This is a genomic window from Streptomyces sp. NPDC047971 (assembly GCF_040653355.1).
Lineage (GTDB): Bacteria > Actinomycetota > Actinomycetes > Streptomycetales > Streptomycetaceae > Streptomyces.
On sequence record NZ_JBEZNW010000039.1, the window covers coordinates 1 to 54,988 of the forward strand.

General features: G+C 71.0%; 57 protein-coding genes, 2 tRNA genes, 2 pseudogenes and 1 riboswitch (1 of these 62 cut by a window edge). Of the genes and pseudogenes, 28 read left to right on the top strand and 33 right to left on the bottom strand.

The window, feature by feature from the left end:
- Positions 1-234 (top strand): annotated as a pseudogene (locus AB0D99_RS28575) (ectoine/hydroxyectoine ABC transporter ATP-binding protein EhuA); the annotation flags it as partial.
- 57 nt (positions 235-291) lie between these two features.
- Here AB0D99_RS28575 and AB0D99_RS28580 read toward each other — a convergent pair.
- Positions 292-1,056 (bottom strand): class I SAM-dependent methyltransferase, encoded by a 765-nt coding sequence (locus AB0D99_RS28580; RefSeq protein WP_362368383.1) that lies wholly within the window; start codon positions 1,054-1,056, stop codon positions 292-294.
- Between the two features lie 93 nt (positions 1,057-1,149).
- Between AB0D99_RS28580 and AB0D99_RS28585 the strand changes: the two genes are divergently transcribed.
- On the top strand, positions 1,150-1,779 hold the full coding sequence (locus tag AB0D99_RS28585; RefSeq protein ID WP_362368386.1) for a CGNR zinc finger domain-containing protein: 630 nt from the start codon (positions 1,150-1,152) through the stop codon (positions 1,777-1,779).
- On the opposite strand, the gene sodX is transcribed toward AB0D99_RS28585, so the two are convergent.
- Positions 1,683-2,117, bottom strand: a complete 435-nt coding sequence (gene sodX / locus AB0D99_RS28590; RefSeq protein ID WP_362368389.1) for a nickel-type superoxide dismutase maturation protease — start codon at positions 2,115-2,117, stop codon at positions 1,683-1,685. The two genes, AB0D99_RS28585 and sodX, sit on opposite strands and share 97 nt — an antisense overlap.
- Before the next feature lie 150 nt (positions 2,118-2,267).
- Here sodX and sodN point away from each other — a divergent pair, with 150 nt between their 5' ends.
- Positions 2,268-2,663 (top strand): superoxide dismutase, Ni, encoded by a 396-nt coding sequence (gene sodN / locus AB0D99_RS28595; protein WP_137993403.1) that lies wholly within the window; start codon positions 2,268-2,270, stop codon positions 2,661-2,663.
- Between the two features lie 175 nt (positions 2,664-2,838).
- On the opposite strand, the pseudogene AB0D99_RS28600 reads toward sodN, so the two are convergent.
- Together AB0D99_RS28600 and AB0D99_RS28605 are read right to left on the bottom strand one after the other, a co-directional pair.
- Positions 2,839-3,033, bottom strand: a pseudogene (locus AB0D99_RS28600) (tyrosine-type recombinase/integrase); the annotation flags it as partial.
- 24 nt (positions 3,034-3,057) lie between these two features.
- Positions 3,058-3,867: a leucine-rich repeat domain-containing protein gene (locus AB0D99_RS28605; protein WP_362368393.1), complete on the bottom strand. Its 810-nt coding sequence runs from the start codon at positions 3,865-3,867 to the stop codon at positions 3,058-3,060.
- A 112-nt stretch (positions 3,868-3,979) separates the two neighbouring features.
- On the opposite strand from AB0D99_RS28605, the gene AB0D99_RS28610 reads away from it, so the two are divergent.
- Positions 3,980-5,113, top strand: coding sequence for a hypothetical protein (locus AB0D99_RS28610; protein WP_362368396.1), 1,134 nt, complete (start codon positions 3,980-3,982; stop codon positions 5,111-5,113).
- Positions 5,114-5,239: 126 nt separating this feature from the next.
- Here the strand turns inward: AB0D99_RS28610 and AB0D99_RS28615 are convergent, their stop codons facing one another.
- The 3 genes from AB0D99_RS28615 to AB0D99_RS28625 are packed head-to-tail and all read right to left on the bottom strand — an operon-like array spanning position 5,240 to position 7,054.
- Entirely contained in the window at positions 5,240-5,572 is a 333-nt protein-coding gene (locus AB0D99_RS28615; protein ID WP_362368399.1) for a hypothetical protein, read from the bottom strand.
- Positions 5,569-6,039: a GNAT family N-acetyltransferase gene (locus tag AB0D99_RS28620; RefSeq protein ID WP_362368402.1), complete on the bottom strand. Its 471-nt coding sequence runs from the start codon at positions 6,037-6,039 to the stop codon at positions 5,569-5,571. The genes AB0D99_RS28615 and AB0D99_RS28620 overlap by 4 nt, the downstream gene beginning before the upstream one ends.
- A gap of 58 nt (positions 6,040-6,097) precedes the next feature.
- Positions 6,098-7,054 carry a LysR family transcriptional regulator gene (locus AB0D99_RS28625; protein ID WP_362368405.1) on the bottom strand — a complete coding sequence of 319 codons (957 nt, stop codon included), beginning with the start codon at positions 7,052-7,054 and terminating at the stop codon, positions 6,098-6,100.
- A gap of 190 nt (positions 7,055-7,244) precedes the next feature.
- Here AB0D99_RS28625 and snpA point away from each other — a divergent pair, with 190 nt between their 5' ends.
- Positions 7,245-7,898: a snapalysin gene (gene snpA / locus AB0D99_RS28630; RefSeq protein ID WP_362368407.1), complete on the top strand. Its 654-nt coding sequence runs from the start codon at positions 7,245-7,247 to the stop codon at positions 7,896-7,898.
- 131 nt (positions 7,899-8,029) lie between these two features.
- The gene (locus AB0D99_RS28635) at positions 8,030-8,488 is read left to right on the top strand and encodes a group II truncated hemoglobin (RefSeq protein ID WP_362368410.1); all 459 of its coding nucleotides are present in this window, start codon (positions 8,030-8,032) and stop codon (positions 8,486-8,488) included.
- A 64-nt stretch (positions 8,489-8,552) separates the two neighbouring features.
- Here the strand turns inward: AB0D99_RS28635 and AB0D99_RS28640 are convergent, their stop codons facing one another.
- The 3 genes from AB0D99_RS28640 to AB0D99_RS28650 are packed head-to-tail and all read right to left on the bottom strand — an operon-like array spanning position 8,553 to position 9,929.
- Positions 8,553-8,972, bottom strand: coding sequence for a DUF6304 family protein (locus AB0D99_RS28640; protein ID WP_362368413.1), 420 nt, complete (start codon positions 8,970-8,972; stop codon positions 8,553-8,555).
- 42 nt (positions 8,973-9,014) lie between these two features.
- Positions 9,015-9,320: a hypothetical protein gene (locus AB0D99_RS28645; RefSeq protein WP_362368416.1), complete on the bottom strand. Its 306-nt coding sequence runs from the start codon at positions 9,318-9,320 to the stop codon at positions 9,015-9,017.
- A gap of 27 nt (positions 9,321-9,347) precedes the next feature.
- On the bottom strand, positions 9,348-9,929 hold the full coding sequence (locus AB0D99_RS28650) for a dihydrofolate reductase (protein WP_362368419.1): 582 nt from the start codon (positions 9,927-9,929) through the stop codon (positions 9,348-9,350).
- 119 nt (positions 9,930-10,048) lie between these two features.
- Between AB0D99_RS28650 and AB0D99_RS28655 the strand changes: the two genes are divergently transcribed.
- Entirely contained in the window at positions 10,049-10,648 is a 600-nt protein-coding gene (locus AB0D99_RS28655; protein WP_362368422.1) for a TetR family transcriptional regulator, read from the top strand.
- On the opposite strand, the gene AB0D99_RS28660 is transcribed toward AB0D99_RS28655, so the two are convergent.
- Both AB0D99_RS28660 and AB0D99_RS28665 read right to left on the bottom strand, forming a co-directional pair.
- Positions 10,629-11,678: a family 2 encapsulin nanocompartment cargo protein polyprenyl transferase gene (locus AB0D99_RS28660; RefSeq protein WP_362368425.1), complete on the bottom strand. Its 1,050-nt coding sequence runs from the start codon at positions 11,676-11,678 to the stop codon at positions 10,629-10,631. The two genes, AB0D99_RS28655 and AB0D99_RS28660, sit on opposite strands and share 20 nt — an antisense overlap.
- Positions 11,679-11,779: 101 nt before the next feature.
- Entirely contained in the window at positions 11,780-13,195 is a 1,416-nt protein-coding gene (locus tag AB0D99_RS28665; RefSeq protein ID WP_362368428.1) for a family 2B encapsulin nanocompartment shell protein, read from the bottom strand.
- A gap of 264 nt (positions 13,196-13,459) precedes the next feature.
- Here AB0D99_RS28665 and AB0D99_RS28670 point away from each other — a divergent pair, with 264 nt between their 5' ends.
- Together AB0D99_RS28670 and AB0D99_RS28675 are read left to right on the top strand one after the other, a co-directional pair.
- Positions 13,460-14,050 carry an N-acetylmuramoyl-L-alanine amidase gene (locus AB0D99_RS28670; RefSeq protein WP_362368431.1) on the top strand — a complete coding sequence of 197 codons (591 nt, stop codon included), beginning with the start codon at positions 13,460-13,462 and terminating at the stop codon, positions 14,048-14,050.
- Positions 14,051-14,061: 11 nt separating this feature from the next.
- Positions 14,062-14,988: a pyridoxal-phosphate dependent enzyme gene (locus tag AB0D99_RS28675; RefSeq protein WP_362368434.1), complete on the top strand. Its 927-nt coding sequence runs from the start codon at positions 14,062-14,064 to the stop codon at positions 14,986-14,988.
- Between the two features lie 2 nt (positions 14,989-14,990).
- Here the strand turns inward: AB0D99_RS28675 and AB0D99_RS28680 are convergent, their stop codons facing one another.
- A complete protein-coding gene (locus AB0D99_RS28680) occupies positions 14,991-16,586 on the bottom strand; it encodes a Na+/H+ antiporter (RefSeq protein WP_362368437.1) in 1,596 nt (531 codons plus the stop codon).
- A gap of 46 nt (positions 16,587-16,632) precedes the next feature.
- Here AB0D99_RS28680 and AB0D99_RS28685 point away from each other — a divergent pair, with 46 nt between their 5' ends.
- The 3 genes from AB0D99_RS28685 (at position 16,633) to AB0D99_RS28695 (ending at position 18,541) form a co-directional block, all read left to right on the top strand.
- Positions 16,633-16,893, top strand: a complete 261-nt coding sequence (locus AB0D99_RS28685) for a UBP-type zinc finger domain-containing protein (RefSeq protein ID WP_362368440.1) — start codon at positions 16,633-16,635, stop codon at positions 16,891-16,893.
- Positions 16,894-17,150: 257 nt separating this feature from the next.
- On the top strand, positions 17,151-17,564 hold the full coding sequence (locus AB0D99_RS28690) for an anti-sigma regulatory factor (protein WP_015036094.1): 414 nt from the start codon (positions 17,151-17,153) through the stop codon (positions 17,562-17,564).
- Positions 17,561-18,541 carry an RNA polymerase sigma factor SigF gene (locus tag AB0D99_RS28695; protein WP_362368443.1) on the top strand — a complete coding sequence of 327 codons (981 nt, stop codon included), beginning with the start codon at positions 17,561-17,563 and terminating at the stop codon, positions 18,539-18,541. Before AB0D99_RS28690 ends, AB0D99_RS28695 begins: the two co-directional genes overlap by 4 nt.
- Positions 18,542-18,589: 48 nt before the next feature.
- Here AB0D99_RS28695 and AB0D99_RS28700 read toward each other — a convergent pair whose 3' ends face one another.
- Positions 18,590-19,003, bottom strand: coding sequence for a hypothetical protein (locus AB0D99_RS28700; RefSeq protein WP_362368446.1), 414 nt, complete (start codon positions 19,001-19,003; stop codon positions 18,590-18,592).
- Between the two features lie 90 nt (positions 19,004-19,093).
- Between AB0D99_RS28700 and AB0D99_RS28705 the strand changes: the two genes are divergently transcribed.
- Positions 19,094-20,062, top strand: coding sequence for a diacylglycerol kinase family protein (locus AB0D99_RS28705; RefSeq protein WP_362368449.1), 969 nt, complete (start codon positions 19,094-19,096; stop codon positions 20,060-20,062).
- A gap of 317 nt (positions 20,063-20,379) precedes the next feature.
- A complete protein-coding gene (locus AB0D99_RS28710) occupies positions 20,380-20,637 on the top strand; it encodes a WhiB family transcriptional regulator (RefSeq protein WP_003953983.1) in 258 nt (85 codons plus the stop codon).
- A gap of 171 nt (positions 20,638-20,808) precedes the next feature.
- Here the strand turns inward: AB0D99_RS28710 and AB0D99_RS28715 are convergent, their stop codons facing one another.
- A complete protein-coding gene (locus AB0D99_RS28715) occupies positions 20,809-22,275 on the bottom strand; it encodes a PAS domain-containing sensor histidine kinase (protein ID WP_362368573.1) in 1,467 nt (488 codons plus the stop codon).
- Positions 22,276-22,628: 353 nt separating this feature from the next.
- Positions 22,629-23,231, bottom strand: coding sequence for a TetR/AcrR family transcriptional regulator (locus tag AB0D99_RS28720; RefSeq protein ID WP_362368452.1), 603 nt, complete (start codon positions 23,229-23,231; stop codon positions 22,629-22,631).
- 218 nt (positions 23,232-23,449) lie between these two features.
- Here AB0D99_RS28720 and nagB point away from each other — a divergent pair, with 218 nt between their 5' ends.
- Entirely contained in the window at positions 23,450-24,235 is a 786-nt protein-coding gene (nagB, locus tag AB0D99_RS28725) for a glucosamine-6-phosphate deaminase (RefSeq protein ID WP_362368455.1), read from the top strand.
- 65 nt (positions 24,236-24,300) lie between these two features.
- On the opposite strand, the gene AB0D99_RS28730 is transcribed toward nagB, so the two are convergent.
- From AB0D99_RS28730 to AB0D99_RS28745, 4 genes are all read right to left on the bottom strand, one after another.
- Positions 24,301-25,818 (bottom strand): glycoside hydrolase family 3 protein, encoded by a 1,518-nt coding sequence (locus AB0D99_RS28730; RefSeq protein WP_362368458.1) that lies wholly within the window; start codon positions 25,816-25,818, stop codon positions 24,301-24,303.
- An 8-nt stretch (positions 25,819-25,826) separates the two neighbouring features.
- On the bottom strand, positions 25,827-26,681 hold the full coding sequence (locus tag AB0D99_RS28735; RefSeq protein WP_362368461.1) for a carbohydrate ABC transporter permease: 855 nt from the start codon (positions 26,679-26,681) through the stop codon (positions 25,827-25,829).
- Positions 26,678-27,670: a sugar ABC transporter permease gene (locus AB0D99_RS28740; RefSeq protein ID WP_362368464.1), complete on the bottom strand. Its 993-nt coding sequence runs from the start codon at positions 27,668-27,670 to the stop codon at positions 26,678-26,680. The genes AB0D99_RS28735 and AB0D99_RS28740 overlap by 4 nt, the downstream gene beginning before the upstream one ends.
- 79 nt (positions 27,671-27,749) lie before the next feature.
- Positions 27,750-29,030 (bottom strand): extracellular solute-binding protein, encoded by a 1,281-nt coding sequence (locus AB0D99_RS28745; RefSeq protein ID WP_362368467.1) that lies wholly within the window; start codon positions 29,028-29,030, stop codon positions 27,750-27,752.
- A gap of 283 nt (positions 29,031-29,313) precedes the next feature.
- Between AB0D99_RS28745 and AB0D99_RS28750 the strand changes: the two genes are divergently transcribed.
- From AB0D99_RS28750 to AB0D99_RS28775, 6 genes are all read left to right on the top strand, one after another.
- The gene (locus AB0D99_RS28750) at positions 29,314-30,078 is read left to right on the top strand and encodes a GntR family transcriptional regulator (protein WP_362368576.1); all 765 of its coding nucleotides are present in this window, start codon (positions 29,314-29,316) and stop codon (positions 30,076-30,078) included.
- Between the two features lie 210 nt (positions 30,079-30,288).
- Positions 30,289-30,543: a DUF3311 domain-containing protein gene (locus AB0D99_RS28755; RefSeq protein WP_362368470.1), complete on the top strand. Its 255-nt coding sequence runs from the start codon at positions 30,289-30,291 to the stop codon at positions 30,541-30,543.
- On the top strand, positions 30,540-32,159 hold the full coding sequence (gene mctP / locus AB0D99_RS28760) for a monocarboxylate uptake permease MctP (RefSeq protein ID WP_362368473.1): 1,620 nt from the start codon (positions 30,540-30,542) through the stop codon (positions 32,157-32,159). Before AB0D99_RS28755 ends, mctP begins: the two co-directional genes overlap by 4 nt.
- Before the next feature lie 82 nt (positions 32,160-32,241).
- A complete protein-coding gene (locus AB0D99_RS28765; protein ID WP_362368476.1) occupies positions 32,242-32,745 on the top strand; it encodes an N-acetyltransferase in 504 nt (167 codons plus the stop codon).
- 46 nt (positions 32,746-32,791) lie between these two features.
- A riboswitch (cobalamin riboswitch) is annotated at positions 32,792-32,924 on the top strand.
- 128 nt (positions 32,925-33,052) lie between these two features.
- A complete protein-coding gene (locus AB0D99_RS28770; RefSeq protein WP_362368479.1) occupies positions 33,053-35,416 on the top strand; it encodes a ribonucleoside-diphosphate reductase subunit alpha in 2,364 nt (787 codons plus the stop codon).
- Positions 35,416-36,426 carry a ribonucleotide-diphosphate reductase subunit beta gene (locus AB0D99_RS28775; RefSeq protein WP_362368482.1) on the top strand — a complete coding sequence of 337 codons (1,011 nt, stop codon included), beginning with the start codon at positions 35,416-35,418 and terminating at the stop codon, positions 36,424-36,426. The genes AB0D99_RS28770 and AB0D99_RS28775 overlap by 1 nt, the downstream gene beginning before the upstream one ends.
- A gap of 75 nt (positions 36,427-36,501) precedes the next feature.
- Here the strand turns inward: AB0D99_RS28775 and def are convergent, their stop codons facing one another.
- From def to AB0D99_RS28815, 8 genes are all read right to left on the bottom strand, one after another.
- The gene (gene def / locus AB0D99_RS28780; RefSeq protein ID WP_362368485.1) at positions 36,502-37,131 is read right to left on the bottom strand and encodes a peptide deformylase; all 630 of its coding nucleotides are present in this window, start codon (positions 37,129-37,131) and stop codon (positions 36,502-36,504) included.
- Positions 37,132-37,200: 69 nt separating this feature from the next.
- Complete coding sequence (locus tag AB0D99_RS28785; RefSeq protein ID WP_260228954.1) at positions 37,201-38,181, bottom strand: hypothetical protein; 981 nt, start codon at positions 38,179-38,181, stop codon at positions 37,201-37,203.
- Between the two features lie 79 nt (positions 38,182-38,260).
- Entirely contained in the window at positions 38,261-39,586 is a 1,326-nt protein-coding gene (locus AB0D99_RS28790; protein WP_362368489.1) for an HD domain-containing protein, read from the bottom strand.
- Entirely contained in the window at positions 39,583-41,193 is a 1,611-nt protein-coding gene (locus AB0D99_RS28795) for an HD domain-containing phosphohydrolase (RefSeq protein ID WP_362368579.1), read from the bottom strand. The genes AB0D99_RS28790 and AB0D99_RS28795 overlap by 4 nt, the downstream gene beginning before the upstream one ends.
- Positions 41,194-41,331: 138 nt before the next feature.
- Complete coding sequence (gene rsrA / locus AB0D99_RS28800) at positions 41,332-41,637, bottom strand: mycothiol system anti-sigma-R factor (protein WP_362368492.1); 306 nt, start codon at positions 41,635-41,637, stop codon at positions 41,332-41,334.
- On the bottom strand, positions 41,634-42,290 hold the full coding sequence (locus AB0D99_RS28805; protein ID WP_055641410.1) for a sigma-70 family RNA polymerase sigma factor: 657 nt from the start codon (positions 42,288-42,290) through the stop codon (positions 41,634-41,636). Before AB0D99_RS28805 ends, rsrA begins: the two co-directional genes overlap by 4 nt.
- A gap of 240 nt (positions 42,291-42,530) precedes the next feature.
- Entirely contained in the window at positions 42,531-43,166 is a 636-nt protein-coding gene (locus AB0D99_RS28810) for an alpha/beta family hydrolase (RefSeq protein ID WP_362368495.1), read from the bottom strand.
- Positions 43,167-43,204: 38 nt separating this feature from the next.
- The gene (locus AB0D99_RS28815) at positions 43,205-44,020 is read right to left on the bottom strand and encodes an SOS response-associated peptidase (RefSeq protein WP_362368498.1); all 816 of its coding nucleotides are present in this window, start codon (positions 44,018-44,020) and stop codon (positions 43,205-43,207) included.
- Positions 44,021-44,122: 102 nt separating this feature from the next.
- On the opposite strand from AB0D99_RS28815, the gene AB0D99_RS28820 reads away from it, so the two are divergent.
- The 4 genes from AB0D99_RS28820 to AB0D99_RS28835 all read left to right on the top strand — a co-directional run bounded on the left by AB0D99_RS28820 (position 44,123) and on the right by AB0D99_RS28835 (position 47,599).
- Positions 44,123-44,809 (top strand): M50 family metallopeptidase, encoded by a 687-nt coding sequence (locus tag AB0D99_RS28820; RefSeq protein ID WP_362368501.1) that lies wholly within the window; start codon positions 44,123-44,125, stop codon positions 44,807-44,809.
- A 28-nt stretch (positions 44,810-44,837) separates the two neighbouring features.
- Positions 44,838-46,166, top strand: coding sequence for a 3-phosphoshikimate 1-carboxyvinyltransferase (gene aroA / locus AB0D99_RS28825; protein WP_362368504.1), 1,329 nt, complete (start codon positions 44,838-44,840; stop codon positions 46,164-46,166).
- A gap of 3 nt (positions 46,167-46,169) precedes the next feature.
- On the top strand, positions 46,170-47,183 hold the full coding sequence (rsgA, locus tag AB0D99_RS28830; protein ID WP_362368507.1) for a ribosome small subunit-dependent GTPase A: 1,014 nt from the start codon (positions 46,170-46,172) through the stop codon (positions 47,181-47,183).
- Between the two features lie 92 nt (positions 47,184-47,275).
- Positions 47,276-47,599: a multidrug efflux SMR transporter gene (locus AB0D99_RS28835; RefSeq protein ID WP_362368510.1), complete on the top strand. Its 324-nt coding sequence runs from the start codon at positions 47,276-47,278 to the stop codon at positions 47,597-47,599.
- Here AB0D99_RS28835 and AB0D99_RS28840 read toward each other — a convergent pair.
- Complete coding sequence (locus AB0D99_RS28840; RefSeq protein ID WP_362368513.1) at positions 47,491-48,156, bottom strand: TetR/AcrR family transcriptional regulator; 666 nt, start codon at positions 48,154-48,156, stop codon at positions 47,491-47,493. The two genes, AB0D99_RS28835 and AB0D99_RS28840, sit on opposite strands and share 109 nt — an antisense overlap.
- Before the next feature lie 106 nt (positions 48,157-48,262).
- On the opposite strand from AB0D99_RS28840, the gene hisN reads away from it, so the two are divergent.
- The 3 genes from hisN to AB0D99_RS28855 all read left to right on the top strand — a co-directional run bounded on the left by hisN (position 48,263) and on the right by AB0D99_RS28855 (position 50,296).
- A complete protein-coding gene (hisN, locus tag AB0D99_RS28845; RefSeq protein ID WP_362368516.1) occupies positions 48,263-49,063 on the top strand; it encodes a histidinol-phosphatase in 801 nt (266 codons plus the stop codon).
- Between the two features lie 176 nt (positions 49,064-49,239).
- Complete coding sequence (locus AB0D99_RS28850; RefSeq protein ID WP_362368519.1) at positions 49,240-49,641, top strand: CBS domain-containing protein; 402 nt, start codon at positions 49,240-49,242, stop codon at positions 49,639-49,641.
- 235 nt (positions 49,642-49,876) lie between these two features.
- Positions 49,877-50,296, top strand: coding sequence for a Fur family transcriptional regulator (locus AB0D99_RS28855; RefSeq protein WP_362368523.1), 420 nt, complete (start codon positions 49,877-49,879; stop codon positions 50,294-50,296).
- A gap of 124 nt (positions 50,297-50,420) precedes the next feature.
- Here the strand turns inward: AB0D99_RS28855 and AB0D99_RS28860 are convergent.
- From AB0D99_RS28860 to AB0D99_RS28875, 4 genes are all read right to left on the bottom strand, one after another.
- Positions 50,421-50,494 (bottom strand) — tRNA-Met (locus tag AB0D99_RS28860).
- 47 nt (positions 50,495-50,541) lie between these two features.
- Positions 50,542-52,497 (bottom strand): tetratricopeptide repeat protein, encoded by a 1,956-nt coding sequence (locus AB0D99_RS28865; protein WP_362368526.1) that lies wholly within the window; start codon positions 52,495-52,497, stop codon positions 50,542-50,544.
- Positions 52,498-52,700: 203 nt separating this feature from the next.
- Positions 52,701-52,774 (bottom strand) — tRNA-Met (locus AB0D99_RS28870).
- 51 nt (positions 52,775-52,825) lie between these two features.
- Positions 52,826-54,988: the 3' portion of a UPF0182 family protein gene (locus AB0D99_RS28875; protein WP_362368528.1), read on the bottom strand. The gene runs 828 nt beyond the window's last position; the window shows 2,163 of its 2,991 coding nt (coding positions 829-2,991); its start codon lies beyond the right edge, outside the window; its stop codon occupies positions 52,826-52,828.

Sequence of the window (54,988 nt, forward strand, 5' to 3'; positions counted from 1 at the left end):
ACCTCCGCCCTCGACCCCGAACTCGTCGGAGACGTCCTCGACGTCATGCGCGACCTCGCCGAGTCCGGCATGACCATGATCGTCGTCACCCACGAAATGGGCTTCGCCCGCGAAGTCGGCGACAACCTCGTCTTCATGGACGGCGGCGTCGTCGTCGAATCCGGCCACCCCCGCGACGTCCTGGGCAACCCCCAGCACGACCGCACCAAGGCATTCCTCTCCAAGGTGCTGTAGCGGGACGAACGAGGAAGGGGCGGTACGGGATGTCCGTACCGCCCCTTCTCGTACGCGCTACCTCACGGCCAGCACGAGGGTGTCCGAGGGCGAGGCCCAGACCGGCCGGGCCTCGGCGAAGCCGGCGGCGCGGAGGATCTCGGCGTGGCGGCGCGAGGACGGCATGTCGCCGTCGGCGTGCTCGCCGTAGATCTCGAAGCGGCGGGCGGTCGGCTCGGCGAGGACCGGGTCCTTGGCGGCCACGGCCCACCACTCCGCCCAGTCCAGGGCGCCGGCCGCCTTGGCGCGGTCCATGACGGCATGGCGGTGGGCCCGCTCGGCGGCGTTGATCCGGGGGGTGGTCTCGTCGATCATGTGGTCGGCGTTCATGAAGACGCCGCCGTCGCGGACGAGACCCGCGAGCTGCCCGTACAGCGCGGTGAGCGGCTCGGTGTGGAGCCAGTGCAGCGCGGTCGCGGTGAGCACGGCGTCGTACGAGTCGTGCGGGAGCCCGGTGGCCCAGCGCGGGTCCTTGAGGTCGGCGGTCACGAAGGTGACGCGCTCGTCGCCGGCGAAGTACCCCTCGGCGATGGCGAGCAGGGCGGGGTCGAGGTCCACACCGACGCTGGTCGCCTTCGGGAACCGCTTGAGCAGCCGATCCGTAATACTCCCTGTACCGCACGCCAGGTCCAGGACGCGGGGCTCCGGCCCCACCACGGCCTCGACCATGTCCAGCATCACGCGGAACCGCTCCTCGCGGTCCGGCATGTACCACTCCTGCTGACGGTCCCAGCTCTGCTGCCAGGCCGCCCAGTCGGTTCCGGTCGTCGCCGCGTCCGTCATCGCGTCCTCCACCCTCTCCGTAATACCCTCGGATGGGTAACGTCCATTACCCCTCCCGCACCCGACACTAGACCTCCGCCGTAAGGACTACAAGTGGAACTGGCCTATTACTCGGATTACGCCGTGCGTCTGGTCAACACCGAGGAGCCGGCCCGCAACAAGGACTCCCTCACCTCGGTCGAGGCGGTCCGGGAGCTCTTCGGCGCGGCCTCGCAGATGGCCCGGCGGGCGACGGACAGCGACGTCACGCGCTTCCGCTCGGTCCGGGCCCGGCTGCGGGCGGTCTTCACCGCGGCGGACGAGGGGGACCACACCCAGGCGGTGGACCTGCTGAACTCCCTGCTTCTGGAGTTCCCGGTCAGCCCGCAGATCTCCGGGCACGACTACCTGGACGACGAGGGCCATCCGCGCTGGCACATGCACCTCGCCGACCACCCCTCGAACGCGACCTCGGGATACGCGGCGATCGCGGCGATGGGTCTCGCCTTCCACCTCACGGAGTTCGGCGCCGACCGGCTCGGTCTCTGCCAGGCGTCCCCCTGCCGCAACGCCTACCTCGACACCTCGACCAACCGCTCCCGCCGCTACTGCTCGGACCGCTGCGCGACCCGCGCCAACGTGGCCGCCTACCGGGCCCGCAAGCGCCTGGAGGCCGACCGGTCCGACCACACCGGCCTGAGCGCGGAGAACAGCCAGGAGAGCACCACGCCGACCGACCGCTGACGCCCGGGGGTGACGGGCCGGTACCTCGCCCGCACTCGTCCGAGCACCAGCTCGGGGGGTACCGCGCCGAAGACCCGACTGTCGCCCTCGGTGTCCGGATTGTCCCCGAGCACCCACCAGCCGGCGGGCTGTCGCTCGATCAGCCGCTTGACGATGAGCAGGTCCTGCTGGAGCGGGTGACGCAGGACCGCCACGCTCCCCGGGCGCAACCGTCCGCCGTAGTGCACGAGGAGCTGGTCGCCGTGGAGGAGCGTGGGCACCATGGACACCCCTGTCACCTCGGCGATCCCGAACATCGGCCCGGCCCCCCGTCCCGGCTCCCGCCCCGCCTCCGTCATCCGGCACCTCCCGATCCCGTCGTCCACTCGTACACGAGTCGCATACCGACCCTGGACTTTTGCCCTAAGCCCCAGGGGGCGCTCGCGAAAACAGCCTTCTCGGGGAGTAATCTCCCACCTGAGAAGACGATCACGAGGAAGGACAGCTCAATGCTCTCCCGCCTGTTTGCCCCCAAGGTGAAGGTCAGCGCCCACTGCGACCTCCCCTGCGGTGTCTACGACCCGGCCCAGGCCCGGATCGAGGCCGAGTCGGTCAAGGCCGTCCAGGAGAAGTACCAGGCCAACGAGGACGCGCACTTCCGCGCGCGTGCCACGGTCATCAAGGAGCAGCGCGCGGAGCTCGCCAAGCACCACATCTCGGTGCTGTGGAGCGACTACTTCAAGCCCCCGCACTTCGAGAAGTACCCGGAGCTGCACCAGCTCATCAACGACACCCTGAAGGCCCTCTCGGCCGCCAAGGCGTCGACGGACCCGAAGACGGGCGAGAAGGCGCTGGAGCTCATCGCCGAGGTCGACCGGATCTTCTGGGAGACGAAGAAGGCCTGACCTTCCGCGCTCGAAGCACCGCCCGAAGGGGCCCGCCCGGCGATCCCGGACGGGCCCCTTCGGCTTGCGCGGCGTGCGGCTCGGTGGCTGGGCCCGGCGTCCATGACGGCCCGGGCGCGGCCTCCTCCCCTCGCCCACAGGTGCGCGTGGATCCGCAGCGTCATGACGGCGGACGCGCGTCGGTGACGACCTCGCCGACTGGAACCGCACGCCGGGACTTGGCGGTCTTCGGCGGGCCGAGCTTCCGCAACTGGAGCCGCTGCGGCTCGACGCGGATGGCGCCGGCTTCGAAGTCGACGTCTGACACCTTCAGGCCGAGCGGCTCACCGATGCGCAGCCCTGATCCGGCGAGGACGACGAGGGCCAGTCGAGCTTCCGCTGGCCGTCCTACCGATCAGTCCCAGGAGGACGCCGGCTGGTCGACCGGACCACCCTTGTGAGCTGTGGGGATGTAGTTGTCAGCACCGCCTGGGAGGGAGGCGACGCACTCCGCCGAGCAGGCGTTGACCAGCAGCGGCAACACGTCTGTGGCCACGCGCAGGGAGATCCACACCTGCTGGAGTCCGCCGTGTGCGATCGGGTCGTCGCAGACGCTGCAGCCTTTGAGTGCTGTGAAACCCCAGCGCCCCGCATCCAGTCGTTCTGGCTCAAGACCTGTGAGCGAGTCCGGAGAAGACGTTAGCTTCGGGAAGGGCGGGCGGAGTTTGAAGTTGCCGAAGAGGGCTCGCGTGCTCACCGTACTGCGGGTCAATCGTCGGCAGCGGGTGATCTCGTAGGGGAACCAGTGCAGCCGGTAGGACGTGTACGGGGTGAATTCCTCCAGGCTGGTCATTGCCCCGATCTCGGGCGGTAGCCGGACCAGGTTGCTGCCGTAGAGCACGAGGTGCTTGACCGCCGTCAGCTTGGCGATGGTCGGCGGCAGGGTGACGACCTGGCGCCGCTCCGCCGGACTCAGCTCGATCAACGGCTTGAACTCCTCGCGCCCGTCGGCGGCGGCCTCCTCGACCAGCTCCAGCAGATGCCGCCAGCCTGGCGCGGTGGGGTCCTGCCTCTCGGCGTGGAACCCGACGCGGGCCCGTGGATGGGGTCTGGACCGGTCGAGGCAGGAGCAGAGGTCCCGGGAGATCCCACGCCCTCCCCGCGACGGGTCCGAAATCTCGGCCCCTCTGTTCGCAAGGACCTGCGGCTCTTCCCTGTCAGTCATAGCGCCACGTTACCGAGATCGTTGCAGGCCCTAGCAGCGAATTTTCGACGAGAAAGCGGACTGCCACAACCTTCGGCTATGTGCGGCCGTACCGCTCATTACGCTGGCAGGTGTGAACGCGTCGCCGACCCCACCACTGACCCTGGACGCCGCCCGTGCCCTTCAGGGCATGCTCCGAACCGAGATCGGACCGGGGCTCACCGAGCGGGAACTCGATGCGGTCGAGACACGGTTCGGATTCACCTTCTCGGCCGACCACCGGGTCTTCCTCTCCGCCGGGCTCCCGCACGGCTCGTCGCGGTGGCCCGACTGGCGCGACGGCGACCCTGGGGACCTGGCCGAGCGACTGGCCTGGCCGGTGGAGGGCGTGCTCTTCGACGTGGAGCACAACGTGTTCTGGCATCCCGCCTGGCCGTCGAGGCCGACGGAGACGTCCGAGGCACTGCGTGTCGCGAGGACCGAGCTGAAGAGCGTGCCGCAACTGGTTCCGGTCTACGGACACCGCTACCTGCCCGGCACGGCGGGCGAGTACGGGCACCCTGTCCTGTCCGTCTACCAGACCGACATCATCCTGTACGGGAACGACCTCACCGACTACATACAGCACGAATTCGTCGGCCGGGCGAGCGGCCTCCTCGCCCACGCGACCGTCGACTTCTGGTCGTACTTCGTCGAGGGCGGTCCGGGCATCGACGTCTCACTGCCCACACCGTTCTCGCCGTACGCCACGACCGCGCAGGAGGCCGTCGACTGCATCAGGATGCTGGCCCTGGAACGCCTGATCGGCCGACGACACCGCCCAGAGCAGCTCATCGAAGCCGGCCTCACGGCCCTGGTTCTCGACGTCGAGACGGAGTCCCTCCCCCTCCTCGCCGGCCTGTCACGCTCCGAGCACGAGCAGGCCGACGCCGTTTTCGACCAGGTCCTTGACGAACTGGGCCTGCTCCAGGACCTCCCGGCCGACACCACCGGCCTCCCTTGGGAGGTGGCTCGCTGGGAACTCGTCCGCTGGTGGCTCCGGCTGATCGTGAACGGCAGCCTGGCCCCCGGCGCCGGCGGTGACTTGATCACGTACGAAGGGTGGGGCGCTTTGGCCAAGCCGCAGACGCTCAGGCCGCTGGTCGACCAGACCGCGGCGTACAACGACTGGGCGGCGATCCGACTCGGCGACCGGGAACCCCTGGCGGACTCGATCGTCGAGGAGGCACGACGCCTGCTCGACGGACCCTGGCCGCCACAGCGCTGATGTCACCGGCGACAGACAAGGATGTCGCCGAGGCAGGTGATCTCGTACGCCTCCGGCCCCTTCGGCTTGCGCGGCGTGCGGCTCGGTGCCGTGGGCCCGTGGGGCGGCGAGGGGCCGGGCGGGCTGTCAGTCCTCGAACGGCTCCGGGGACCAGCGGAACCAGGCGTCGGGGCCCTCGATGTGCAGCAGGAACTCGGGGACCGGGCCGTCCGGGGACTCCAGGGACACCGCGGCCCGTACCGCGTCGTAGGCGGACTCCCAGGCGTCGACCGCCGCGGCCTCGTCGTCGGAGCCTTCGAGGAGCGGTTCGAGCAGCGTGAGTTCGCGTGCGAAGAGCTCCTTCACGGAGTCGTACGCCGGGCCGGGGGTGAAGCGGCCGCTGAGCCACGGGAAGTCTCCGCCGTCCACGGCGATCTCGCCGACGAGACCATCGGCGGAGCGGACGCGCCAGGCGGTCATCGGGGCGGCTCCGCCGGGAGGGAGTAGCGGAGCTTCGGCTTCGAGGTGGCGCCCAGGCGGTCGTAGAAGCGGATCGCGCCCTCGTTCCAGGCCGGGGTCTGCCACTGGATCTCCGTCAGGCCGAGGGCCCGGGCCTCCGCGCGCAGGGCCTCCATGAAGAGCGGTCCCAGCCCCAGGCCGCGTTCCGTCGCGGAGAGGTAGAGGCAGTCCATGTGGAGGTACTCGGCGCCGTCCCAGGTGGAGAGTTCGGGGGCGCACGTGGCGTAGCCGGCGAGGCGGCCGTCGGGGAGTTCGGCCACCAGGCAGCGCAGGCGGGACGGTTCGGGGCCGAAGAGGAGGCGGGCGAGACGGTCCGCGAGGCCCGGAGCCGGGGGCGTGGCCTTCTCGTACGCGGCGTGCTCGGCGGCCAGCTCGGCGACCCGGTCCAGATCCCCCGGAAGCGCATGCCGTACGCGTGCCGTGCTCAACGCGGACCTCCCTCGGCGGCGGTGCGGGCGCGGGGCCCCTCCGTCCGTGTTCTCGGCGTCATGCGGTCATCATGCCCGGCCCCACCGACATTCCGTTCCTGCGCAGCCACCGCCGGTACGGCGCCGCCCGCAGCGCCGCCTCGCGGTAGGCCGCCGCCAGGTCGTCGTAGAGCGGGTCGAGCAGCGCCGCCTCGCGGGCGTACAGCAGCAGTCGTACGGCCAGGGGGTCGTCGCGCAGCGGGCGGATCGCCAGGTCCTCCCGTGGCAACGATGTCGGCTGGCAGGGCGCCACGGCTTCGCCGAGCACGATGAGGGAGGCGGCCGTGTGGTAGTCGCAGTGCAGCAGCGGGGGGTCGATGCCGGCCTCGGCCAGGACGCGCCGCAGCCCGTCCCACTCGCCGTCCACCGTCGGGTCGACCATCCAGCGGTCCCCTGCCAGGTCGGTCAGGTCCACCACGGGCTGCGCGGCGGCCGGATGGTCCGGGGCCATGGAGACGAACTGCGGCTCCCGCTCGACCAGGACCCGCGCCCGCAGGCCGTCCGGCACCCGCAGCGGGCATCCCTCGACCTCGTGGACGAACGCCACGTCCAGCTGCCCCGCCGCGACCGACCGCAGCAGGGCGTTGGCGGAGACGTCCATGTGGAGCGCGATGTCCGTCCCGGGGCGTCCCGTGCGCAGGCGTCGCAGCCAGCCGGGCAGGGCCCTGCTGGCGGTCGAACCGACCCTCAGCCGCGGCCCGTCGGTGCCGGCCGCCGCGGACCTGGCCTCGGTGATCAGCGTGGCCATCTGCTCGACGAGCGGGCGTGCCCTGCTGAGCACCGAGCGGCCGAGTGGCGTCGGGCGGCAGCCGGTGCGGCCGCGCGTGAAGAGCTCCGCGCCGAGGGCGTTCTCGATCCGGCGCAGCTGGGTCGTCAACGAGGGCTGGCTCATGCCCAGTTGGCGTGCGGCCTTGTGCAGACTGCCCGTCTCCGCGATGGCGCAGAGTACGCGCAGATGTCTCACCTCCAGCTCCATGCCCCGAGGGTAGGGCGGCGGCAGGGGTCGCACCAGACACCCTCGTCACACCAATTCCCTTTATTTCGAGGGTAGTTCAGACTCGTCCCGGCACGTGATGATGCCTTCGCGCTATCCCCTGCTGCCATCATCCGCACCGCCCCCGGCTCCCCCGACACTCTCTCCAACCGACCAGGAGGAGCCACCCCCCATGAGACACCCCAAGGTCCTCACCACCTCGCTCGCCGCGACCCTCGGTCTCGGACTCGCCGCCGCGCTGGGCGCCCCCACCGCCTCCGCCGCGCCCGCCGACACCACCGTCGCCACCGCCGGCCACGCGGCGTACGCCGGGTCCGCCGAGGACGCCAGGGCGACGAAGGCGTTCCACGAAGCGGTGATGAAGTCCGTGGCGAAGAAGCGGGCCGCCAACCCCAGCGCGGCCGCCGTCACCGTCGTGTACAGCGCCGCCAACGCACCGAGCTTCCGCACCCAGATCGCCCGCAGCACCCAGATATGGAACAGCTCGGTCGTCAACGTACGGCTGGTGGAGGGCAGCAACCCCGACTTCCGCTACTACGAGGGCAATGACTCGCGCGGTTCGTACGCCAGCACCGACGGGCACGGCAACGGCTACATCTTCCTCGACTACCGGCAGAACCAGCAGTACAACTCCACCCGCGTCACCGCCCACGAGACCGGGCACGTCCTCGGTCTCCCCGACCACTACTCGGGTCCGTGCAGCGAGCTGATGTCCGGCGGCGGCCCGGGCACCTCCTGCCAGAACGCCCAGCCCAACGCCCAGGAGCGGGCGCGCGTCGACCAGCTGTGGCGCAACGGCCTCGCCTCGGCCGTGAAGAACTTCTGAGCCACCGGGGCAAGCGCCTCGGCGGGGCGGACGGCCTCCTGCCGTTCGCCCCGCCGAGAGCGAACATCCTTGGATCCGGGCCGAGTCGAGGGAAAGCTGGGGACCCACATCCCGGACATCGGAGGCGTTCCATGACCGCCGAGCACGCGAACACCCTGTACGAGGCCGTGGGCGGCTCCGACGCGCTGCGCCGGCTGTCCGGCACGTTCTACGAGGCGGTCCTGGCCGACCCGCTTCTCGCGCCCGTCTTCGCCGACTTCACCTCCGCCCATGTCGAGCACGTCGCCGTATGGCTGGCGGAGGTCTTCTCGGGACCCGCCGACTTCACGGCGGAACTGGGCGGTCACCAGGCCCTGCTCCGCGCCCACCTCGGGCTCGGCATCACGGAGGAGCAGCGGGCGCGCTGGATGGAGCTGATGACCGCGGCGGTGGAGAAGGAGCTGCCGGACGACGAGCTGCTGCGCCGCCGGGTGGTGGAGTACTTCGACTGGGGAACCAGGATCGCCAAGGACGTCTCGGCGTCGGAGCCGGGCACGGACCTCGGCGAACCCGGCCCCACCCCGCGCTGGGGCTGGAACGGCCTCGTGTGATCCGTGCGCCGCGGCCCGCGTCGGCGGCAGACGTCGGCGACGTGGCCGGCCCCTCGGCCCCGTGTCAGGCGGGCTGACGGACCTCGCGGCCGAACGCGGCCCCGTCCGGGAGCTGGCGCCTCACCCGCTCCAGGGCCTCGTCGAAGTCGCCCCCGGCGATGCCGGATTCGATGGCGGCGCCGCCGTAGTGCAGGGTCAGGCTCAGGTCCACGCGCTCACCGAGCGTCAGCAGACAGGCGAGGGTGGCCCGCTGGGTGGCGCCGTCGACGACGACGGGGAGCGGCAGGTCCCACTCCAGGACACAGCCGGTGAGGGCCGCGCCGCCCTCGCCCGTCGCGCGCAGGGCGGCGAAGGTCGCGCCCGTGTACTCGACTCCCCTGATGCGGGTGGACACCTGGCTCCCGCCCGCCGTGATCACGATCGCTTCCGCGCCGCTGCGGTCCCGGTACCAACCGGCCCAGATTTCTGACGACTCCGATGACATGCGCGGACTGTAGCGGTCTGACCGGCCCCTTCGCGCGTCCGGTCACCCCGTGGCCGGACTTCTCCCGGTCTCGACGTTCTTGCCGGTCACGTGCGTGGTAGCGGCTTCCGCACCACTCTTGGGGATCTCCGTTCCGGTCCCCTCGGGGCCGCCGTCGTCCCGGACGGCCCCCTCATGGTCGACGCACAGCTCGCACGCGTGGTTGCGGCACGGCTGCACTTCCCACTCCGGCACCCAGGCCCCCAGGACCTTGTGCCGCTTCGCGACGATGGCGAGGGACTGACCGCAGGCCGGGCACGTGGGCGTGGCCTGCGGGTCCCGTACGGTGTGCGGGGTTCGGCTGCCCATACCACCCAGGGTAGGGCGCTCCCCTCGTCACCGCTTCCTGGTGTACGTGCGGACGAGCACGCCGTTGTCGAAGGTGCGCACCTCGCCCAGTTCGAAGTCGCGGGGCTCGAAGCCGGCGCCGAACATCGGCATGCCGGAGCCGTAGACCTGCGGGTACGTCTTGATGATCAGCTCGTCGATCTCCTCGATGAGCTCTCCGGCGATCTGCGAGCCGCCGCAGAGCCAGATGTCGAGCGGGCTGTCCTCGGCCTTCAGCTCGCGGATCCGGCCGACGAGGTCGTCGGCGATCAGCTCGACGTTCGGGTCGGGCGACTCGGTGAGCGAGCGGGTCGCGACGAGCTCCCGCATGTGCCCGTACGGGCTGGTGACGCCGATGTCCAGGGCGAGCTGGTACGAGCCGAGGCCCTGGACGACGGTGTCGAACCGCTTGTTGGCCGCGTCGATCCCGAGCGCCTCACGCCCCTGTGCGGGGATGGTCTCCGGGTACGCGCCGTTCATGTACTCCAGGTACGGCGCGTCCACGAACTTGTACAGGGACGTGGCGTCCCCCTTGGGGTCGCCGATGAAGCCGTCGATGGTGCACGCGATGTAGTAGGTGAGCTTGCGCAAACCGGTCCTCTTCTTCTCTCGGATGTGACTGCGAGCCGCAACCACGACAGCTATAGTGCTTCACCTGTAGTGGTTGCGCAAGGGCTATCGTCCGAAGAGAAGTGGAATCAGGAGGTCCGGTGGCAAGGAATCCCGAGCGGCGCGCGACGTTGCTCGACGCGGCGATCGACGTACTCGCGGACGAGGGTGCCCGTGGGCTCACCTTCCGGGCGGTGGACGCCCGGGCGGGTGTGCCCACGGGCACCTCGTCCAACTACTTCACCGACAGGGACCAGCTGCTGTCCCAGGTCGGCGACCGGATCTTCGTACGGCTCACCCCCGAGCCGGGCACCGTCGACACGGCCCTGCGGCCGGAGCCCAGCCGGGAGCTGGTCGTCGAGCTGATGCGGTGGCTCGCCCAGCGGATGGCCGCAGAACGCTCCTGCTATCTGGGCCTGTTCGAACTCCGCCTGGAGGCCACCCGCCGCCCCGAACTGCGGGACCGGCTCACGGAGGTGCTGCGCGCCGACCTCTCCTCCAACATCCGCATGCACCTCGAAGCACGGATGCCGGGCGACGCGGACACGGTCCGGCTGCTCTACTTCGCCCTGAACGGCCTGCTCTTCGACCACTTCACCGTCCCGGACCTCCACGACGACCGCGACCTGGACGCCCTCATCGAGACCGTGGTCCACCGGATCGTCCCGGAGGACCGACCGGTCAGCGCGTCCGGCGCGTGACGAACTCCGCCAGGGCCAGCAGGTCCCCCGCCGCCGTCAGATCTGGCACCGCCAGGGAGAGCTGCTGGACCGCCCGGGCCATCCGGTCGGCCGCCTGGGCCTGCGCCCAGTCCCGGCCGCCCGCGCGCTCGACCGCGTCCGCCGCCGCCCGTACGGCCGGGGCGTCCCATTCCGCGCGGGTGTACAGCTCGGCCAGCCGCTCGCCCGCCTCGGTCCCCGAGGCGAGCGCGGCCACCACCGGCAGCGACTTCTTGTGCGCGACGAGATCGGCGCCGGCCGGCTTGCCCGTGCGCTCGGGGTCGCCCCAGATCCCGATCAGATCGTCGATGAGCTGGAACGCCAGCCCGGCCTCCCGGCCGAACGCGTCCATGGCCGCGACCTCCTCCTCACCCGCGCCCGCGTAGAGCGCGCCGAGGGCGCAGGAACACCCCAGCAGGGCCCCGGTCTTGGCCGTGGCCATCGCCATGCACTCGTCCAGCGAGACCTCGTGCGGCCCGCGCCGCTCGAAGGCGCAGTCCGCCTGCTGGCCGGCGCACAGCTCGATCACACAGGCGGCGAGCCGGGCCGAGGCGGCGGCCGAGGCCGGGTGCCCGTCCTCGGCGAGGAGGCGCAGGGCGAGCGCGAGCATGGCGTCCCCCGCCATCAGCGCGTCCGGGATGCCGAACACCGTCCAGGCCGTGGCCCGGTGCCTGCGGGTCGGGTCCTCGTCCACGATGTCGTCGTGGAGCAGGGTGAAGTTGTGGGCGAGCTCCACCGCGGCGGCCGCACCCACCGCGGACTCCGGATCGCCGCCGAGCGCCCGCGCGGCGGCGAGCACCAGGGCAGGCCGGATCGCCTTGCCCGTCTGCCCGACGTCCGGGGAGCCGTCCGCCCGCTCCCAGCCGAAGTGGTACATGGCCACCTTGCGTATGGACCCGGGCAACGACTCGATGGTCGAACGCAGTTGGGGATGGACGACGGTGCGCGTCCGGTCGAGGAGCGCCACGGCACGCCGGGTCTCGGCCCCGCCGTCCGCCCGAGCTGCGGTCACGTTGGTTCCCTCCGTCTTGGGTCCTTTCACGGCACGGGGCCGAGCCGGGCGGGGGCCCGTGCGGCCCCCGCCCCGGATCGGCGATGTTCCGGATCGGCGCGTCAGCGCCAGCGGCTGACCTCCACGTTCTCCAGGACTCCCAGGGCGTCGGGGACGAGGATCGCCGCCGAGTAGTAGGCCGTGACCAGGTAGGAGATGATCGCCTGCTCGTCGATGCCCATGAAGCGGACGGACAGGCTGGGCTCGATCTCGTCCGGGATGCCCGTCTGGTGGAGTCCGATCACGCCCTGGTCGGCCTCGCCCGTACGCATGCAGATGATCGAGGTGGTCCGGGCGTCCGAGACCGGGATCTTGTTGCACGGGTAGATCGGCACCCCGCGCCAGGTCGGGATCCGGTTGCCGTTGATCTCGATGGACTCGGGCACCAGTCCGCGCCGGTTGCACTCGCGCCCGAACGCGGCGATGGCGCGCGGGTGGGCGAGGAACATCTTCGACCCCCGGCGGCGGGAGAGGAGCTCGTCCATGTCGTCCGGGCTCGGCACGCCGTCGTGCGGCTGGAGCCGCTGGCCGTAGTCGCAGTTGGCGAGGAGACCGAACTCCCGGTTGTTGACGAGCTCGTGCTCCTGGCGCTCGCGCAGCGCCTCGACCGTGAGCCGCAACTGCTGCTCGGTCTGGTTCATCGGCTGGTTGTACAGGTCGGCGACGCGGCTGTGGACCTTCAGCACGGTCTGCGCGACGGACAGTTCGTACTCGCGCGGGGAGGCGTCATAGTCCACGTACGTGTGCGGGACGACGGCCTCGCCGACATGGCCCGCGGAGAGGTCGATCTCGGCCTCGCCGTACTTGTTGGTGCGCTGGTGGGGCAGTGCCGCGACACCCGCGAGGTGGGTGGCGAGCGACCCGGCCCGCTCGGCGAGGTTGCGCACGTCGTCGCGGGTGAGTTCGAGGACCGTGCAGGTGGTGGCCGCGCGGGCGGTCCACTCCCAGACGGCGTCCTCGTGGGTCAGCGAGCTGTCGCCGAAGTAGGCGCCGTCGGCGAGCACCCCGAGGATCGCCTCGTCGCCGTACGGCCCCTCGCCGATCTGCTCGACCTTGCCGTGCGCGAGGAGGTGGACGCGGTCGGTGGGCTCGCCGGCGGTGGCGATCACCTCTCCCGCCGCGTACTGCCGCTGGCGGCACCGCGAGGCGAGTTCGGTGAGCGCCTCCTCGTCCTCGTAGCCACGCAGCGCCGGGAGTTCGCCGAGCTCGGCGGGGATCACCGCGACACGCTCTCCGGTCTGCACGAAGGTGACGCGTCCGTCACCCACGGAGTAGCTGAGCCTCCGGTTCACCCGGTACGTACCGCCCTGGACCTGCACCCACGGCAGCGCCCGCAGCAGCCACCGGGAGGTGATCTCCTGCATCTGCGGGGCCGACTTGGTGGTGGTCGCCAGGTTCCGCGCGGCGGCGGTACCGAGACTCTGCTGCGGGCTTGCCTGTTCCGCGCGGACCTCGTCGCCAACCGAACCAACGGACATGGAACTCCCTCTCGATATGACTGAGCTGCAAAGGGAAGCCTTTCAGCACGGAGAGTGGGCGCGCCATTACACAAATGAGTGGGAGTGGATCACTCCCGGTTGGGCATGTCATCCGGTTTCCACTCGAACAGCACGCCTCCGCCCCTCACGCGGCGGAGTGTCCGGATCGGCTCGCACACGGCCCGAACGGGTGGACCGGAGCCTGCCGCTCCGGTACTCCGGTAATCGGTTCCGTCCCGTTCCGCTCTCCCGAAGGAGTCGGCCATGGCCCCACCCATGTCCGCCAGCAGGTTCCTCGACGCGCTGCGCGACGAGGGCCTGACGGTCGTCCAGGTCGGCGACTGGCGCACGCACAACCGCAACCACAAGGGTCCCTGGGGCCCCGTCCACGGCGTGATGATCCATCACACCGTGACCCGGGGCACCGCGAACACCGTCCGGCTCTGCCGGGACGGCCACAGCGCCCTGCCCGGACCGCTCTGCCACGGCGTGATCGCCAAGGACGGCAGGGTCCACCTGGTCGGCTACGGCCGCGCCAATCACGCCGGGGCCGGCGACGACGACGTCCTGCGCGCGGTCATCGCCGAGCAGCGCCTGCCACCGGACAACGAGGCCACGACCGACGGCAACCGCCACTTCTACGGCTTCGAGTGCGAGAACCTCGGGGACGGCAAGGACCCGTGGCCGAAGGTCCAGCTGGAGGCGATCGAGAAGGCCGCGGCGGCCGTGTGCCGGGTGCACGGCTGGACCCACCGCTCGGTGATCGGCCACCTGGAGTGGCAGCCCGGCAAGGTGGATCCGCGCGGCTTCACGATGGCCTCGATGCGGGAGCGCATCGCGGAGCGCCTCCGGTAGACAATGGCCGGGTGAACGCGTTCGACCCCTCCCGGCTGCGGCCCCGGCTCCCGTCCCCCCTGGAGCCGGTCGAGGACGAGCGCTTCGCCCGCCGTGGCCTGCGGCTGCTGCTCAAGCGCGACGACCTGATCCACCCGGACCTGCCGGGCAACAAGTGGCGCAAGCTGGTGCTCAATCTGCGCGCGGCCGACGGCCGCCCGGTGCTCACCTTCGGCGGCGCGTACTCCAACCATCTGCGTGCCACGGCAGCCGCCGGCCGGCTCCTCGGCTTCGGCACGATCGGGGTCGTCCGGGGGGACGAGCTCGCGGGCCGCCCGCTGAACCCCTCGCTGGCGCGGTGCGCCGCGGACGGGATGCGGCTGGTGTTCGTGGACCGGTCCACGTACCGGGCGAAGGCGGATCCGGCGGTGCTCGCGCGCGTCCTGGACCTTGCGGCGGAGGCGTGCGGCGCCGCGGGCGCGGCCCCCGCGGACGCCCCGTACGTCGTCCCCGAGGGCGGCAGCAACACCCTCGCCGTCGAGGGGTGCGTGGAGCTCGGACGCGAACTGCGCGGGGCGGCCGACGTGGTCGCCGTCGCCTGCGGCACGGGAGGCACGCTGGCGGGCCTGGCGGCCGGGCTGGGTCCCGGACAGCGGGCCCTCGGCGTCCCGGTCCTCAAGGGCGGCTTCCTGGGCGACGGGATACGCGCCCTCCAGCACGCCGCCTTCGGCGGTCCGCGCGGCGACTGGAGCCTGGACGAGCGCTTCCACGGCGGCGGCTACGCCCGCACGACCCCCGCCCTCGACGCGTTCGCGCAGGACTTCGAAGCGCGGCATGGACTCGCCATCGAGCGGCTGTATGTCGCCAAAATGCTCCACGGGCTCGTCGTCATGGCCGAGGAGGGCACGTTCGCCCCGGGAACGACCGTCGCCGCGGTGGTCACGGGTAGTCCTTCCTGACCTCAGTCGGTCCCCTCGCGATAGGCAGCCGCCTCCTCCAGGTCCAGGCGGCGCAGCAGGGTGCGCATCATCTCGTCGTCGATGCGGCGCTCGTCCCGCAGCCGCACGAAGACCTCGCGCTCGGCCTCGATCATCTCCCGCGCCAGCCGCCGGTAGGTGTCGTCGGCGGTCTCCCCCGTGACCTCGTTGACCGCGCCGAGGCGTTCCCAGACGGCGTTGCGGCGCCGCTCCAGGACCGTGCGGAGCCGTTCGGCCAGCGGTTGGGGCAGGGCGTTGCTCTCGTCGCCCAGCAGGGCGTCGAGACGCTCCTCCGCGGCGCGGGACGCCTCGCTCTGCGCCTGGGCCTCCGCCAGGGTCTCCTGGTACGCGTCCCGGCCGGGGAGCTTCAGGAACCTGATGAGCGGCGGCAGCGTGAGCCCCTGCACGACGAGCGTGCCGATCACGGTCGTGAAGGTGAGGAAGAGGACGAGGTTGCGGGCGGGGAACTCCACCCCGTCCGTCATCACCGGGATGGAGAAGGCGATGGCGAGGGAGACGACACCGCGCATGCCGGCCCAGCCGACGATCAACGGCGCCCTCCAGTCCACCCCCGGCTCCCTTTCCCTGATCCGCGCCGACAGCCGGCGCGGCAGGAAGGTGGCGGGGTACACCCAGACGAAGCGGACGACGACCACGGCCACGAAGACCCCGACCGCGTACCCGATCGCCTCGCCGACCCCGTACCGCCCGAGGCCCTGGACGACGTACGGCAGTTGCAGCCCGATCAGGGCGAAGACGGCGGACTCCAGGATGAAGGCGACCATCTTCCACACGGCCTCCTCCTGGAGCCGGGTCGCGAAGTCCACCTGCCAGTTGCGGTGTCCGAGGAAGAGGCCGACGACGACCACCGCGAGGACACCGGAGGCGCCGACCTCCTCCGCCGCCGCGTAGGCGACGAAGGGGATCAGCAGCGAGAGGGTGTTCTGCAGCAGCGCCTCGCCGAGCCGGCAGCGGAGCCAGTGGATGGGGACCATCAGGACCAGACCCACGCCGATGCCGCCGATCGCCGCGAGCGCGAACTCGCCGATGCCGCCCGCCCAGCTGATGCCCTCCCCGACGGCGGCGGCGAGCGCCACCTTGAAGGCGGTGATGGCGGTGGCGTCGTTCACCAGCGACTCGCCCTGGAGGATGGTGGTGATCCGGTTGGGCAGCCCCAGCTTGCGGGCGATCGCCGTCGCCGCGACCGCGTCCGGCGGCGCGACGACCGCGCCCAGCACGAGCGCGGCGGTCAGCGGCAGGTCGGGGACGAGGACGTAGGCGAGCCAGCCGACGGCCACGGTGGCGAAGAGGACGTACCCGACGGAGAGCAGGGCGACGGGCCGGATGTTGGCCCGCAGGTCCAGGTACGAGGAGTCCACCGCCGCCGTGTAGAGGAGCGGGGGCAGGATGAGCGGAAGGACGATGTGCGGGTCGAGGGCGTAGTCCGGAACGCCCGGGACGTACGAGGCCGCGAGGCCGGCGGCCACCAGGAGCAGCGGTGCCGGTACGGGTGTCCGGCGGGCCAGCCCCGCCACCACGGCGCTGGCCGCAACGAGTCCCACCAGCTGCAGTGCGTCCATTCCTCGGCCCCGTCCCCGTCTGGTTCCAGCACGTAACCTGGCCATCATGAGCGAGTGCCCGCACGTTGCCGAAATGCCGCGCCCCGAACCGGCGCCGCTGACCGACACCTGTCCCGAATGCCTGGCCGACGGCACCCACCCCGTCCAGCTGCGGATCTGCCTCAGCTGCGGGCACGTGGGGTGCTGCGACTCCTCCTCGGGGCGGCACGCCACCGGGCACTTCTCGACCACCGGGCACCCGGTGATGCGGACCTTCGAGCCGAACGAACGCTGGCGCTGGTGCTTCGTGGACGGTTCGATCGTCTGAGGGCTGGGTACGACACCCCGGCAATCCACTGCCGGTCGCCGCGCAATTGGGCCCCGCAGACCACTAGCCACTGTCCGTACTCATGGACTTACCATGAGTGACAGACGGGGGCGGGGTCCCGCCAAGGGCCCACGGCGACACGACGGCATGGATCGCGATAGCGTCACGGCGGATCGCGCAACCGACTGCGCACCGCCCGGTTCGGGGGGCTTTCTCCCCCGGGCCCCGAATGAGCTTGTGCCACCTTGGAGGTGAGGGTGTCCCAGATCGCAGGCGAGCCCGGGACCCAGGACTTCGTGGAAGTCCGGCTGCCCGCTGCGGGTGCCTACCTGTCCGTGCTGCGTACGGCCACGGCCGGTCTCGCGGCGCGCTTGGACTTCACCCTCGACGAGATCGAGGACTTGCGGATCGCGGTCGACGAGGCGTGCGCCATCCTGCTCCAGCAGGCCGTGCCGGGGTCCGTACTGAGCTGTGTCTTCCGCCTGGTCGACGACTCGCTCGACGTGACGGTGTCGGCCCCGACGACGGACGGACGGGCGCCGGAGCGGGACACCTTCGCGTGGACCGTGCTCTCCGCGCTGGCCGGGAAGGTCGAGTCGTCCGTCGCGGAGGACCGCACGGTCTCCATCAGCCTGTACAAACAGCGCGGCGCGGGGCCAGGCCCGGCGTGAGGAGCGGGGACGCGACGGCCGGCATCCCTGAGCAGCAGGCGCGGCCGCATCCGGAGGTCGAGGTCGAGGTCGCTACGGAGCAGGCGGTCCACATGAGCGAGCACCAGCAGCACAACGAGGTCTCCGAGCCGCGGGAGGCTCCGGAGGCGCACGGGTCCCAGGAGGGCCCGGAGACGCGCGAGGCTCCGGAGACGCACGAGCCGCCGCGCGAGGCTCCCGACCCGCACGACCGGAGCGGGGCGCGCGCGCTCTTCATCGAGCTGCGCAAGCTCCCGGAGGGCTCCCCCGAGAAGGCGGAGCTGCGCAACCAGCTGGTGCGGATGCACCTGCCGCTGGTCGAGCACCTGGCCCGGCGCTTCCGCAACCGTGGCGAGCCGCTCGACGACCTGACGCAGGTCGCGACGATCGGCCTGATCAAGTCGGTGGACCGGTTCGACCCGGAGCGGGGTGTCGAGTTCTCGACGTACGCGACTCCGACGGTCGTCGGCGAGATCAAGCGCCACTTCCGGGACAAGGGCTGGGCGGTCCGGGTGCCGCGCCGTCTGCAGGAGCTTCGGCTCTCGCTGACGACCGCGACGGCGGAGCTCTCCCAGCTGCACGGCCGTTCGCCGACGGTGCACGAGCTGGCGGAGCGGCTGGGGATCTCCGAGGAGGAGGTCCTGGAGGGCCTGGAGTCGGCGAACGCCTACTCGACGCTCTCGCTGGACGTCCCGGACACGGACGACGAGTCCCCGGCGGTGGCGGACACGCTGGGCGCCGAGGACGAGGCGCTGGAGGGGGTCGAGTACCGGGAGTCGCTCAAGCCGCTCCTGGAGGACCTGCCTCCCCGGGAGAAGCGGATCCTGCTGCTGCGCTTCTTCGGCAACATGACGCAGTCGCAGATCGCGCAGGAGGTCGGCATCTCGCAGATGCACGTCTCCCGGCTGCTGGCCCGCACGCTGGCGCAGCTTCGGGAGAAGCTCCTCGTCGAGGAGTAGTCGCCACGGCGGCGGGCCGAGGGTCCGCCGCGAGGCCCGACGAGGGCGTTACGCCTCGCCGCGACGACCGATGCCCAGGGCCTCGGTCGTCGCCGGGTTCACCAGGAGCACCAGGCCGGTCACGGCGAGGACCGCCAGGGCGATGCCGGCGGGAATCATGGCGCTGTTCGCCTGGAGGAGCTGCCAGGCGACCGGCAGGGCCAGGATCTGGGTGATGATCGCGGGGCCGCGGCTCCATCCCCTGCGCAGCAGCAGGCCGCGGGCGGCCGCCCCCGGGATCAGGCCCAGCGCGATCAGGGTGGCCCCGCCGGTGACCGCCTGAGTCAGGCTGTCGGGGTTGCCGGTCAGTCCCGTCACGAGCACGTACACGCCCCCGATCACCAGCGCGAGGGCCTCGATGCCGGCCACCGCCGCGGCCGCGGTCAACCGGACAGGGCGGGGATTCTGCTCCGTACTGCTCATGCCCTGCAGGGTAGCCGGGGTTCTCCGCGGAGCTGTCCGGCAGGTGGCCGCGACTGGGATCGGTACCGCCGGGTAGGTACCCTGGCGGCCATGCGCGCACTTCTCGTGGTCAATCCGGCAGCCACCACCACCAGTGCGCGCACGCGTGACGTGCTCATCCACGCCCTCGCCAGCGAGATGAAGCTGGAGGCCGTCACCACCGAGTACCGCGGCCATGCCCGCGATCTCGGACGGCGGGCCGCGGACTCCGCCGACATCGACCTGGTCGTCGCCCTGGGCGGCGACGGCACCGTGAACGAGGTCGTGAACGGGCTGCTGCACGACGGCCCGGACCCGGACCGGCTCCCCGGTCTCGCGGTGGTGCCCGGCGGGTCCACGAACGTCTTCGCCCGCGCCCTGGGGCTGCCCAACGACGCCGTCGAGGCGACCGGGGCACTGCTCGACGCGCTCCGTGAACGCCGTGCACGCACAGTGAGCCTCGGGCTCGCGTCCGGGGCACCGGGGACCGAGGACGAGGGGGTGCCGGCCCGCTGGTTCACCTTCTGCGCCGGCTTCGGTTTCGACGCCAGCGTGATCGGGCGGGTCGAACAGCAGAGGGAGCGCGGGAAGAGATCGACCCACGCGCTGTACCTGCGCCAGGTCGTCCGCCAGTTCCTGGGCGAGGCGAACCGTCGGAACGGCACGATCACCCTGGAGCGTCCCGGGCAGGACCCGGTCGAGGGCCTGGTCCTGTCCATAATCTGCAACACCTCCCCCTGGACCTACCTGGGCAATCGCCCGGTGTACGCGTCCCCGGAGGCTTCCTTCGAGACCGCGCTGGACGTCCTCGGGCTGAGCCGGCTCTCGACCCCCGCGGTGGCCCGGTACGCCACCCAGCTGCTCACTTCGTCCCCCGAGCGCGGCCCCCACGGCAAGCATGCCCTGACTCTGCACGACCTGACCGACTTCACCTTGCATTCGAAGGTTCCGCTCCCTCTCCAGATGGACGGAGACCACCTCGGACTGCGTACGAGCGTGACGTTCACAGGCGTTCGCCGTGCACTGCGTGTGATTGTGTGAGTGGAAGGGCCGAAAGTCCTTTCACTCGAACGTTTAGGCTGCCCTCCACCCCTTAGAAGTACGGCTGTGACCTAGCCGACACCGAGGAATCAAAAAAAACTTTCCGGAAGGGGTTGTATCCGCCCCCGGGGTTTGGGAGTCTCTTCTTGGCGATCGGGACGGCCCGCAGGACCGGCCTCCACTGAGAGCCAGAACCCCTCCTCAAACCAAGGACCACGTCAGTTCATCTGACGGTCGGCCCTTCCCTTGCGGAGGGATTCGTGAAAGCGTTCACATTCACAAGCAACCCGCACGTAATACCAAGAGAGGTAGCAGCCATGGACTGGCGTCACAACGCCGTTTGTCGTGAGGAAGACCCCGAGCTGTTCTTCCCCATCGGCAACACCGGTCCTGCGCTGCTGCAGATCGAGGAAGCCAAGGCCGTCTGCCGCCGCTGCCCCGTGATGGAGCAGTGCCTGCAGTGGGCGCTCGAGTCCGGCCAGGACTCCGGCGTCTGGGGTGGCCTCAGCGAGGACGAGCGCCGCGCGATGAAGCGCCGCGCCGCTCGCAACCGGGCGCGCAACGCCAGCGCCTGAACACCCTGAAGAGCCTGAGGCAAGCGGCGCGTACATCGCGTACGCAATCACCGCCCCCGAGCCGCAGCGCGCAGCAGTAACCCACAGCATTCGAGCCCCGGACCGATCTCCTCGGTCCGGGGCTCGCTGCTGTGTCCGCGACGTGGGGCCGCCGCTCCCCCGCGCGCGTCCCTACTTCTGCGGCTGCACCGGGATGTCGAGGACGACCTTGGTGCCGCGCTCCGTGCCCGGCTGCATGTCGAACGTGCCGCCCAACTCCCCCTCGACCAGGGTCCGCACGATCTGCAGGCCGAGGTTGCCCGCGCGCTGCGGGTCGAAGCCCTCGGGCAGACCGCGGCCGTCGTCCCGGACGGTGATCAGCAGCCGGGCGTCGACGCGGGGTTCGCCCCGGACGGCCGTGACCTCCACGGTGCCCTGTTCGCCCGGGGCGAAGGCATGCTCCAGGGCGTTCTGCAGCACCTCGGTGAGGACCATGGACAGCGGGGTGGCGACCTCGGCGTCCAGGATGCCGAAGCGGCCGTTGCGCCGGCAGGTCACCTTGCCCGGCGAGATCTCGGCGACCATCGCGATCACCCGGTCGGCGATCTCGTCGAACTCCACGCGCTCGTCCAGGTTCTGGGAGAGCGTCTCGTGCACGATCGCGATCGAGCCGACCCTGCGCACCGCTTCGTTCAGGGCCTCGCGCCCACGGTCCGAGTCCATCCGGCGCGCCTGCAGACGCAGCAGCGCGGCCACCGTCTGGAGATTGTTCTTCACCCGGTGGTGGATCTCGCGGATGGTCGCGTCCTTGGTGATCAACTCGCGCTCGCGGCGACGCAGTTCGGTGACGTCGCGGAGCAGGACGAGCGAACCGATGCGGGTGCCCTTGGGCTTGAGCGGGATCGCCCGCAGCTGGATCACACCGCCGTTGCCCTCGACCTCGGCCTCGCGGGGGGCGTAGCCGGAGGCCAGCTTGACCAGGGCCTCGTCGACGGGCCCCCGGGAGGGGGCGAGTTCGGCGGTGATCTGGCCGAGGTGCTGACCGACGAGGTCGGCGGCGAGGCCGAGCCGGTGGTACGCGGAGAGGGCGTTGGGCGAGGCGTACTGGACGATTCCGTCGGCGTCGAGCCGGATCAGGCCGTCGCCCGCGCGCGGTGAGGCGTCCATGTCGACCGCTTCGCCGGGGAAGGGGAAGCTCCCGGCGGCGATCATCTGGGCCAGGTCGGAGGCGGACTGGAGGTAGGTGAGCTCCAGCCGGGACGGGGTCCGGACGGTGAGCAGGTTGGTGTTGCGGGCGATGACGCCGAGGACCCGGCCCTCGCGGCGTACGGGGATGGACTCGACCCGCACGGGGACCTCCTCGCGCCACTCGGGATCTCCCTCGCGCACGATCCGGCCCTCGTCGAGGGCGGCGTCCAGGAGCGGGCGGCGGCCGCGCGGAACGAGATGGCCGACCATGTCGTCCTGGTAGGAGGTGGGGCCGGTGTTGGGCCTCATCTGGGCCACGGAGACGTACCGCGTGCCGTCGAGGGTGGGGACCCAGAGGACGAGGTCCGCGAAGGAGAGGTCGGAGAGCAGCTGCCACTCCGAGACCAGCAGGTGGAGCCACTCGAGGTCGGACTCACTCAGAGCGGTGTGCTGGCGGACGAGGTCGTTCATGGAGGGCACAGGTGCGAGCGTACCTGCGGAATTGAGACACGATGAACCTGGATCTCCCGGCGTTCGTGTTGGAGGATGGGCCGGGAAACACCGTGTGCATGTGGATGGACAGACGAGAATGGTCTAGTCCACAATGACAGAGCACCAGTTTCCAGGAAGACCTCCGCCCTCCCCGCACAGGAGGGTGGACGAGGTACCCGGCGCTCTCTGCCCTGACTGCGCCGAGACCTCCCACACGGCCGAGGGACCGCACACCCCCGGCCGGGCAACTCCGGGCTGCGGTGCCGGACGGGTTGAGGGTCCCGTCGGGCGCCGTAGCCCGCGGGTGTTTCCGGGGCCCTGTCGCGCCCGCCTCAGCCCCGCGCCGTCGGCCACGCCAGCATCGCCGCCGCGGCCACGGCTTCGAGATCCGCCCGGGTCGCACCGTCCCTCGACTGCTGGGACATGCCCTGGAGGACCGCTCCGTACAGCCGGGCCAGCGTGCCCGCGTCGGTGTCGGCCGGCAGCTCGCCCGCCTCGACGCCCTCGCGGATCCGGGCCTCGAACGACGCCAGATTGCCGTTGCGCCGCTCGCGCAGGGCCTCCGCGACCTCGGGGGTCGAGCAGTTGACCGCCGCGGAGATCATCAGGCAGCCGCGCGGATGGGAGGGGTCGGTGAAGACGGACGCCGCCTCCGAGAGCATCCGGCCGAAGGCGCCGCGGGCCGTCGGCTCCTCCTCGAACGCCAGGCCGCCGTACGCGCCGTGACCGGCGGCGTACTCCCGCACGACCTCCTCGAAGAGGGCCCTCTTGTCACCGAAGGCCGCGTAGAGGCTGGGCGCGCCGATGCCCATGACGCGGGTGAGGTCGGCGACGGAGGTGGTCTCGTACCCGTGCTCCCAGAAGGCCATCGTGGCCTGCTCCAGCGCCGTGGCGCGGTCGAAGGAGCGGGGGCGGCCGCGCCGCTTCGTCGTCATGGCCGCCATTCTATAGCGGTCGCTACGAAACGACGGGTCGACCCATGCGGGAGCGGGGCTCCGGTGGCTGGGCGGGGCGCGCCGTTCGACCATGGGGGTGGCACCGTCCGCCGACCGGAACGGCCTGAGCGGACGGCCCGCGCTCTGCTAGATTGAGCTTTGATTGGTCTATACCACCAGGCCCCTCACCAGCCCCTCACCAGATCGGCAGGCACAGCGTGGAAGTTGTCATCGTCCCGGACGCCACGGCAGGCGGAGAGCTCATCGCGGACGGCATCGCCGGCCTTCTGCGGCGCAAGCCCGACGCACTGCTCGGCGTCGCCACGGGTTCGACTCCGCTGCCCATCTACGAGGCCCTGATCGCCCAGGTCAGGGCCGGTTCCGTGGACGCCTCGCGCGCCCGGATCGCTCAGCTGGACGAGTACGTCGGACTGCCCACCGGACACCCGGAGTCGTACCGCTCCACCGTCCTGCGCCAGGTCGTGGAGCCGCTCGGGCTCTCCCAGGACGCCTTCCTCGGGCCGGACGGCGCCGCGGCGGACGTCCAGGCGGCCTGCGAGGCGTACGACCGGGCCCTGCGTGACGCGGGCGGCGTGGACCTGCAGATCCTCGGCATCGGGACCGACGGACACATCGGCTTCAACGAGCCGTGCTCCTCGCTGGCCTCCCGGACCCGGATCAAGACGCTCACGGAGCAGACCCGGGTCGACAACGCGCGCTTCTTCGACGACGACATCGAGCAGGTGCCGCACCACGTCATCACCCAGGGCATCGGCACCATCCTGGAGGCCCGCCACCTGGTCCTCCTGGCCACCGGCGAAGGCAAGGCGGACGCCGTGGCCCAGACCATCGAGGGCCCGGTCGCCGCGCTCGTACCGGCCTCGGCGCTGCAGCTGCACCCGCACGCCACCGTCGTCGTGGACGAGGCCGCGGCGTCCAAGCTGAAGCTCGCGGACTACTTCCGCCACACCTTCGCCAACAAGCCCTCCTGGCAGGGCATCTAGGGCGCGCTTCCGCACGAGAGGGGCCCGGCACCTGGTTCAGGTGCCGGGCCCCTCTCGTACCGGTCTCAGAGTCCGGCGATGGCCTCCGCCGCGGCGCGGCCGCAGACCCGGGCCGCGCCGTGCGTGGCGATGTGGAGGGCTCCGCGGGGCTCCGCCTCGTTCAGGCCCATCTCCACCACGACCGTGTCCGGCCGGGCCGCGAGGAGGGCGTCCAGGGCCTCGGTCATCCACGGGTACCGGTGGGCGTCGCGCACGACCGCGACGATCCGTCGCTCCCCGGCGGCGGCGAGGACCGCGTCCACCGTCGGCCGGTCGTAGGAGCCGGTCTCGGTACCGGGCAGCAGCCGCTCCAGCTCCGCCGCGACACCCCACGGCGTCTCGTCACCGACCGCGATGTTGGCGACCGGGGTGAAGGCGGCGACGTAGGGCGCGCTGGTGATCGGGGTGTACGGACGCTCCCCCGTGGTCCTGACGACGGCTCGGCGGGCGGCGACCAGTCCGATCTCGGTGCCGGGCGCGGTCCCCTCCTGCACTGCCGCGCCCGGCCCCGATACAACCCCCCTGACCCGATGCGCCTGGGTCCAGTCCGCCAGGGCGCGTACCCGCGCCGCGGCGTCCGCCAGCCGCTCCTCGGGCAGTTCACCGGTCCGTACCGCGTCGACCAGCGCGTCGCGCAGGCGCAGTACGGTGTCCTCGTCGGCCAGCCCGCCGCCGACGCAGATGGCGTCGGCGCCCGCGGCTATCGCGAGGACGGATCCGCGCTCGATGCCGTACGTCGACGCGATGGCCTGCATCTCCATGCCATCGGTGACGATCAGCCCGTCGAAGCCCAGCTCCTTGCGCAGCAGACCGGTCAGGATCTGCGGGCTCAAGGTCGCCGGACGTTCCGGGTCGAGCGCGGAGAGCAGGATATGCGCGCTCATCACCGCTTTGGTACCCGCCGCGATCGCGGCGCGGAAAGGTACCAGCTCACGGGCGTGCAGTGTGTCCAGATCCACATCGATCCGGGGCATCGCGTGGTGGGAGTCCACGTTGGTGTCGCCGTGCCCGGGGAAGTGCTTGGTGCAGGCGGCGACGCCGACGGCCTGGAGGCCCTCGACGTACGCCACGGTGTGCCGGGCGACCAGTTCGGGGCCCGGGCCGAAGGAGCGGACCCCGATCACCGGGTTGTCGGCGTTGGAGTTCACGTCGGCCGAGGGCGCCCAGTTGAGGTCGACCCCGCAGGCGGCGAGCCGGCGGCCGAGCTCCTCGGCCACGGCACGGGTGAGGTCCACGTCGTCGACGGAGCCCAGGGCGTAGTTGCCGGGGAAGGAGGAGCCGTTGCGGACCTCCAGGCGGGTGACGTCCCCGCCCTCCTCGTCGATGGCGACGAGGACGTCGTCCCGCTCGGCCCGCAGCTGCGCGGTCAGCAGGGCGAGCTGCTCGGGAGAGGCGATGTTCCGGCCGAACAGGCCGACGGAGGAGAGTCCCTCGCCGATCCTGCGGAGCAGCCAGTCGGGCGCCGTCGTTCCGACGAAGCCGGGCTGGAGGACGGTGAGCGCGTCGCGGGTCAGGGTGTCCGAGGCGCGTACGAGTGTGGTCATGGGCGGCGTTATCCCTTCACCGCGCCGGCCGTCAGGCCGGCGGCCATCTTGCGCTGGACGAGCAGGAAGAGGATCACGATGGGGACGGCCATCATGGTGGAGCCCGCCATCATCGGGGCGTACTCCGTGCCGTTCTTCGTGATGAAGTTGGAGAGCCAGACCGTGGCCGTCTGGTTCTGCTGGCTCATCAGCATCAGCGCGTACAGGTACTCGTTCCACGCCTGGATGAAGCCGTAGACGGAGGTGGCGACCATGCCCGGGGCGAGCAGCGGGAAGACGACCCGGATGAAGGCGCCGGTGCGGGTGCAGCCGTCGACCTGGGCGGCCTCCTCCAGCTCCTTGGGGATGTTGACGATGAAGCCGCGCAGCGTCCACACCGTGAAGGGGAGGATGAAGGTCAGGTAGGTGATGATCAGGCCGGTGAGGCGGTCGTACTGGCCGAGGTCGTTCAGCATCAGGAAGACCGGGATGATCATCGCGACGAGCGGGACCATCTGGACGGCGAGGATGCCGACGATGACGATCTTGCGGCCGCGGAAGGCGAAGCGGGAGATGGCGAGCGCCGCCAGCATGCCGACGACGATGCCGATCACGACCACGACCGAGGAGACGATCAGGCTGCGTCCGACGGGTCCCCAGAAGTCCGCGATCTCCAGCGCGCGCTTGAAGTTCTCGAGCGTGAAGGTCGTGGGGAAGAAGTGCGGGTTGGGGTCGATGGCGTCCTTGGCCGGCTTGAACGCCGTGTTCAGCATCCAGTAGACCGGGAAGCCGAGGGTCGCGACGACGAAGAGCCCGATGAGGTTCCAGCCGAGCTTGGACGTGCGGCGGCGGGTGACGGCGGGGGCCGCGGTGGTCGTGGTCACTCCACCTCTCCGATCTTGAGCATCTGACGCATGTACACGGCGACCACTCCGAGCAGCAGGACGACCGTGACGAGCGCGATCGCGGAGCCGGTGCCGTAGTCGTTGACGACGAACGCCTTGTCGAAGGAGTACGTGGTGAGCAGCTGGAACTCCGCCTCGGGGTGGCCGTTGCGCATCACGTACACCTGCGGGAAGACACCCATGTCCCAGATCACCGAGAGGGTCGTCAGCATGACGATGATCGGCTTGAGGATCGGCAGGGTGACGAAGCGGAAGACGCCCCAGGCTCCGGCGCCGTCGAGCCGGGCGGCCTCCTCCAGCTCCTTGGGGACCTGGGTGAGACCGGCGCTCAGGGTGATGACGACGAAGGGCACGGCGCCCCAGACCACGAGCAGCATGATCACGGCGAGGCCCTGCGGCCCGCTGGCGAACCAGTTGTGGCCGATCATGTCGACGCCGGGCAGCCTGCTCAGCAGCCAGTTGAGGACGCCGTAGTCGGCGTCGAAGAGCCATTTGAAGATGGCGGTCGCGACGATGATGGGCATGCCCCAGCTCGCCACGAGCACGATGTTGATGAGGGCCTTGACCCAGCCGGAGACCCGCTGCAGGAGCAGCGCGATCAGCATGCCGAGGACCATGGTGAGGACGACCGCGCCGACCGTGAAGATCACGGTGCGCAGGACGACGGTCCAGAACTCGCTGTCGGCGAGGATCTCGGCGAAGTTGGAGAAGCCGGCCGACTCCGCCTCCTGGAAGCCCCAGAGCTGAGGCTGTCCGAAGTGCTGGAAGGAGAGGGTGACCAGCCGCACGAGCGGATAGCCGAGCACCAGGAGCAGGACGAGCAGGCACGGCGCAAGCAGGAGCCAGGGGATTCCCCCCGCGCCGTTGGTGGGCTTCTTCCCCGGCTTCGGGGCACCGGCTCCCGGGCCGGATGGTGGCGATTGCCGCACCGGCGGCACCTTCGCGGTGGTTGTGTCTGCGGCACTCATCCCGTGCTCCTCAGCGATCCCTCTCGTGGTACGGGAAGCAGGGCCCCGTCGTCGTGACCGACGGGGCCCTGCTCATAGGTCACTTGGTGTTGATGACCTTGTCGATCGCGGCGTCCGCGTCCTTCGCGGCGGCGTCGACCGACTTCTTGCCGTTGGCGATCTCGATGAGCATCGTCTTGAGGATCTGGGCCTTCTCGACCTGACCCCAGCCCGGGGCGGTCGGGACGAACCAGCTGGACTCGGCCGCGGTGGCCGGGACCGTGGTGGCCGGGTCGGCCTTCAGCGGGGCGAGGTCCGCCTTGTTGTTGGGCAGGTTGCCCTTGGCGACGAGGCCCTTCTGGCCCTCGGCGCCGGTGAAGGCGGCGATCCACTCGGCCGCGACGCCCTGCGCCTTGGACTTGACCGGGATGGCCAGGTCGGAGCCGCCGAGGAAGACCGGGAGGTTCTTGCCGGACGGGCCGGGCATCACGAAGTTCTCGAGCTTGTCCTTCAGCCCGCCGACCTTGTCGCTCTTCGGGTCGGCCGCGGTGGCGCCCTCCCAGCCGGCGGCGAAGATCGTGGCGGAGTTGCCCTGGCCGAAGACGACCGGGCGGTCGGCCTCGTCCTTGGTCTTGTCGCCGTGCATGTACTTGTCGAGGATGTTCTTGTACTCGGTGAGGCCCTTGAGGGACTCGGGCGAGGAGAGGTTCGACTTCCAGGTCTCGCCTTCCTGCTTGGCGATGGAGCCGCCGGCCTCGTAGACGAAGGACATCGCGGCGTACCAGTCCGGCGACGGCTGGTACCAGGCGCTGAACTTGTCGCCCTTCTTCTTCTGGATGGCGTCGAGCGCGGCGGTCAGCTCGGCCCAGGTCTTCGGGGCGGCCTTGACGCCCGCCTCGGCGGCGATGTCCTTGCGCCAGGTGCCGACACGGCCACCGGCGTAGTAGGGGACGCCGTAGGTCTTGCCGTTGTAGGTGACCGAGTCCTTGAGGGCGTCGAGCCACTTGTCGGAGTTCTCGAACTTCGACGGGTCGACCTCGGCGAAGGCACCCTTGGCCATGTAGCTGATCATCTCGGAGTTGCCCATCTCGACAACGTCCGGGGCCTTGTCCGTGGCGAGCACCGCGTCGAGCTTGGTGTTCTTGTCCGGCCAGCCGTAGTACTCGTGCTTGATCTTGATGCCCGGGTGCTTCTTCGTCACCGCGTCGTCGGCGGCCTTGACCAGCTCGGGCCAGTTGTTCTGGGCGTCGACCGTCAGCCAGACGGTCAGCTCCTTGGCGTCTCCGCCGGCGTTGTCCCCGCTCTTGTCGGTGCCACCGCACGCCGCGATGGAGACCATGATGCCCGCGACGCCGATCGCCGCGATGAGCTTGCGCTTCACGCCACCCTCCTCAGGGATGCCTGCAACCCCCCCACCGCGCGAAGACATACGTCGAGTAGTGCTCGTGGGGCTGGGACCTGGTCTTTAATGGTTTAGACCAGTACCCGGAGCTTGGCCTAGACCTTTAGGGGTGTCAAGGGTGTATAAGAAGGGCAGTCGCGTCCGTTATCGGACCGACACCTGAGGGAGGGCGACGACCCGTGACCGGTCCGTGCCACCATGTGAGCCGCGACAGACGGAGGAGCCGGTGACGGCAGCAGCACAGGAGTCGGGAAGGCAGGCCATGGCCACGGACGCGGGCAACACGGAGAAAGACAGCGGGGTCACGACCCGCACCGCGCGCGTACCCAAGTACTACCGACTGAAGCGGCACTTGCTCGACATGACGGAGACCCTGCCGCCCGGCACGCCGGTCCCGCCGGAGCGCACCCTCGCCGCCGAGTTCGACACCTCGCGCACCACGGTGCGCCAGGCCCTGCAGGAGCTGGTCGTCGAGGGCCGCCTGGAGCGGATCCAGGGCAAGGGCACCTTCGTGGCCAAGCCCAAGGTCTCGCAGGCGCTGCAGCTCACCTCGTACACCGAGGACATGCGCGCCCAGGGCCTCGAACCCACCTCACAGCTGCTCGACATCGGGTACGTCACCGCCGACGACACCCTCGCCGGGCTGCTCGACATCTCGCCCGGCGGGCGGGTGCTGCGGATCGAGCGGCTGCGCCTCGCGAGCGGCGAGCCGATGGCGATCGAGACCACGCACCTGTCGGCCAAGCGCTTCCCCGCGCTGCGGCGTTCGTTGGTGAAGTACACCTCGCTCTACACGGCGCTCGCCGAGGTGTACGACGTCCATCTGGCCGAGGCCGAGGAGACCATCGAGACCTCCCTCGCCACGCCGCGCGAGGCCGGCCTGCTCGGTACGGACGTCGGCCTGCCGATGCTGATGCTCTCCCGCCACTCGCTGGACGCGCAGGGCGAGCCGGTCGAGTGGGTCCGCTCGGTCTACCGAGGCGACCGGTACAAGTTCGTGGCGAGGCTCCAGCGCCCCAACGGCTGACCGTATCGCGCCGTTTCGGCGTGAACCGATGCCCCGGCACATCCGTGAGGAGTGTCGGGGCATCGCCGTCTCCACAGGGCCGCACAGATCGACACCCGTCCGTTATTCGGACGGGGGTTCCATGGAACGAAACAGTCCCCTAGATTTCACGCGCGTTACGCAGGTGATCCATGCGATCCATGGAGTTCAGCGAGGGGACGGAGTCGCCGTATGTCTGAAGTGACACAAGGGAAACAACCGACCGTCACACCGGTCCGCGTGGTGGTCGCGCTCTGTCTGATCGCGCCATTCGTGGCGATGCTCTGGGTGAGTTCGTACGCGAAGGTCGAACCGACGTTCGTCGGCATCCCGTTCTTCTACTGGTACCAGATGGCCTGGGTCGTGATCTCGACCCTGCTGACCATGGTCGCCTACAAGCTGTGGCAGCGTGACCAGCGCGCCCGCAAGGAAGGTGCGTCGAAGTGAAGGACGGCGTGAACGGCGTCGCACTCGCCGTCTTCATCTTCTTCTTCCTGGCCGTCACGGTCATGGGATTCCTCGCCTCGCGCTGGCGCAAGGCCGAGAACGAGAACAGCCTCGACGAGTGGGGCCTGGGCGGCAGATCGTTCGGCACCTGGGTGACCTGGTTCCTGCTCGGCGGCGACCTCTACACCGCGTACACCTTCGTCGCCGTCCCGGCGGCCATCTACGCGGCGGGCGCGGCCGGCTTCTTCGCCGTGCCGTACACGATCCTCGTCTACCCGCTGATCTTCACCTTCCTGCCCCGGCTCTGGTCGGTGTCGCACAAGCACGGATACGTCACCACCTCCGACTTCGTGCGCGGCCGCTTCGGCTCCAAGGGCCTGTCGCTCGCGGTCGCCCTCACCGGCATCCTCGCCACCATGCCGTACATCGCGCTCCAGCTGGTCGGCATCCAGGCCGTCCTGGACGTGATGGGCGTGGGCGGCGGTGAGAACACGCACTGGTTCATCAAGGACCTGCCGCTGCTCATCGCCTTCGGCGTCCTCGCGGCGTACACCTACTCCTCGGGTCTGCGCGCCCCCGCGCTGATCGCCTTCGTCAAGGACACCCTGATCTACATCGTCATCGCGGTGGCGATCATCTACATCCCGATCAAGCTGGGCGGCTTCGACGAGATCTTCGCCAAGGCCGGCGAGGCGTACGCGACGATCAACCCGGCGACCGACAAGCCGCGCGGCGCGCTGGTGCCGGGCGAGATGGGCCAGTGGGGCTACGCGACGCTCGCGCTCGGCTCGGCGCTCGCGCTCTTCATGTACCCGCACTCGATCACGGCGACGCTCTCCTCGCGCAGCCGTGACGTGATCCGCCGCAACACCACGATCCTGCCGCTCTACTCGCTGATGTTGGGCCTGCTGGCACTGCTCGGCTTCATGGCGATCGCCGCCGGCGTGAAGGTGACGAACGGCCAGCTCGCGATCCCGCAGCTGTTCGAGAACATGTTCCCGGACTGGTTCGCGGGCGTGGCCTTCGCCGCCATCGGCATCGGCGCCCTGGTGCCCGCCGCGATCATGTCGATCGCCGCCGCCAACCTCTTCACCCGCAACATCTACAAGGACTTCCTGAAGCCGGACGCCACGCCGGAGCAGGAGACCAAGGTGTCCAAGCTGGTGTCGCTGCTGGTCAAGGTCGGCGCGCTGGCCTTCGTCCTCACCATGGACAAGACGGTCGCGATCAACTTCCAGCTGCTCGGCGGCATCTGGATCCTGCAGACCCTCCCGGCCCTGGTCGGCGGTCTGTTCACCCGCTGGTTCCACCGCTGGGCGCTGCTCGCCGGCTGGGCCGTCGGCATGGTCTACGGCACGGCGGCGGCGTACGGCGTGGCCAGCCCGACCCAGAAGCACTTCGGCGGCTCGTCCGCGGAGATCCCGGGCATCGGCGAGATCGGCTACATCGGCCTCACCGCCTTCGTGATCAACGTGATCGTCACCGTCGTCCTGACCTTCGTCCTGAAGGCCGTCAAGGCCCCCGAGGGCGTCGACGAGACCTCTCCGTCGGACTACACGGCGGACGCGGGCGACGCGGGCGTCAAGGCGCTGCCCAAGGTCGGCGCCGGTCACTGACCTTCACGTACGGCGAAGGGCCCGGGGTCTCCGCGAGGGAATCCCGGGCCCTTCGCCGTGCCCCCGAGGCAGACTGCCCTCCATGGACTTCACCATCAGGGCGGTACGGCCCGAGGAGTACGAGGCCCTCGGCGACATCACCGCGCGCGCCTTCCTCGACGAGGGGCACCTCGACTTCGGCGAGGACGACCCCTATCTCCGCCTGCTGCGGGACGTGGCCCGACGGGACGCCGAGGCGGAGGTGCTGGTGGCGGTGGACCGCGCCGGCACGGTCCTCGGCGGCGTGACCTTCGCCGCCGGCGGCGGGGAGTGGGCGGACATCGCGGTCGAGGGAGAGGCCGAGTTCCGGATGCTCGCCGTGGCGAAGGACGCCCGGGGCCGGGGTGTCGGCGAGGCACTCGTACGGTTCTGTGTGGAGCGGGCCCGGGAGACCCCTGGATGCCGGCGGCTGGTGCTCTCCACCCAGTCCACCATGGCCTCCGCGCACCGGATCTACGAGCGGACGGGCTTCGTCCGGACCCCGGAACGGGACTGGAGGCCGCTGGCCGACATGGATCCCCTGTACACCTACAGCCTGGAGCTCTGAACCGCCAACGACACAACATGTGGGGGGTGCTTCGAGGAGCGCCCCCCACATGTATGCTCTTGCTCGTTGTCCTCGCAGGGGAATCCGGTGCAAATCCGGAACTGTCCCGCAACGGTGTGGTTTCTGTGTGCTTGCACGCCGACCGAGTCCGAAGACCTGCGGACAGCGCACCCGGTCCAGCCGTTCCGGGTGCCACAGATGTCCGGGCCTCGCGGAGTGGGCCGCGGCGCGGCGCTGCCCTGCGTACGGGCGCGCCCTCGCCCGCCTTCCCCCGCCGGCCCCGAGCCGAGCGAGGGAGAGCCCCCACGTGACCATCGCGCCCGCCGATCCGGCCGCAGCGATCGAGAGCGACGGACCCGGGACCGTACTCCTGCGGACCCTGACCGACCTCACCGCCGATCTCCCCGACACCGACCCCGGCAAGGTCGCCGCCGCCGCGCTGCGCGGCCGCAACGCCGGTTCGGACGAGGCCGAACTGCGCGAGCTGGCCACGGAGGCGGCCGCCGGTCTGATCGCCGAGGACCCGGCCTACTCCCGGCTCGCCGCCCGGCTCCTGACCATCACGATCGCCGACGAGGCGGCCGGGCAGGGCGCGTACTCCTTCTCCGCCTCGGTCGCCGTCGGGCACCACGAGGGCCTGATCGCCGACCGCACCGCGGAGTTCGTCCGGCTGCACGCCGAGCGGCTCGACGCGCTGATCGACGGGGACGCGGACGACCGCTTCGGCTACTTCGGTCTGCGCACCCTCTTCTCCCGCTACCTGCTGCGCCACCCGATCACCCGCAAGGTGATCGAGACCCCGCAGCACTTCATGCTGCGCGTCGCCTGCGGTCTGGCCGCGGACGACTCCACCCGCGCGCTGGACGAGGTCGCGGCGCTGTACGGGCTGATGAGCCGGCTCGACTACCTGCCCTCCTCCCCCACGCTCTTCAACTCCGGCACCCGCCACCCGCAGATGTCCTCCTGCTACCTGCTGGACTCCCCGCTCGACGAGCTGGACTCGATCTACGACCGCTACCACCAGGTCGCACGGCTGTCGAAGCACGCCGGCGGCATCGGCCTCTCGTACTCCCGCATCCGCGCCCGCGGTTCGCTGATCCGCGGCACCAACGGGCACTCCAACGGCATCGTGCCGTTCCTCAAGACGCTCGACGCCTCCGTCGCCGCCGTGAACCAGGGCGGCCGGCGCAAGGGCGCGGCCGCGGTCTACCTGGAGACCTGGCACGCGGACATCGAGGAGTTCCTGGAGCTGCGCGACAACACCGGTGAGGACGCCCGGCGTACGCACAACCTGAACCTCGCGCACTGGATCCCGGACGAGTTCATGCGCCGGGTCAACGCGGACGCCGACTGGTCGCTGTTCTCCCCGGCCGACGTGCCCGAGCTCGTCGACCTGTGGGGCGAGGAGTTCGACGCCGCCTACCGGGCCGCCGAGGCGAAGGGCCTGGCCCGCAAGACCATGCCGGCCCGTGACCTGTACGGCCGGATGATGCGGACCCTGGCCCAGACCGGCAACGGCTGGATGACCTTCAAGGACGCCTCGAACCGTACGGCCAACCAGACCGCCGAGAAGGGCCACACGGTCCACTCCTCCAACCTCTGCACGGAGATCCTGGAGGTCACGGACGACGGCGAGACGGCGGTCTGCAACCTGGGCTCGGTCAACCTCGGTGCCTTCGTCCTGAACGGCGACATCGACTGGGACCGGCTCGACGCCACCGTCCGCACCGCCGTCACGTTCCTCGACCGGGTCGTGGACATCAACTTCTACCCGACCGAGCAGGCCGGCAACTCCAACGCCCGCTGGCGTCCGGTGGGCCTGGGCGCGATGGGTCTCCAGGACGTCTTCTTCCAGCTGAAGCTGCCCTTCGACTCCCCCGAGGCGCGCGCGCTGTCCACCCGTATCGCCGAGCGGATCATGCTCGCCGCGTACGAGGCGTCCGCCGACCTCGCCGAGCGCAACGGCCCGGTGCCCGCCTGGGAGAAGACCCGCACGGCCCGCGGCGTCCTGCACCCCGACCACTACGACGTCGAGCTCAACTGGCCCGAGCGCTGGGCCGCGCTGCGCGAGCGGATCGCCGCCGTCGGCATGCGCAACAGCCTGCTGCTCGCCATCGCTCCGACGGCGACCATCGCCTCGATCGCGGGCGTCTACGAGTGCATCGAGCCGCAGGTCTCCAACCTGTTCAAGCGCGAGACGCTCTCCGGCGAGTTCCTCCAGGTCAACTCCTACCTGGTCGACGAGCTGAAGAAGCTCGGCGTGTGGGACGCGCAGACCCGTGAGGCGCTGCGCGAGTCCAACGGCTCGGTGGCCGGCTTCACCTGGGTCCCGGCCGAGGTGCGCGCGCTGTACCGCACGGCGTGGGAGATCCCGCAGCGCGGCCTGATCGACATGGCGGCGGCCCGTACGCCGTTCCTGGACCAGTCGCAGTCCCTGAACCTGTTCCTGGAGACGCCGACGATCGGCAAGCTGTCGTCGATGTACGCGTACGCCTGGAAGCAGGGTCTGAAGACGACGTACTACCTGCGCTCCCGTCCGGCGACGCGGATCGCCCGCGCGGCCCAGGCCGCGACGCCCGCCGCGGCCACCATCCCCGTCCAGCAGGTCGCCGACCCCGACGCCGTCGCCTGCTCCCTCGAAAACCCCGAGTCCTGCGAGGCCTGCCAGTGATGTCCGACACCAAGAACCTGCTCGACCCGGGCTTCGAGCTGACCCTGCGTCCCATGCGCTACCCGGACTTCTACGAGCGCTACCGGGACGCGATCAAGAACACCTGGACGGTGGAGGAGGTCGACCTCCACTCGGACGTCGCCGACCTCGCCAAGCTGACGCCGGGTGAGCAGCACATGATCGGCCGTCTGGTCGCGTTCTTCGCGACCGGCGACTCGATCGTCGCCAACAACCTCGTGCTGACGCTGTACAAGCACATCAACTCCCCCGAGGCGCGGCTGTACCTCTCGCGCCAGCTGTTCGAGGAGGCCGTGCACGTCCAGTTCTATCTGACGCTGCTCGACACCTACCTGCCCGACCCGGAGGACCGCGCTGCCGCGTTCGCCGCCGTCGAGAACATCCCCTCCATCCGCGAGAAGGCGCAGTTCTGCTTCCGGTGGATGGACTCGGTCGAGAAGATCGACCGGCTGGAGACGCAGGCCGACCGCCGTCGCTTCCTGCTGAACCTGATCTGCTTCGCCGCGTGCATCGAGGGCCTGTTCTTCTACGGCGCCTTCGCCTACGTCTACTGGTTCCGGTCCCGCGGTCTGCTGCACGGTCTCGCGACCGGCACCAACTGGGTGTTCCGCGACGAGACGATGCACATGAACTTCGCCTTCGAGGTCGTGGACACCGTCCGCAAGGAGGAGCCCGAGCTCTTCGACGACGCGCTCCGGCAGCAGGTCACCGACATGCTGAAGGAGGCCGTCGAGGCCGAGCTGCAGTTCGGCCGCGACCTGTGCGGCGACGGACTGCCCGGCATGAACACGGAGTCGATGCGCGAGTACCTCCAGTGCGTCGCCGACCAGCGCCTCCAGCGCCTGGGCTTCGCCCCGGTCTACGGCTCGGAGAACCCGTTCGCGTTCATGGAGCTCCAGGGCGTCCAGGAGCTGACGAACTTCTTCGAGCGCCGGCCGTCCGCCTACCAGGTGGCGGTCGAGGGTTCGGTGGACCTGGACGAGGACTTCTAGCCACCGGCCCCACGGCGAAGGGCCCCGCTCCGGGGGGAGCGGGGCCCTTCGCCGTGCACGCGAACGGAAGCGGGATCAGTCGTTCGGGACGGTCTCGTAGCGCGGGGTGCCCTCTTCCATCTGGCGCAGCGCGTCCTTGCGGTCGCGCTTGGAGAGCTTGTCGATGTACAGGAAGCCGTACAGGTGGTCCGTCTCGTGCTGGAGGCAGCGCGCGAAGTAACCGGTGCCACGGACCTTGATCGGGTTGCCCTGGGCGTCCTGGCCGTGGACCTCGGCGAAGTCCGGGCGGGCCAGCGAGGCGTACGCGGTCGGGACCGAGAGGCAGCCCTCGTTGGAGTCGTCCAGGATGCGGCGGTCGGCCGGCAGGTCCTGGAGCACCGGGTTGACGACGACGCCGGTGTGGCGGACGCCCTCGTCGTCCGGGCAGTCGTAGACGAAGACCTTCAGGTCCACACCGATCTGGTTCGCCGCCAGGCCCACGCCCTCGGCGGCCTTCTGGCTGGCGAACATGTCGTCGATCAGCGCCGCGAGCTTGTCGTCGAACTCCGTGACGTCCTTGGTCTCCCGGTGGAGCACCGGGTTGCCGACGACCGTGATCGGGCGCGCCGTGCCCCGCTCGCGGTACGCGAGCTCACGCGCCTCGCAGTCCTCCGTGTCGACGACGTAACCGTCGTTGATCTGCTCGTCAGTCTCCTGCTGCGCCATTGAGCCGCACGCCTTCCTCGGAACCCCAGTCGATGGTCCCGTACAGCCTAAGGGCACGATCAGGGCGGATCAGCAGACCTCTTCGAGATCGCGCCACTCGCGGCTGTCGGGGCTGTCCGCCACCCAGCCGTCGAGGAGGCCGCGGACCAGACCGACCGGGGCCGCGATCCCGCACTCCCGTTCGGGGACCCAGAGCTCGCCGGGCGAGCGGTGGCCGAGGGGTCCGGGGTGGCCCGGTTCGCTGTGGTCGTGGGGGTCGAGGTGCTCGCCCTCGCCCTCGGCACTGGGCATCGTCGACTCGGAGCAGGCGCGACAGAGCAGCCGGACCGACGAGGACCAGTCCTCGGCGGCGAATCCGGCGTCCGCGGCGAGCTGCTCCAGCGCGTCCCGGTCGGCCTCGGTGGCGGCCTCCAGGAGGACCACCCAGGTGGGGACGGGCGAGGGGGCCCAGAGCTCGATCTCGTCGAAGACGGGGTAGGAGGGACCGGCGCTGGTGGTGCGCTCGCCGTTGGGCACGCCGTCGTGGAGGACGACCTCGCCCCAGCGCCGTCCGGAGGACGGCAGCGGGATGGAGAGCACCTCGATGCGGGCCGGGTCCAGCCTGCGGCCCCACACGACCTCGGCCTCGCCCTCCGGCGAGAGCCGGACGGCGGCGCTGCCGAGCTCCATGCCGGCGGGCTCACCGGTCCCGGCGGAGGCCCCGGGCACCTTCAGCCCGTACGCCTGCCAGGCGCGGCGGGCCAGCGGCCAGTCCTGGAGGGCGGTGGCGGCGATGCCGACGTTCCACCAGTCCGGGGCGCCGGTCTCCTTGTCGAGGAGCGCGACGGCGCGCAGCCCGGCGGCCCGCGCCTGCTCCCAGTCGTGCCGGAACTTGTGCAGCAGCGCCAGGTTGAACCAGGACTCCGAGAGCCAGGGCTCCAGATCCGCCGCGCGCGTCAGCAGCGCGCCCGCGTCCTCGTACCGGCCGTCGCCGATCAGCGTGAACGCGCGGTCGGTGGCCTGCCGCCACGAGGCGGAGGGCCGATGCCGTACCTTCCCGAAGATCCTCACGATTCCCGCCTGCCGGTCGCTTCACCCTCTTGTTCGCATCCAACCATGCCCGGTTGGACGCGCGCTCATTACCCATGGGTTACCCAGGAGGGACAGGGGTGACGCCGCCCCTCGCCAGGACTCTGGCGAGGGATTCCACGACCTTCGGCTGGTGGTCGCGTGCCGTGGCCAGGCGGAGCCGTTCGAGGGCGGTGAGAGCCCCGCCCGCGCTGTCGCCCGCGAGCTCGTCGTAGGCGTTGACGGTACGGACGATCCGGGCGGGCAGGGGTTGCTCCCGGTACGGGTCGGCCTGACGCTCCACGACGACCGCGACGGCCGCGGGGACGCCGGTCTGACGGACGACCGCGCCGCCGAGGAGGGCGATCCGGCGCTGTTCCTCGGCGGGCAGGAGCGCCGTGGCGCCCTCGGGGACGGGGTCGACGAGGGAGAGCTGCCCGATGTCGTGCATGAGTGCCGCGTACTCCAGGACGGTCAGCTCGGCCCCGGAGAGTCCCAGCTCACGCCCGACGGCGGCGCTGAGCGCGGCGACCCGGTGGGCGTGGCCGGGGGCGGTGTAGCCGGCGATCTCGGTGGCGCGGGCGAGGGAGGCGATGGTCTGCCGGTTGGTGGTGCGCACGGCCGCGTACCGCCGGAACGAGACCTGGGTGAGCAGCAGCGGCACGCAGAAGACGGGCAGCGCCCAGAGCCCCGCGGCGGCCACCCCGAGGGCCATCACGGTGCCGGTGGCGCAGACCGCGGAGCCGATGCCGACGAGGGCGCGCAGCTCGTCGCGCAGGAGGGGGCCGTACGGGAGGGGGGTACTCCCGCCGACCTCGCCGGAGGTGCCGCCGGCCGTGTGCCGCGGGGCGCCGCGGGGGAAGGCGCGGGCCCGGAGCAGCAGGGCGCCGAGCACGGCGTCGCAGAGGGCGGTGAGGACGAGCAGGAGCAGCAGGTAGAGGGCGTAGGAGGGTCCCTGACCGAGGTACTGGGTGAGCTCGCCGGAGTTGTAGAGCGGCTGGAAGCAGAGGGCGGCGAAGGCGACGGTGAGGATGCGCCGGGCCAGGTGGTCGAGGCCGGGCCCCTTGCCGCGGGCGATGTGCGGGACGGTGCCGGCGAGCCCGCCGGCGACGACCACGGCGATGATCTGGAGGACGCCGTGGGTGGTCGTGCGCCCGGCGCTCTCGCCGAGCAGCGCGTACGCGAGGGCTCCGGCGGTGGCGATCGGCGCGGTCTCCCGGCCCGACGGCTCGCCGAGCGCGGGCGGTGCCTCCCAGCGGGCGAGCTCACCGAGCGCGATGAGTACGCCGAACGCGAGGGCGTGGCCCGGCTCGTCGACCCCGTACCAGAGGGTCGAGGCGAATCCGGCGACGGTGAGGACGAGCGCGCTGCCGTGGACCGCGCCGACCGTGACCGCCCCGGCCCTCACGCGCGCCCACCGGGCGGGACGTGCGCCTTCGGGGCCGAGAGGCTTCCGCGGCGGGTTCCGGTGACGCGGGCGCGGGCGGCCGCCGGCGGGGCGGCGTCCGCGCGCGGAGCCCTGACCCGGGCGGGTGCGGGGAGTCCGGGACCGGACGGGTCGCCGGCTCCGGGGGTCCGCGCCGGTTCGGGGGTCCGCGCCTCGGGGGTGCGCGCCGGTTCGGGGGTCCGCGCCTCGGGGGTCCGCGCCGGTTCGGGCGGGGCGGCCGTGCCGGAGGTCCGCGCCGGTGGTACGCCCGGGGGCGGCGGTTCGTCGGCGGTGACCGCCGTCTGCCAGCCGTGGTGGTCGAGTGCCCGGACCAGCGCCCGCACCATCCGCGGGTCGAAGTGCGTGCCCGCGCACCGCTCCAGCTCGGCGACCGCCGTCTCGACCGGCCGGGCCCGGCTGTAGCACCGGGTCGACGTCATCGCGTCGAAGGCGTCGGCGACCGCGACCACCCGGGCGAACTCCGGGATCTGGGGGCCCCTGAGCCCGTACGGGTAACCGCTGCCGTCCATCTTCTCGTGGTGGTGCAGGATCGCCGACCGTGCCTCGCCCAGGAATCCGATGCCCCTGACCATCTCGTGTCCGTACTCCGGGTGCAGCTCGATGATCCGGCGCTCCTCGGGTGTCAGCGGTCCGTCCTTCCGCAGCACCCGGGTCGGTACGCCGAGCTTGCCCACGTCGTGGAGGATCCCCGCGAAGCGGAGGATCTCCAGGCGCTCCTCGGCCATGCCCAGCTCCCGGGCGATCAGCACGGACGCCTGGCCGACCCGCTCGCTGTGCCCGCGGGTGTACCTGTCCTTGATGTCGACGGCCTGCACCAGGGCGCGGATCGTCGCCTGGTGCGCGGCGCGTTCGCGGTGGTACTGGGTGAAGATCCAGCAGGAGATGTACATCGGCAGCAGGACGAAGAGCGCGGCGACGGGCCCGTACGTGCTGCGCCACAGCACCGCCATCATCAGCCCGGCGAGCCCGTGGACGGCGTGCGGGGCGAGAGCCCGGACGAGGAGGCCGCGCCAGGCGCTGCCCGGGGCGAGGCCGTCGGCCGTCGTCCGGATGCCGCAGTCGAGGGCGGTCAGGGCCAGACAGAAGGTGAGCGCGGAGGCCCCGGCGGGCAGCAGGACGTACGGGAAGTCAGGCGTGTGCGTCCCGTGGCCGAGGACGTCGTCGCAGCTCAGGAGATCGGCGACCAGCGAGGCGGTCCAGACGGCGAGCACGAGCTGACCGGTCCGCCACAGCCGGCGCACTCCCGCGGGCCGCTGCTCGGTGCGGGAGAGCAGCGCTCCGGGCACCGCCGTGAGCGCGGCGGCGGAAGGCGGCAGGAGCAGCGCGGAGGCGAGCAGCACGGGAAAGAACGATCCGGCCCCCAGGGGGACCGAGCCGCCCAGCACCCGGCCGAGCAGCGGGCAGCGGCCGGGCAGCTCGCACGCGGCGTACAGGGCCGAGAGCAGCGCGACGGTGGCCCACGGGGTCCCCGCGCCGGGGTGCAGCGCGGGCAGGAGGCCCCCGGCGGCGCCGAGGAGAGCGCAGCCGATGTACACCCGGGCCGCCCGTGGAATCGCCATCACGCCCATCACGCCTGTCACGCTAGCGAGTTGGACGGCGCGCGAGGGCGGGCGGCGACCGATTCGCACCATCGGGTGATACAAGCTGATGAACGCGTGAGGGCCGCCGCGATCATCTCGCGACGGCCCTTCGGGCAGGGTCGGCGGTCACTCCTGGGCGGTCGCCGTGATGTCCACGTCCTGCTCGGGCACCAGTTGGCCCGAGCGGATGAGGTCGATCCGCCCCATGACCTTGGCACGCAGATCGGTGGGGACGTCGTCACTGCCGCAGCAGCGCTTGACGAGCTTCTTCACCGCCTGCTCCAGACCGTACTTCTCCAGGCACGGGGAGCACTCCTCGAAGTGCACCTCGAACTTGGTGCAGTCACTGTCGGGCATCTCATGGTCGAGGAACTCGTAGAGATGATCCAGGACCTCTGAGCAATCCGTCTCGTGCGGCTCTCCGCAGCTCATGAGCCCGAGCCTTTCAGATCGTTCGACGACTCTCCGGCGCCCGCGGGAACGAGCCCGCGGTCACGGGCGTAGTCCTCGAGCATGCCGCGCAACTGGCGGCGGCCCCGGTGCAGTCGGGACATCACCGTACCGATGGGTGTACCCATGATGTCCGCGATCTCCTTGTACGCAAAGCCCTCGACATCCGCGAGATAGACGGCGATGCGGAATTCCTCGGGGATCGCCTGGAGCGCTTCCTTCACGTCGGAGTCCGGCAGGTGGTCGAGCGCCTGCGACTCGGCCGACCGCAGACCGGTCGACATGTGCGACTCGGCACGGGCGAGCTGCCAGTCCTCGATCTCCTCGGCGGCGCTGCGCTGCGGCTCGCGCTGCTTCTTGCGGTACGAGTTGATGAAGGTGTTGGTCAGGATGCGGTACAGCCACGCCTTCAGATTCGTCCCCTCGCGGAACTGGTGGAACGAGCCGTACGCCTTGGCGTACGTCTCCTGCACCAGGTCCTCGGCGTCCGCGGGATTGCGCGTCATACGCAGCGCGGCGGAGTACATCTGGTCGAGGAATCCGAGGGCGTCCCGCTCGAAGCGCGCGTTGCGCTCCGCGGTCGTCTCCTCGGGGCCGTCGTCGGTCCCTGTGTCGGTCCCAGTGACCGGACCCACCTCCTCCAGCGCTGCGGCGAACCCGAATGCGGACCCGCTCGATTCGGAGGATAGACGAGGAACCGCTCCGCCCGCCGCCCGAATAGGGGCGTTCTTGGGAGCGGGCAGCACCGTCCAGTCGAGGTCAGCGGCCTGCGCGCGCTCGGGGCAGATGGTCGAACCCATGCGACGGACTCCCTCTTCCTTGCTCTCACACCGACATCGGACACAACCGTGGTCGCACCCTCCGCATTCCCGTCCTCAGGGGCGGAGTGACGCGACCCACGAGGTGACCTCGTCGACGATGAGTGCGAGGGTTCCGTCCGGTGTCACAGGGGCCTTCTTGGCGACGGCGAAGCCGTGATCGCCGTACGGCACCTCCACGAGCCGGTAGGGCCCTTCGGGGAACTCGCCGGGCTTCCCGAAGGCGTCGTTGCCGCCCTGGACGACCATCGTGGGCAGGCCCGTCCCGAGCAGTTCGTCGGCCCGGGAGCGCTCCGGCCGGCCCGGCGGGTGCAGCGGGAAGCTCAGCGCGAGCACGGCGGCGGCCCCGAGCTCCTGTCCGGTCCGGCAGGCGACCCGGGCGCCGGCGCTGCGGCCTCCGGCGAGCACGGGCAGCCCGGGCGCGGTGAGCGCGGGCCAGATCCCCCGCCAGCCGGTGTCCAGGGTCTTCGGGGCGGGCGCGACCTTCTTCCCGGCGACCCGCCACGGCTGTTCGACCAGCGCCACCGTCACCCCCTGCGCGGGCAGCGCCCCGGCCAGGGCCTGGAGGTCCCGCGCCTCGATCCCGCCCCCGGCTCCGTGGCCGAGGGCCAGGACGGTCCAGGGCTTCGTGCCGGGGTGCCAGGTGATACGGGCGTCCCCGGCGTCGGTCGTCACGTTCTCGCTCGTGGTCACCCGCCCATCCTGCCGCGCGGGACCGGCCGGGGCGGCGCTCAGAACAGCGTGCCGACCTCCGGACCCGCCAGCTCGGTCAGGAGTTCCGGTCCGTTGTTGCGGACGTTGCTGACCGCCGTGGCCACCGGGTAGGCCCGCATGAGGCCCTCCGGCGGGGCCGCCAGCAGGCCCTGGAGCTCGTCGATGTCCGTGCGGCGCGGGTCGAGCCACGCGTCCCAGCGGTCCGGGGGCAGCATCAGCGGCATCCGGGGGTGGATGTCCGCGAGGGAGTGGGGACCCTCCTCGGGAGCCACGCCGAGCGGGCCCTTCTCCGCCTCGGTCGTGATCACGGAGCACGTCACCCACCACGCCGACGGGTCGCCGTCGGGCAGCGTGCGGTCGCGCCAGAACTCGTACAGTCCGGCCATCGCGAAGACGGAGCCGTCCGCGGGGGTCACGAAGTACGGCTGCTTCCGGGGCCTCTTCTTCTTCCCCTCGACCTCCAGCTCGCGCTCGCCCGAGCCGGTCACCCACTCGTAATAGCCGTCGGCCGGCAGGATGCACCGGCGCGTGGAGAAGGCCCGCTTGAACGACGGCTTCTCGGCGATCGTCTCCGCCCGCGCGTTGATCATCCTGGCCGCGCCCTCCGGCGACTTCGACCAGGACGGCACCAGCCCCCACTTCAGCGTCCGCAACTGGCGAACCGGGCGCGGTGAATCCGCGTCTTTCAGGGGGCGTTCCAGAACCGCGTAGACCTCCTTGGTCGGGGCCACGTTCCAGTCGGGAGCCAGGGTCTCCTCGGGCTCCCACTTCTCGACCTCGAAGACACCCACCAGGTCCTCGGGCCGACGACTCGCTGCATACCGTCCGCACATACGTGCCACACTGCCACTCCCTCCCGTCGCCCGACCACCACCTTCGACGAAGGCGCCGCGCACCGGCACCGTTCCGATCCCTCCCGAGGAGCCGATCCGAAAATGACCGAAGTCCTCGGCACGCAGCCCGCCCCGGAAGAGTGGCTGGTGATCGTCACCGGCGTGGCCGCCCTGCTCGTCACGGTCCCCCGCTCGATATGGCGGCTGTCCCGCAACGCGATCACCATCGCCCACGAGGGCGGCCACGGTCTGATCGCCCTCGTCACGGGCCGTCGGCTGCAGTCCATCCGGCTCCACTCGGACACCAGCGGCCTCACCGTCTCGCGCGGCCGCCCGACCGGCATCGGCATGATCCTCACCGCCGCCGCCGGCTACACCGCCGCTCCGCTGCTCGGCCTGGGCGGCGCCTGGCTGCTCGCCGACCACCGGATCACGCTGCTGCTCTGGCTGGCCACCGCGCTCCTGCTGGCGATGCTCGTGATGGTCCGCAACGCGTACGGGATCTTCACCGTGCTCCTCACGGGCGCCGCGTTCCTCCTGGTCTCCTGGCTCACCGGACCGGACGTCCAGGCGGCGTTCGCGTACTCCGTCGTGTGGTTCCTCCTCCTCGGTGGGGTCCGGCCGGTCTTCGAGCTCCAGGGCAAGCGCCGCCACGGTGGCGCCCCGGACTCGGACGCCGACCAGCTCGCCCGGCTGACCCATGTCCACCCGGCGCTCTGGCTGTTCCTCTTCCACGCCGTCTCGATCTGCTCCCTGATCGGCGGAGGCCGCTGGCTGCTGGGGCTGTAGCCGGTGCCGTCACCACTAAAGTGAGGGCATGACCGAAACCTCCTCGCACGCCGACCTGCAGACCGACCCCTGGCCCGCCCCGTACGCGAGCGGTCCCGTCGACGCGACCGTCACCGTGCCCGGATCGAAGTCGGTCACCAACCGCGGCCTGGTCCTCGCCGCGCTCGCCGCCGAGCCGGGCTGGCTGCGCCGCCCGCTGCGCTCCCGCGACACGCTGCTGATGGCCGAGGCGCTGCGCACGCTGGGCGTCCGGATCGACGAGGGCGTGGGCCCCGACGGTACGGGCGAGGCGTGGCGGATCATCCCGGCCGCGCTGCGCGGCCCGGCGACGGTGGACGTCGGAAACGCCGGTACGGTCATGCGTTTCCTGCCGCCGGTCGCGGCCCTCGCCGACGGCCCGGTGCACTTCGACGGCGACGCCCGCTCCCACGAGCGGCCCCTGCACGGCGTGATCGACGCGCTGCGCGTGCTCGGCGCCCGGATCGACGACGACGGGCGCGGCGCGCTGCCGATGACCGTGCACGGCGGCGGGGCGCTCGAAGGCGGCCAGGTGGAGATCGACGCCTCCTCGTCCTCGCAGTTCGTCAGCGCGCTGCTGCTCTCCGCCCCCCGCTTCAACCAGGGTGTGGAGGTGCGCCACGTCGGCGGGAACCTGCCCTCCATGCCCCACATCCGGATGACGGTCGACATGCTCCGCATGGTCGGCGCGCAGGTCGACGAGCCGGAGACCGGTGGCGAGCCGAACGTCTGGCGGGTCTCCCCCTCCGCGCTGCTCGGCCGGGACCTGACCGTCGAGCCCGATCTGTCCAACGCCCAGCCGTTCCTGGCCGCGGCCCTGGTCACCGGTGGCCGGGTCACCGTTCCGGACTGGCCGGCCCGGACCACCCAGCCCGGTGACGCGCTGCGCGAGATCTTCACCGAGATGGGTGGTTCCTGCGAGCTGACCGAGGCGGGGCTCACCTTCACCGGCACCGGCCGGATCCACGGCATCGACGTGGACCTGAGCGAGGTCGGCGAGCTGACCCCGGGCATCGCGGCGGTCGCGGCGCTCGCGGACTCGCCGTCCACGCTGCGCGGCGTCGCCCATCTGCGGCTCCACGAGACGGACCGCCTGGCGGCCCTGACGAAGGAGATCAACGAGCTCGGCGGCGACGTGACGGAGACCGAGGACGGTCTGCGCATCCGTCCGCGCCCGCTGCACGGCGGCGTCTTCCACACCTACCACGACCACCGCATGGCGACGGCGGGCGCGATCATCGGCCTCGCCGTCGAGGGCGTGGAGATCGAGAACGTGGCGACCACCGCCAAGACCTTGCCCGACTTCCCCAGGATGTGGACCGAAATGCTCGGAGTCTGAGCCATGCGGCGTTACGGGAAGCACACCGACGAGGACGACATCCGCCAGCGGCCCAACCGCAAGGGCAACCGTCCCCGTACCAACATCCGCCCCAAGCACGAGGACGCGGTCGAGGGCATGGTCCTCACCGTGGACCGGGGCAGGCTCACCTGTCTGGTCGACGACCGGGTCGTCCTGGCGATGAAGGCGCGCGAGCTGGGCCGCAAGGCCGCGGTGGTCGGCGACCGGGTCTCCCTCGTGGGCGATCTGTCCGGTGAGAAGGACACGCTGGCCCGGATCGTCCGGATCGGTGAACGCAGCTCCGTGCTCCGCCGCACGGCCGACGACGACGATCCGTACGAGCGGGTGGTCGTCGCCAACGCCGACCAGCTGGCGATCGTCACCGCGCTGGCCGACCCCGAGCCCCGCCCGCGGCTCATCGACCGCTGTCTCGTCGCCGCGTACGACGGCGGGCTGGCTCCGCTCCTCGTCCTGACGAAGTCGGACCTGGCCAAGCCGGACGAGCTCCTGGAGATGTACGGCGCGCTCGGTGTGCCGCACGTGGTCACCACGCGCGACGAGTTCGTGGACGGGGTCGCCGCCGAGCGGGTGCACGAGCACCTGAAGGGCCGCACCACCGCGTTCGTCGGGCACTCCGGCGTCGGAAAGACGACCCTGGTCAACGCCCTGGTCCCGGAGGACAGGCGGCGGACCACCGGCCATGTCAACGCGGTCACCGGCCGTGGCCGGCACACCACCACCTCGGCGCTCGCGCTGCCGCTCAACGACAAGGACGGCGGCTGGGTCATCGACACCCCGGGCGTGCGTTCCTTCGGGCTGAACCACGTCGACCCGTCCCGGGTGATCCTCGCCTTCCCCGACCTCGTGCCCGGCACCGAGAACTGCCCGCGGGCCTGCAGCCACGACGAGCAGGACTGTGCGCTGGACGCGTGGGTGGCGGAGGGGCACGCCGATCCGGCGCGGCTGTACTCGCTGCGCCGGCTGCTCGCGACCAGGGAGCGACGCGACGGCGACTGAGTCGCGCACGTTTACGGTCGGTCGCTGCTGGTAAGTGCATAATCGCACCAAGTCAGACGAAGCAGTCACCGACGGCGTGGGAGGCACTGACGATGGCGTGGCTGCTGGTGGTGGTCGCGGGGCTGCTGGAAACGGGCTTCGCCGTCTGCCTGAAGCTCTCGCACGGGTTCACCCGGTTCTGGCCCACCGTCGCCTTCGCCTGCTTCGCGCTCGGCAGCTTCGGCCTCCTGACGCTCGCCCTGCGCAAGCTGGACGTGGGCCCCGCGTACGCGGTGTGGACCGGCATCGGCGCGGCCGGCACCGCGATCTACGGCATGGTCTTCCTCGGCGACGTGGTGTCCACCCTGAAGATCGTCTCGATCACGCTGGTGATCGTCGGCGTCGTCGGCCTCCAACTCTCGGGTTCGGCCCAGTGACCGTCGGCCGCTGACGGCGCGGGCGCGACGACATAGGACAGCGCGAGACGCAGGGCGACCTCGCAGGACCTCAGCACGTCCTCACCGCCGCCACCCTCGGACAGCACCGACGCGGCCCGGTCGCGGGCGAGTCCGAGCAGGTCGGCCGGGGAGGGAACGCCCGCGTCGGCCCGCCGCTGAGCGGGCACGGCGGAGGCCCGGGCACCCGCCCGGGCGGGCCGGGGCGTGGGGAGCCGCTCGCCCCAGGACCCGGTGAGCAGCGCGCGCAGCACCGGGCGGGCGCCCGCCGCGGCGACGGTCCACTCCGCGACCGCGGCGAGGTTGCGGACCGGCGGGACGGGTCGCGCGAGGACGCGGTCCACACCCTGGAGGTAGACATCGGCCTCGCGCCGCACGAGGGCCCGGGCCAGCCCCTCCTTGCTGCCGAACTCGTTGTAGAGGGTCTGCCGGGAGACTCCCGCGGCGGAGGCGACGTCGACCATCCGGACCGCGGACCAGGGCAGCCCCCCGAGCGCCGCCAGCGCGGCGTTCAGCAGGGCCTCACGGGCAGTAGGCATCGTCGCCTCCCGGCCAGAACGGTTCTGCGCACAGAGTTGACGGGCCGCCACGCACTGTCAAGGGCTCCCGTGGGGCCACGTCTCTTCGAGGGATAGAGTTTCGACCATGGCCGATTACCACGACGATCTGCGCCTCGCCCATGTCCTCGCGGATGCCGCCGACGCGGCCACCATGGACCGGTTCAAGGCGCTCGACCTGAAGGTCGAGACGAAGCCGGACATGACGCCGGTCAGCGAGGCGGACAAGGCCGCCGAGGAGCTGATCCGCGGTCAGCTCCAGCGCGCACGACCGCGCGACGCGATCCTCGGCGAGGAGTACGGCGTGGAGGGCACGGGCCCGCGCCGCTGGGTGATCGACCCGATCGACGGCACCAAGAACTACGTGCGCGGCGTACCCGTCTGGGCGACGCTGATCGCGCTGATGGAGGCCGGGGACACCGGTTTCCAGCCGGTGGTCGGCGTGGTGTCGGCTCCCGCGCTCGGGCGGCGCTGGTGGGCGGCGAAGGGGGCCGGCGCCTTCACGGGCCGCAGCCTGACGTCGGCGACGCGGATCCAGGTCTCGAAGGTCTCCGAGCTCGCCGACGCCTCCTTCGCGTACTCCTCGCTGAGCGGCTGGGAGGAGCGGGGGCGCCTCGACGGCTTTCTGGACCTCACGCGCGCGTGCTGGCGGACGCGCGCGTACGGCGACTTCTGGCCGTACATGATGGTCGCCGAGGGCGCGGTGGACATCTGCGCCGAGCCGGAGCTGTCCCTCTGGGACATGGCGGCGACGGCGATCGTGGTCCAGGAGGCCGGGGGCACGTTCACCGGACTCGACGGCCGGCACGGGCCGCACAGCGGCGACGCGGCCGCGTCGAACGGTCTGCTCCACGGCGAACTGCTGAGCTATCTGAACCAGAAGGACTGACCCGCGCGCGCGGGGGTGCTCCGCGCGCCCCCGCGCCGCCGGGAGCCCGCGCACTCCGACGCGCCCCCTTGTCGACCCCCTCGACCGGTGCCACGCTGAGAGTCCCCCCACTTGTGAACTTGTGAAACCGTTCTCGTTGAAGGCGGGAACGGTTCACCGAGGAGGTGGCTCCCTTCATGCTCGTCCGTGACGCCATGAGCACGGTGGTCCTCACCATCGGCCCCGCCCACACCCTCCGGCAGGCCGCCAGACTGATGTCGGCGCGCCGAGTCGGCGCGGCCGTCGTCCACGACACCGACGCCGGCGGGTTCGGAATCCTCACCGAGCGCGACATCCTCAACTCGATCGGCGCCGACCAGAACCCCGACCACGAGACCGCGGGCTCCCACACCACCACCGACGTCGTCTTCGCCGCACCCACCTGGACCCTGGAGGAGGCGGCCGCCGCCATGACCCACGGCGGCTTCCGCCATCTCGTCGTCCTCGACGGACACGGGCCCGTGGGCATCGTCTCCGTACGCGACATCATCCGCTGCTGGATCCCGGCACACCGGCACCCGGCGCCCCTGGCGAGCTGAAACCGGAGCGGGCGGGACCTCCGCAGGGAGGTCCCGCCCGCTCCTTCGCCACGACAAGCACCCTCGGCCGCGCAGGGCCTGGACGGCGGCGTCGGGCCGCTTGCCGAAGTCGTGTGCGGCCCCGACCCACGCCGACGCCGCATTCGATCCTACGATGGACAAAGTCCAAGTCAAGCCATCATCCAAGGTAACACCCGTTCGGGACCCCGATTCGGCCACTGTTAGTCTGGTTCGCATGAGCGACCTCTTGGAACGACTGCGCGGCCGCGGCTGGCGAATGACCGCGCAGCGGCGCGTCGTCGCCGAGGTCCTCGACGGGGACCACGTCCACCTGACCGCCGACGAGGTCCACGCCCGTGCCGTGGAGCGGCTGCCCGAGATCTCCCGGGCGACCGTGTACAACACGCTCGGCGAGATGGTCGCGCTCGGTGAGGTCATGGAAGTGGCGACGGACGGCCGTGCCAAGCGGTACGACCCGAACGCCCACCGCCCGCACCAGCACCTGGTCTGCGGGCGTTGCGGTGCCATCCGCGACGTCCACCCCTCCGGCAACCCGCTGGCGGACCTCCCCGACACGGAGCGCTTCGGTTTCACGATCTCCGGCGTCGAGGTCACGTACCGCGGCATCTGCCCGAACTGCGCCGCCACGGCCTGAACCGAGGCCCCGGCACGACGAAGCCCCCACCGGACGGTGGGGGCTTCTTCCGTACCCGTGCGCGACGGCGGGAACGACGAAGGCCCGGATCCATCGACTGGATCCGGGCCTTCGTGCCACTGAGTAGCGGGGACAGGATTTGAACCTGCGACCTCTGGGTTATGAGCCCAGCGAGCTACCGAGCTGCTCCACCCCGCGTCGGTGAACCCAACCTTACGGGACGCCCACGACCAGCGCAAATCCCTTCAGGCGGTCAGCTCCTGGTGCAGCGCCTCGCTCAGCCGGGCGGCCCGCTCGGCCACCTCGGCGGGCCCCAGCTCCACGGCCTTCGCACACCAGCGGCGGCCCTCCGACAGCTCACCGCGCCGCGCCGCGAGCAGCGCGAGCCGCAGCGCGGCGCGGCCGTGTCCGGCGCGGGCGGCGCGGGTCCACCACAGCGCGGCCTCCCGCTCGCTGCCCTCGCGGGCGAGGAGCAGACCGAGGTTGAAGGCGCCGTTACGGCTCCCGGCCTCGGCCGCCTCCCGGTACCAGTGGGCCGCGTCCGCCACGTCCCCGCGCGCGGCGGCGAGCATCCCCACCCGCACCTGGGCACGCCGATGGCCCTGCTGGGCGGCCCGCTCGTACCACTCCTCGCACTCGCTCTTCTCCTCCTCGCGCGGCGCTCCGAGCGCGGGCGGACCCGGCTCCGGGCGACGCGCGTCGAGGACGGTGGCCAGCCGGAACGCGGCCTCGGCGCTGCCGCCGCCCGCCGCGCACCGCAGATGGCGCTCGGCGGTCTGCTCGTCGCCGTCGCGCAGACTGGCGATGCCGACCTGCAGCGCGGCCTCGGTGTGCCCCGCGGCGGCCGCCCGCTCGTACCAGCTCAGCGCCGTACGGTCGTCGTCGCGACCCGCGTAGAGGATGCCGAGATTGAAGGCGGCGTCCACGCTGCCGGCCTCCGCGGCCTTGGAGAACCAGGGCTCGGCGCCGTCCGTGTCCCCGGCCTGCAGCAGGAGCACGGCCAGCGCGTTGGCGGCCTCGCGGTGACCCGCGTAGGCGGCACGCCGGTACCACTGCTCGGCGGGCTGGACGCGGTCCTGGGCGGCGCAGAGCAGCCCGAGGTTGTACGCCCCGTTCACATCGCCCGCGTCCATGGCGGCGCGGTACCAGCGCTCGGCGGTCTGCTGCTCGCCCCGGGCCGCGTGCAGGGCACCGAGCGCGTTGGCGGCGTTCCCGTCACCGTCCTGGGCGGCGCGCAGCCACCACACGGCGGCGCTCTCCTCGTCGCCGGCGTCGCGCAGCAGGAAGCCGAGCGCGCAGGCGGCCTTGGCCTCGCCCTCCTTGGCGGAGCTCAGGTACCAGCGGCCTGCCTCCTTGAGCTCTCCCCGCTGCTCCAGGATCGCCCCGAGGTGCAGCGCGGCACGGCGGTGCCCCCGCGCGGCGGCCTGCCGGAACCACTGCTCGGCCTCGGCGAGTTCGCCGGAGGGCGCGCCGGCGGCCCCGGGCTCGCCCTTCGCCGCATCGCCCTGTGCGCTGTCGGCCCGCGCCGTGTCGTGGGCGAGCGCGTCGCGTGCCGAGAGGCCCGAGGCGGACGGACCCCGGTTCGGCTCCTGGGTGCGCCGCTCCAGGGCGAGGGCGAGCCGGTACGCGGCCTCGCGGTGCCCCCGCTCGGCGGCGGCCCGCAGCCAGCGCTCGGCGCCGACGTCGCTGCGGTGCTCCAGGAGGTCGGCGAGGGCGTAGGCGCCCAGGGCGTGGCCCTGCTCGGCTGCCTGGCGCAGCCAGTACTCGGCGGCGGGTTCGTCGCCGCGCTCGCGGTGGTGCCGGCCGAGCGCGTGGGCGGCGGGCGCGGAGCCCGCGACGGCGGCCACGCGCCACCAGCCCGCGGCCTCTTCGGCGTAGCCCCGCTGGTGCAGCAGGACACCCAGGTTGTTGGCGGCCGCCCGGTCCCCCTCGGCGGTGGCGCCACGCAGATACGGCTCCGCGCCGTCCAGGTCCCCGCGGCGCAGCAGCAGCGCGCCGAGCACGCTCATGGACGCGGCGTCGCCGCTCTCGGCGGCACGCCGGTGGCGCGCCTCGGTCTCGGTCTCGTTCTCGGCGGTGGTGTCGACGGCCTCACCGCCGGCCACCACGGCCTCGATGATGTCGTCCGCGGCACTCTTGACATGCCGCTGTACAAACCGCCCTGTCTCCAACAGAGTTGCCCTGTCCCCCATAAATTCCATCGTCGCACCACCCGCAACGCGCGTACACCTGGTATACCGCAGCCAGTGAGGTCACTTCAGCGTTTTGTCGACATGCCCACAGAGAGATAAGTCAAACACGTCTCACCCCAACTCGCCCCCTCTCCACCGCGCTTCGGGTTCCCGCACGCCCCCCGAACACGACGAGGGCCCGGATCCTGATGGATCCGGGCCCTCGTCTTCAGTAGCGGGGACAGGATTTGAACCTGCGACCTCTGGGTTATGAGCCCAGCGAGCTACCGAGCTGCTCCACCCCGCGTCGTTGTGTCACCAAGGTATCACGACGCGGGAGGGAGCCCGACCGGATCGGTCAGCCGCTCGGTGGGGACGATCCGGCCGACGGGCTCGCGCTGCTCGACGGCGTCGCCGCCGGCTTCTGCCCGCCGGGCTTCTGCTCCGCCGGCTTCTGGTCGGCCGGCGTGAGCTTCGCGCCCGCGTCCGCCGCCCGCTGGAGCGCGTCCTGCAGGGCCTCCTGGGCCTTGCCGTAGGCGGTCCAGTCACCCTTCTGCAGGGCGGCCTCACCGTCGTCGTACGCCTTCTGCGCGTCGGCGATGGCCTGCTTCAGCATCGCGTCGTTCGTGCTCGGCGTCGTCGGCGGCTTGGTGCCCGGCTGCTCCGGCTGCTCGGGCGGCGTGGCGCCCTTCACCCCGAAGACGGCGTTCAGCGCCGAGGTGAGGTTGTCCTCGAACACCGTGGTGTCCTTGGTCGTGTCACCGTCCGGCTGGTCCGCGTCCACGTACGACACCGCGACCTTCTTCAGCAGCGGGTAGTGCGCGTTGCGGCCCTGGGCGTACACCGGCTCGACGTAGAGGAAGCCGCCGTCGAGCGGCACCGTCAGCAGGTTGCCGTACTGGATGTCGGAGTCGGCGCCCTTCATGTCGCGGACGAAGGTGGCCACCGACGGGAGGCTGTTGAGCTTGTTCTGCACCTGTTCGGGTCCGGGGACCTCGGAGGTGACTCTCAACAGCCTTATGCGGCCGTAGTCCTTGCTGCCGGCGTCCGCGTCGACCGCCATGAAGCCGCCCAGGTTGGGCCGCCCGTTCGGGGTGAACGTCGTCGTCAGCGAGAACCGCTGCTGCTGGTCCCCGGGCATCTTCATGCTCAGGTAGTACGGCGGCACCGCGTTGCCGTCCTTGTTGGTCGGGTCGTTCGGCACCTGCCAGGCGTCCGAGCCGCTGTAGAACTGCGCCGGGTCCTTGACGTGGTACCGGGTGAGCAGCTCGCGCTGGACCTTGAACATGTCCTGCGGGTACCGCAGGTGCTGCATGAGGTCGGGGCTGATCGACTCACGCGGCTCCACGGTGTCGGGGAACGCCTTCATCCACGTCTTGAGGACCGGGTCTTCCTTGTCCCACTGGTACAGCGTGACCGTGCCGTCGTAGGCGTCGACGGTGGCCTTCACCGAGTTGCGGATGTAGTTGACCTGGTTCTGCTGGGCGACCACCGCGCGCTGCTGGTTGCCGACCGTCAGGGCGTCCGCCGTGGACTCGCCCAGCGTGGTGCGCGAGGCGTACGGGTAGCCGTTCGTGGTCGTGTAGGCGTCGACGATCCACTGGATCTTGCCGCCGACGACCGCCGGGTAGGCGTCGCCGTCGATGGTCAGCCAGGGTGCGACCGCCTCGACGCGCTCCTTGGGCGTGCGGTTGTAGAGGATCCGCGAGCCCTCGCCGATGGCCCCCGAGTAGAGGATCTGCGGCTCGCTGAACGCGACCGCGTAGGCGGCGCGGTTGAAGGTGTTGGAGAGGTTGACCCCGCTCTTCCCCTCGTAGCTGGTGGTCTTCTCGCCGTTGTCCTCGTAGTCCAGCTCCTTCTGCGGACCGCCGACGATCGAGTACTGATCCGTCTTCTCGCCGTAGTAGATCCGCTGCTGGTACGGGCCGAGCATGCCCGTGGTCGGCAGGCCGGCCTCGGTGAAGACCGGGGAGCCGTTGGCGTCCGTCTGCGTGCCCGCGGCCATGATCGCGCCGTAGCCGTGGGTGTACGTGAAGTGGTCGTTGATCCAGTTCCGCTTCGGGATGCCCTTGATGTTGAGCTCACGCAGGCCGACGACGGTGTCCTGGCCCTTGTAGCGGTCGACGTCGAGGGTCGTCGGGAACTGGTAGTACTTCCGCTTCTGCTCCAGCTGCTGGAACGTCGGCGAGACGATGTTCGGGTCGATCAGCCGGTAGCTGGCCGCCGTGTCGGAGTTCGCGCGGAGCTGGTCCTTGGACTTGACCGTGGACTTGCCCGAGTAGTTCTCCGGCTCGGTGCTGTCGATGTCGTACGCCTTGCGCGTGGCATCGATGTTCTTCTGGATGTACGGCGCTTCCTTGGCCTGCTCGTTCGGCTGGACCTGGAACTTCTGCACGATGGCCGGGTACAGGCCGCCGATCAGGATCGCCGACAGGACCATGAGGCCGAAGCCGATCACCGGCAGCTGCCAGGTGCGGCGCCACAGCGTCGCGAAGAACAGCACGGCGCAGATCGCGGCGAT

Coding starts and splice junctions, on each gene's coding strand:
- AB0D99_RS28580 (WP_362368383.1), bottom strand. CDS start 1,056: ATGACGGACGCGGCGACGACCGGAACCGACTGGGCGGCCTGGCAGCAG.
- sodX (WP_362368389.1), bottom strand. CDS start 2,117: ATGACGGAGGCGGGGCGGGAGCCGGGACGGGGGGCCGGGCCGATGTTC.
- sodN (WP_137993403.1), top strand. CDS start 2,268: ATGCTCTCCCGCCTGTTTGCCCCCAAGGTGAAGGTCAGCGCCCACTGC.
- AB0D99_RS28605 (WP_362368393.1), bottom strand. CDS start 3,867: ATGACTGACAGGGAAGAGCCGCAGGTCCTTGCGAACAGAGGGGCCGAG.
- AB0D99_RS28615 (WP_362368399.1), bottom strand. CDS start 5,572: ATGACCGCCTGGCGCGTCCGCTCCGCCGATGGTCTCGTCGGCGAGATC.
- AB0D99_RS28625 (WP_362368405.1), bottom strand. CDS start 7,054: ATGGAGCTGGAGGTGAGACATCTGCGCGTACTCTGCGCCATCGCGGAG.
- snpA (WP_362368407.1), top strand. CDS start 7,245: ATGAGACACCCCAAGGTCCTCACCACCTCGCTCGCCGCGACCCTCGGT.
- AB0D99_RS28635 (WP_362368410.1), top strand. CDS start 8,030: ATGACCGCCGAGCACGCGAACACCCTGTACGAGGCCGTGGGCGGCTCC.
- AB0D99_RS28640 (WP_362368413.1), bottom strand. CDS start 8,972: ATGTCATCGGAGTCGTCAGAAATCTGGGCCGGTTGGTACCGGGACCGC.
- AB0D99_RS28645 (WP_362368416.1), bottom strand. CDS start 9,320: ATGGGCAGCCGAACCCCGCACACCGTACGGGACCCGCAGGCCACGCCC.
- AB0D99_RS28665 (WP_362368428.1), bottom strand. CDS start 13,195: ATGTCCGTTGGTTCGGTTGGCGACGAGGTCCGCGCGGAACAGGCAAGC.
- AB0D99_RS28670 (WP_362368431.1), top strand. CDS start 13,460: ATGGCCCCACCCATGTCCGCCAGCAGGTTCCTCGACGCGCTGCGCGAC.
- AB0D99_RS28680 (WP_362368437.1), bottom strand. CDS start 16,586: ATGGACGCACTGCAGCTGGTGGGACTCGTTGCGGCCAGCGCCGTGGTG.
- AB0D99_RS28685 (WP_362368440.1), top strand. CDS start 16,633: ATGAGCGAGTGCCCGCACGTTGCCGAAATGCCGCGCCCCGAACCGGCG.
- AB0D99_RS28700 (WP_362368446.1), bottom strand. CDS start 19,003: ATGAGCAGTACGGAGCAGAATCCCCGCCCTGTCCGGTTGACCGCGGCC.
- AB0D99_RS28705 (WP_362368449.1), top strand. CDS start 19,094: ATGCGCGCACTTCTCGTGGTCAATCCGGCAGCCACCACCACCAGTGCG.
- AB0D99_RS28710 (WP_003953983.1), top strand. CDS start 20,380: ATGGACTGGCGTCACAACGCCGTTTGTCGTGAGGAAGACCCCGAGCTG.
- AB0D99_RS28715 (WP_362368573.1), bottom strand. CDS start 22,275: ATGAACGACCTCGTCCGCCAGCACACCGCTCTGAGTGAGTCCGACCTC.
- AB0D99_RS28720 (WP_362368452.1), bottom strand. CDS start 23,231: ATGACGACGAAGCGGCGCGGCCGCCCCCGCTCCTTCGACCGCGCCACG.
- AB0D99_RS28730 (WP_362368458.1), bottom strand. CDS start 25,818: ATGACCACACTCGTACGCGCCTCGGACACCCTGACCCGCGACGCGCTC.
- AB0D99_RS28740 (WP_362368464.1), bottom strand. CDS start 27,670: ATGAGTGCCGCAGACACAACCACCGCGAAGGTGCCGCCGGTGCGGCAA.
- AB0D99_RS28750 (WP_362368576.1), top strand. CDS start 29,314: ATGGCCACGGACGCGGGCAACACGGAGAAAGACAGCGGGGTCACGACC.
- AB0D99_RS28755 (WP_362368470.1), top strand. CDS start 30,289: ATGTCTGAAGTGACACAAGGGAAACAACCGACCGTCACACCGGTCCGC.
- AB0D99_RS28765 (WP_362368476.1), top strand. CDS start 32,242: ATGGACTTCACCATCAGGGCGGTACGGCCCGAGGAGTACGAGGCCCTC.
- AB0D99_RS28775 (WP_362368482.1), top strand. CDS start 35,416: ATGTCCGACACCAAGAACCTGCTCGACCCGGGCTTCGAGCTGACCCTG.
- def (WP_362368485.1), bottom strand. CDS start 37,131: ATGGCGCAGCAGGAGACTGACGAGCAGATCAACGACGGTTACGTCGTC.
- AB0D99_RS28795 (WP_362368579.1), bottom strand. CDS start 41,193: ATGGGCGTGATGGCGATTCCACGGGCGGCCCGGGTGTACATCGGCTGC.
- rsrA (WP_362368492.1), bottom strand. CDS start 41,637: ATGAGCTGCGGAGAGCCGCACGAGACGGATTGCTCAGAGGTCCTGGAT.
- AB0D99_RS28815 (WP_362368498.1), bottom strand. CDS start 44,020: ATGTGCGGACGGTATGCAGCGAGTCGTCGGCCCGAGGACCTGGTGGGT.
- AB0D99_RS28820 (WP_362368501.1), top strand. CDS start 44,123: ATGACCGAAGTCCTCGGCACGCAGCCCGCCCCGGAAGAGTGGCTGGTG.
- aroA (WP_362368504.1), top strand. CDS start 44,838: ATGACCGAAACCTCCTCGCACGCCGACCTGCAGACCGACCCCTGGCCC.
- rsgA (WP_362368507.1), top strand. CDS start 46,170: ATGCGGCGTTACGGGAAGCACACCGACGAGGACGACATCCGCCAGCGG.
- AB0D99_RS28835 (WP_362368510.1), top strand. CDS start 47,276: ATGGCGTGGCTGCTGGTGGTGGTCGCGGGGCTGCTGGAAACGGGCTTC.
- AB0D99_RS28840 (WP_362368513.1), bottom strand. CDS start 48,156: ATGCCTACTGCCCGTGAGGCCCTGCTGAACGCCGCGCTGGCGGCGCTC.
- hisN (WP_362368516.1), top strand. CDS start 48,263: ATGGCCGATTACCACGACGATCTGCGCCTCGCCCATGTCCTCGCGGAT.
- AB0D99_RS28850 (WP_362368519.1), top strand. CDS start 49,240: ATGCTCGTCCGTGACGCCATGAGCACGGTGGTCCTCACCATCGGCCCC.
- AB0D99_RS28855 (WP_362368523.1), top strand. CDS start 49,877: ATGAGCGACCTCTTGGAACGACTGCGCGGCCGCGGCTGGCGAATGACC.
- AB0D99_RS28865 (WP_362368526.1), bottom strand. CDS start 52,497: ATGGAATTTATGGGGGACAGGGCAACTCTGTTGGAGACAGGGCGGTTT.